This is a genomic window from Halochromatium salexigens, assembly GCF_016653295.1.
In the GTDB taxonomy this organism is placed as follows: Bacteria; Pseudomonadota; Gammaproteobacteria; order Chromatiales; family Chromatiaceae; genus Lamprobacter; species Lamprobacter salexigens.
Genome location: NZ_NHSF01000041.1, coordinates 1 through 43923 on the forward strand (window position 1 = coordinate 1; position 43923 = coordinate 43923).

The following is a 43923-nucleotide window of genomic DNA, read 5'->3' on the forward strand; positions in this document are numbered from 1 at the left end:
AGCGTCTAAAATAACGAATCTATTTAAAGCAACTGATCGTGTTGAGGGTGGACCCTTGCCAGTCACAATGGCGTACTGAGAGTATGACATTAAAGCCTGCCGAATAGACTTTCACCGGGAATTGCTGGTTGGTTGCACCCGTGCGGCACAATGGAGCAAGTTCCAATGCCATACCCGGGGCGCTCGGGCCCCGTCTACAGTCGACTCCAAGAGAGGCAAGATGCGGTGCGCCCGCGGACGTTCGTTCGGGCGCCTGAGACATTGCGGTTTCGCATAGCGCAAGCCGCCGTGCCTTGATAAGCCCAACTGCTATCCCGACCTTGATCGGACACATCACCTAGTCTTCCACGAGGTATTGCGATGGATGCTGTCATCGAGCGTATCGACCAACAAGTCAACGGTCACCCAGTGGTCATCTATATGAAGGGGACCCCACAGATGCCACAGTGCGGTTTTTCGATGCGTGCCGCGCAGGCGCTTGGCGATACTGGAGTTGCGTTTGCCTATGTGAACGTGCTCCAAGACCCGGAGATCTTCGAGAACCTGCCACGTTACGCAGATTGGCCGACCTTCCCGCAGATCTACATCGACGGCGAGCTGGTCGGCGGCTGCGATATTACTCTGGAACTGGCCGCGAGCGGCGAGCTGAAACCCATGATGGAGTCGGCTGCGGCGAAGCAAGAGTCGGCGAGTAGCCAGGGCGCGGCCTGAAGTTGGCCTGATCTAGGAGGCCCTAGCAGCATGTGCCTGGAGCGATGAAAATCAGTCGCTTGTGACGGCTTCTCGGTCATTCTGATAGGGCCTCTAGGGCGCCGGCGGCATTAGGCCTCGGCGCGATGCTCTGGACGCTCACCGACACCGATGGTCGGTTCAAAAGGTTGCCGAGCGCCAACGGTTGACGACGGCGCAAAACAGCCGCGCCGTCTGCTCGGCGTCGTAAATCGCCGAATGGGCGGCGGCATTGTCCCAACTAAGTCCCGCAAGTTGCGCCGCTTTCGCCAGTACCGTCTGTCCATACGCGAGCCCGGCGAGCGAGACGGTATCGAAGACGCTAAAGGCATGGAAGGGGTTGTGCTTGTAGTCGTTGCGCTCCACTGCGGCTTTCACAAATCCGAGATCGAAGTGCGCGTTGTGACCGACCAGGATGGCCCGATTGCAGCCCTGCGAGGCGACCGCTTTGCGGATCGGGTTGAGGATCTTCGGCAGCGCTTGATGTTCGGCGATCGCATCCCGAAACGGATGGTCTGGGTCGATCTTATTGAAGGCGAGGGCGCTCGGATCGAGTTCCGAGCCGAGAAACGGCAAGACGTGGCAGGCATGGGTTGCACCGGGCACCAGCCAGCCGTCGGCATCCATGCGGATGATGACGGCGGCGATCTCGAGCAGGGCATGGCGCTGCGGATCGAAGCCTGCGGTCTCGACATCAACGACCACCGGCAAGAAGCCGCGGAAGCGTGAGGCGATGCCTTGAGGTGCTGAGGTTGAATCTAGGCGTTCCATGCCGGCAGCATAAGAGTCTTACCTGTAAAAGCCAAACGCTAGCTCAGCCAAAGCACTGTGATACCATCGGGGCGGGACAACGGCGGCGTATGATGATGTGGGAGTCCAGTGTATGCACAAAGCGCAGTTGCGCACCCTTCCCCTGTTGCTTCTGACGGTCGCTTTGGCAGTTGGGTGCGGTACGATTCCCGTGGAGCAGCGTGATCCGCGTGACCCTTGGCAGGCCTATAACCGGGCGATGTTTAAGTTCAACACGGATTTCGATAACGCCTTCTTCAAGCCCGCGGCGCAAGGCTATCAGGCTATCACGCCCCAGCCAATCGATCAGGGTATTAGCAATTTCTTTAATAACCTTGCCGATATTACCTCGGCGGTGAACAACGCGCTGCAGTTTAAGCTCTCGCGTGCCGGGAGCGATGTCGGGCGGCTCGTGATCAACACCACCGTGGGGCTTGTGGGCTTCATCGACGTCGCCTCCAATATGGGCATTCCGAGCTACAAAGAAGATTTCGGCCAGACGCTCGGTTATTGGGGCATCGGGGATGGCCCGTACTTCGTGATGCCGATCTTGGGACCAAGCTCTGTTCGCGATACCGTTGGTTTTGCCGGCGATATCATCGTTGACCCGCTCTTTAATCTGAACGAGGATGAAATCTACTGGGGGCTTGCGGTGCTGCGTGCGATCGACGCCCGTGCGGAATTTCTCGAGAGTGGCGATCTGATGGATGAAGCGGCTCTCGACCGTTATGTCTTCGTGCGCGATGCCTATCTGCAGCGTCGTCGTAACCTAGTGCACGACGGCAATCCGCCCGCCGATGAAGACTACGATCTGTTCTGGGATGAAGACGCCATCGAGCAGTAGGCGAGCGGGGTAGGTTGCAGGTTGCGGACTATATGGCAGGCAAAGGCCGGTTGCGCCAGCCCCCGATGTTCTCTGAAGATGATTGAACAGTCGCTGGCCGAGATTCAACGGCCTGACTCGCCCGGTCGCATTCGCCGTCGTAAAAGCGCCAGGCCTGATGCACTCAGTCAGCGACTGTGCGACTCAGTTCGAGCTGTTGGTCGTTGAGCTGGAAGTGCTTGAAGAACTGGAAGAGCTAGAAGATTTCTTACCGCCTTTGCTTCGGCAGTAACCACTGACCTGGACGCCGTCTTTACGCTTATAGCTGTTGACCCAGGTGCAAGCATCCTGGCGTTCGCAGGCAAGTTTTTCCATGCCCTTGCATTCCACCGCGAAAAGCGACTGTGAAAACAGAGCCAGCGTTAAACTCATCGTGAAGGTTAAAAAATAAGCAGCTGATCGAGAAGAGATTTTTATCACGTTGCAATCCTCCATATTCAATGACTCCACCGCGTTGGTGGGCGTGAATCAAGCACAAAGCGTGACCACCAAAGGCCACGTTGCGAGCTTACCGAGCAATTGATGCGACGCGCAAGCCGTGCGTTACGAAAAAGTCGGCGAGTCGGCTACGGTTCCCGAGAACGGCGGATGGTTGTGGCGCGTACTTGGAGATCGGTCAGTACATCGAAGATGGATTTCTGACCACGCAGTAAACGGGTGACTAATTCAGCACTGGCGACCGCCAGCATCCCAGGCAGAATGATGTTGGGATTGGCGGTGAGTTCCAGCAACGCGGTGAGGGCGGCGAGCGGCGCTCGCAGGGTTGCGCCCATCATCGCGACCATGCCGATAGTGGCGTAAAAGCCCGGAGAGGCCACTTCCAGCGGCGAGAACAGAAAGAGTCCGAGGCCGAGCGCCGATCCAGCAGCCCCGCCAATGAAGAGCGTCGGGCCAATGAGTCCGCCTGGGATGCGCAGGCCGACGGCAAAGGCGGAGGACAGCAACTTGGCCGCGATCAGCGCGAGGGCCAGGCTCAGGTCTCCCTCACCTTGGAGCAGACCCTCAAGGGTGCCATAGCTGGTGCCCATGATCTGCGGCAGCCAGAGCGCGAGGATGCCGGTGACCAGGCCTGCAAGCGGAAAGGCGATGGTGCAAGGCCAAGCCAAGGCGCGCCGCGCGATCTGCTCACTGAGGTTGATGAACACGACGGCGATCAGCCCAACCCCGATGCCGAGCAACAGCAGGCTCGAGAGTTCCCAGGTCGAACCCAAATACTCCGGCGCGACGGAGAAGCCAGGCTCGGAGAGCGCCAGCGAGCGGCTGACGACGGTGGCCACCACGGCGGCGACGATAACCGGCAGGAAGCGGCTGACTTGATAGCGGATGCGCAGCACCTCCATGACGAAGACCACGGCCGCGAGTGGCGTATCGAAGGCAGCCGCGATAGCGGCGGCGGCGCCCGAGGCGATCAGCGTGATCTGATCCTCTGTGGGTGCATCCAGCCGACGGCCGATAAGGCTGGCACTGGCCGCGCCGATGTGAACGGTCGGTCCCTCGCGGTCGACCGAATGACCGCCAACAATGGCGATGACCGCGCCACCAAACTGGACCAACATGTTGCTCACGGGCAGTCGTTGGGGATTGAGTGATTGCAGCCGTTTGAGTACATGAACGATGCCGATCTCACGAGAGGTACGCGGTAACCGGTCGAAGAGCAGTCCAAGCAGCAGGCCAGCGGCAACGGGCAGGGTCAGACGTAACCAAGGCGGCAGCGCCTCATGATTGGCTACGGGTCCCTGCGGTAACAGCCAATGCTGACCGAAGGCGATGCTGTAACGAAACGCGAGCACGACGGCACCAGCGAGCACACCGCTAAGCGCGCCGAGCAGGATCAGCCGCAGCCAGGTGCGTTTATCATCGTCCATGCCTTGAATTCTCCCGATGTCGACGCTCGGCTTTAGCCCCTCTGCTGATGGGCGTGCTCGAGATACATCTGGTGGAGTTGTACGATGCGGGACTCGAGCCTGCTCGCATCCCCGCGGTTGTCAATCACATTATCGGCCGCAGCCAAGCGCTCGGCGCGGCTGATCTGGCTGGCGATGATGCGCTTGATCTCGGCGGGATCGAGGCCACTGCGGTTTTGAACACGCGCAATCTGTACAGTTTCGGGTACATCAACCACCAGTACTCGATCGACCAGCGCCTGTTGGCCGGTCTCAAGCAGCAGCGGGATCACCAGCAGGGCGTAAGGCGCGGAAACCGCCTCGGTCTCTTCGAGCATCCGGTTGCGGATCAGGGGATGGAGGATGCCTTCTAGCTGGCGACGTGCGCTGGGGTCCGCGAAGACCCGGTTGCGCAGCCGCGCGCGATCTAATGCGCCGTTGGTATCGATCATCTCTGCGCCGAAGGCCGCCGCGATCGCCGATAATGCCTCGCCGTCCGCTGTGGTTAATTGATGCGCGATGGCATCGGCATCGCTGACCATCACGCCGAGGGCGGCAAATTGCTCGGCAACGGTGCTCTTGCCGCTGCCAATCCCGCCAGTGAGTGCGACACGATAAGTCATGGATGCGATGCGAGCCGCGGCTGGCTCAGGCGAGGCCCGCCCAACGCAGGTAAGCGCCCGTGATGGCCTCGCCCCAGAGCAGGCTGATCCAACCGGCAATAGCCAGGAAAGGGCCATAGGGGATGGCTTGTCCAGCCTGCTTGCGGCCGCTGGCGATGAGCGCGATACCGACGAGGGCGCCAGGCAGCGAGGAAAGTAAAATCACCTGCGGCACGGCTTGCCAACCGAGCCAGGCACCAAAGAGCGCGAGCAGCTTGAAATCGCCTTGCCCCATGCCGTCCTTACCGGTGGCGAGGCGGAAAGCGTGGTACACCAGCCAGAGCAGCATGTAACCGCTGGCGGCGCCAAGGATAGCCGAGGCGGGGTCGGTGAAGGTCCCCGTAAGGCTGAGTAAAAGGCCCAGCCAGAGCAGTGGTAGCGTCAGGCTGTCGGGTAACAACTGGGTATCCAGGTCGATCAGCGCCAGCGCGATCAACCCCCAAGTCAGGATAACCGCCGCCAGGGCGGCGCTGGTGGGGCCGAGCTGCCAGACCACCACTACCGACAAGATTGCGGTGAGCGCCTCGATCAGCGGATAGCGCAGTGGGATACTGACCTTGCAGGCGCGGCAACGGCCGCGCAACAGCAGCCAGCTCAGGATCGGGACGTTGTCCCAGGGCTTGATCGGCGCGCCACAGGACGGGCAGTGCGAGCCCGGTCGGGCCAAGCCCAGAGGCGCCTCCTGGGGTGACGCCTGATGCGGCTCGGTCGCCTTGGCCTCGGGGGGCGGAGCCGCAGTTGACGTCTCGGCGGCGAAAAACTCCACGCACTCTTGGTGCCACTCCTGCTCCATCATGCGAGGCAGGCGCAGGCTCAGCACATTGAGAAAACTGCCCACGAGCAGTCCGACGAGCGCGGTGCTCAGGTAGAGCAGAATCGGCGCCTGCACGAAGAGATGGATGAGGTCGCTCGACATCCTCGTGTCCCGGGCCTAGATCACGGTCGCAAGCTTGAAGATGGGCAGGTACATGGCGACCACCAGACTGCCGACCAGGGCGCCGATGACGATCATGATCAGCGGCTCGAGAAGACTGCTCAAGGCGTCGACGGCATTGTCGACCTGCTCCTCGTAGAAATCCGCGACCTTGGCGAGCATGGCATCGAGGGCGCCGGATTCTTCGCCGATCGCGGTCATCTGGACCACCATGTGCGGGAACAGACCGCGCTGCTGCATGGCGAGCTGAAGGCTCTGGCCGGTGGCAATATCATCGCGCATCACCTTGACCGCGTTGGCATAGACGACGCTGCCCGTCGCGCCCGAGACCGACTCCAGCGCGTCTACCAGCGGGACTCCAGCAGCAAAGAGGGTCGACAGGGTGCGTGCGAAGCGGGCAACAGCCGCCTTACGCAGGATTGTGCCGATCACCGGCATGTGGAGGGCGGTGCGGTCGAGCGTATCGCGAAAGGCCCGTGAGCGTTTGAAAGTGGAGATGATGGCAAAGACCAGCGCCGCAACCCCAACAGCCATGAGCAACCAGTAGTTGCGCATGACGTCGGAGATCGCAATCACCAACAGCGTGAAGGCGGGCAGGTCGGCGCCGAAGCTCGAGAACAGCGCTTTGAACTGCGGGATTACGAAGAGCATGATCACCACGGTGACGATGATTGCGACGATGATTACCGCCGCTGGATAGAACATCGCCTTCTTGAGTTTGCCCTTGATCGACTCGGTCTTCTCCTTGTAAGTCGCGATCTTGTCCAACAGGATATCGAGGACACCAGCCTGCTCGCCGGCCGCGACCAGATTGCAGACCAATTCGTCGAAACAGGCCGGGTGTTTGCGCAGCGCCGCCGCCATGCTGGTCCCGCTCTCGATGTCGCCCTTGATATGCAGCAGTAGCGCCTGCATCGAGGGGTTGTTATGGCCACGGCCAACGATCTCGAAGGACTGCACCAATGGCACACCAGCGGCCATCATGGTCGCGAGCTGGCGACTGAAGACGCTGATATCGGCCGCGGTAATCTTCTTTTTGCCGCTGCCGAACAGCGGTTGCGGTTTCTTGCGCACCTTGAGCGGTTTGATGCCCTGCCGACGAAGCTCGGCGCGGGCTAGCATAGGGCTCAAGGCGCTTAGGTCCCCTTTCACGCGCGTGCCGTGCCGGTCGACCCCTTGCCAGAGGAACGTCGATGTTTTTTCCGACTGTTGCTTCATTGCGGCGGTTGCGACCATCGGAGTCAATCTCGGGTCACGCGGTTGAGTTCGAGCAGGCTGGTCAGGCCCTCCTTGACCTTCTGCAAGCCGGACTGCCGCAGGTCAAGAAACCCCTCCTGCGCCGCCTGACGCGCGAGGTCGAGAGAATGGCCGCCTTCCATAATGGTTCGCCCCATCGCCTCCGAGACCTCAACCACTTGGAAAAGGCCGATGCGGCCCTTGTAGCCCTCGGTGCAGCGCTCGCAGCCGACGGCCTTGTAGAGGGTCAGTCCCTCATCGATCTCTTGGGCGCTGAAACCCTCTTCAAACAGGGCCTCGCGCGGCAGCGTTTCCACGGCGCGGCAATGCAGGCAGAGTCGACGCGCAAGGCGTTGCGCCATGATCAATAACACCGATGACGCGATATTGAATGGCGCCACGCCCATGTTCACGAGTCGCGTCAGTGATTGCGGCGCATCGTTGGTGTGCAATGTCGAGAGCACGAGATGACCCGTTTGCGCCGCCTTGACCGCGATCTCGGCGGTTTCCTGATCGCGGATCTCGCCGACCATGATGATGTCCGGATCTTGGCGCAGGAATGCCCGCAGCGCGGCGGCGAAGGTCAAGCCGGTCTTGGCATTCATGCTGACCTGGTTGATGCCTGGCACCTGGATCTCGACCGGGTCTTCGACAGTGGAAATATTCACAGCGGTCCGGTTCAAGAGGTTCAGCGCCGAATAGAGGGTGACCGTCTTGCCGGAGCCAGTGGGCCCGGTGACCAGAATCATGCCATAGGGGCGGGTAATCGCCCGCTGAAAGCGTGCCTGCTGCTCGGGGTCCATCCCGAGCTTGTTGATGCCAACGTTGCCGCCCGCGGAGTCGAGGATACGCAGCACGACCTTTTCGCCATAGAGCGTCGGCAGGGTGTTGACGCGAAAATCGACATCGTGTGCATAGCCGAGCTTGAGCTTCAACCTGCCATCTTGAGGGACGCGGCGCTCGGCAATATTCATGCGCGACATGACCTTGAGCCGCGCGATCAAGCGCGAGGCGATGCTCAGTGGGGGATGAGCGATCTCGTGCAGCACCCCGTCTTGGCGAAAACGGATGCGAAAGGAGCGTTCGTAGGGCTCGAAGTGCACATCGGAGGCCTCAGCATTGATCGCATCGTGCAGGATTTTGTTGACATAGCGCACGACCGGTGCGTCGTCGACGTTTGAGTCCGTGTCAATCGTCTCGCCGCCATCGTCCTGGACCCCCTCGGCCTTGCCTAAATCGGCATCGATGAGATCGGAGAGGGTCGTATCTTGCGCTTGCAGGACTTGGTGGATGGCGGTAGCGAGTTTATCGTCCTCGACAAGGATGACGCTGGCGCTCAGGCCGGTATTGAAACGGATATCATCCAGGGCCTGGTCATGGGTCGGGTCCGATACCGCGACGAACAGACGATTACCACGGCGTAATAACGGTAACGCGCGATGTTTTTGCACCAGGCGCGTATCGACCAGGTCCATGGGCACATTCAGCAGATCGACGGCAGCCAAATCCAGCAGCGGCACCCCGAACTCTTCCGAGGCCGCGACCGCGATACTGTGGCTATCGAGCAGTTTCTGCTCGACGAGATACTGCACGAAGGCCTGATGCCGGTCAGCGGCTTCACGCTGCGCTGTCCGCGCCCGTTGCTCCGAGAGCAACCCATCCTGAACTAGGCGTCGCGCCAAGCCAGCGGGGTTGATCGGAGACGCGTCGGTAGCCATTGGCGATCGGCTCTATTGCTCGAGGCCTTGCGATCAACGGCTGATATTGAACGCAAGCCTGACGTTATTGGCGACCAAGCCATTGTCCTTTTGATCGCTCTCGTTGAGATAGAACTCAAGGATCGTTTCGCGATTCATCAGCATGTCCTCGGTGACATCCTCGGCGACCTCGTTGGCATGGCAAAAGACGCTGACATAGGGCGAGGCTGGCTCGCGCGGATCGGTGATCCAAAGGTCGGGCGAGATGTCCTGAATGAACCTTAGGAAGCCGTAGCCCTTGTCCGGGAACCACTTGGTGCAGACCCCGCGCACGCAGGAGCCGGACTTGCCCCATTCATTACGTGGTTCGTAGGAAACCGGCAACAGGTCGGGGATCAAAAAGCCGGGCCAGAACGCATCGACCTCTTGCTGCAGCGCGCGCGAGACGTTCTTGAAACCGATCAGCTCGACCCGGCAGCCGCGATTCTGCAGGGCCTCGACGACTTGCAGGAAATCGCCATCGCCGGTGACCAGGATCACCTGATCGAGCTTCTCGGCCTGTAGCATGGCATCGACCGCCATATCCAGGTCGGCATTGGCCTTCATCGAGATATTGCCGGCCTCATCTGTGTACCGGCGCACATATTTCACCGTGATCTTCCAACCGAAGTCGCGCACCATCTGCTGATAGCCGCGGCTCTTCTTCGCGTATTCAGGATCTTCGCGGGCGCGTTCCGAATCGTAGGAAATATAAGTATTGAGTCGTTGCAGGATGCCATTTTCACGCGCGGCGAACCGTCGCAGCACGTCGTAACGCATCTGATAACCACCGTTGTAACGGACATTCTCGGCGTCGACATAGACGCCTACTCGCTGACATAAAGGCAAGGAGGTGGACCTCGTGGGGGCTGAGCGCTTACCAGGATTCCGTTCGTGATGGGGCGTAACTTGGGGATGGCGGGGTCACCGCCGGATAGCATGAGCGGTTGCGGCCAATGGCACCGCAACCGGGGCTGGATGGATTATTGATTGGCGCGATTGTCGATGAGTTCCTCGACCACGCCGGGATCGGCCAGGGTCGAGGTATCGCCCAGGGTGCTGATCTCGTTGGCGGCGATCTTGCGCAGGATGCGGCGCATGATCTTGCCCGAGCGGGTCTTCGGCAGGCCCGGTGACCACTGAATGACATCGATGGTGGCGATCGGACCGATCTCGGTGCGCACCAGCTTGATCAGCTCCTTCTTCAGCTCATCGCTGGGTTCGACGCCGGTCATGGTGGTCACATAGGCATAGATGCCCTGGCCCTTGAGGTCGTGCGGATAGCCGACCACGGCCGCCTCGGCGACACCATCGTGCAGCACCAGCGCGGACTCGATCTCGGCGGTGCCGAGGCGGTGACCGGAGACGTTGAGCACATCATCGATGCGCCCGGTGATCCAGTAATAGCCATCGGCATCGCGCTTGGCGCCGTCGCCGGAAAAGTAATAGCCCGGATACTGCTTGAAGTAGGTGTCGATGAAGCGCTGATGATCACCGTAGACGGTGCGCATCTGACCCGGCCAGGGCCGGGTGATGACCAGCGCGCCCTCGGCCTCGCCTTCGAGCAGGGTGCCGGTGGTGGCATCGACCAGCGCCGGCACCACGCCAAAGAACGGCTTGGTCGCTGAGCCCGGCTTGGTCGGTGTGGCGCCGGGCAGCGGTGTGATCAGGTGGCCGCCGGTCTCGGTCTGCCACCAGGTATCGACGATCGGGCAGCGCTCATCGCCGACCACACGGTGGTACCACTCCCAGGCCTCGGGGTTGATCGGCTCGCCGACGGTGCCGAGGATGCGCAGGCTCTTGCGCGAGGTCTGCTTGACCGGCTCCTCGCCGGCGCGCATCAGCGCGCGGATCGCGGTCGGCGCGGTGTAGAAGGTGGCGACATTGTGCTTGTCGATCACCTGCCAGAAGCGCGACATGTCCGGATAGTTCGGGATGCCCTCGAACATCAGCGAGATGGCGCCGTTGGCGAGCGGACCATAGACGATGTAGGTGTGACCGGTGACCCAGCCGACATCGGCGGTGCACCAGTAGACCTCGCCCTCGCGGTAGTCGAAGGTGTATTTGTGCGTCATCGCCGCATACACCAGATAGCCGCCGGTGGTGTGCAGCACGCCCTTGGGCTTGCCGGTCGAGCCCGAGGTGTAGAGGATGAACAACGGATCCTCGGCCTCCATCGGCACCGCCTCGCACTCGGCGGAGGCATCGGCAAGCGCCTCGTGGTACCAGAGGTCACGGCCTTCGCTCCAGGCCACCTCGCCGCCGGTGCGGCGCACGACGATGCAGCTATCCACACTCGGGCATTCCTCGAGCGCTTTGTCGGCGTTCTTCTTCAGCGCCACGTTGCGTCCGCCGCGCACGCTCTCGTCGGAGGTGATCAACAGGCGGCACTCGGAATCCTGGATGCGGTCGCGCAGCGAATCCGGGGAGAAGCCGCCAAAGACGATCGAGTGCACGGCGCCGATGCGGGTGCAGGCGAGCATGGCGACGGCCGCCTCGGGGATCATCGGCAGGTAGATACAGACCCGGTCGCCCTTGCGCACGCCGCGTGCTTTCATCACGTTCGCCAGCTTGCAGACCTCGGCATGCAGCTCGCGATAGGTGAGCTTGCGATCTTCCTCGGGGTTGTCGCCTTCCCAGATGATCGCGACCTGATCGCCCCGCGTGGCCAGATGTCGGTCCAGGCAGTTGTGCGACACATTCAGCTTACCGCCCTCGAACCAGCGGATGTAGACCTCCTCCGGGCCGTAGCTGTAATCCATCACCGTGTTCCACTTCTCGAACCAGGAGATGTGCTGTTCGGCCTGCTCGGCCCAGAAGCCCTCGGGATCATCGACCGAGCGCTGATACAGGCTGCGGTAGGTTTCTTCGTCGATCAACGCCTCGGCGGCGATGTCGGCGGGTACGGGATAGATTTTCGAATCCGACATGAGACTGAGTCCTCCTCGGAGCAGCTCTGATGGTGATGACAAGCGCGGCGCCCCTTTTGCTTGCTGCGCTTTGGAATGCGAAGCCCGCGAAGTCTAAACCCTCGCTCGCGGGGCTGCCAGATCAGCGCTCAATGCGTTGCGCCAATGCGACCGTGTAATGGGCACCCTGCTTGAGCTTGTCGTAGTTGCCGAAGACCTCTTGCAGGTTGCGCTTGAAGAAGGCGCGCAGACCGCTGATGGTCACCAGATAGAGCTGGCCGCCCGGGCGCAGGCGGGCATGGGCATCGTGCAGCAGGAGCGCGAGCAGCTCCTTGCCGACCTTGGCCGGGACATTGCTGGCGATCAGGTCGAAGCGCGCCTCGGGCGGTATCTGCTCGAAGCCATTGCTCAACAGACCGCGGGCGTTGTTCAGACCGTTCAGCGCGGCGTTGTGCTGGGCGAAGTCGACGGCGACGAAATCCTTGTCGACCATCAGCGTCTGGCCCTGTGGCGCCAGAGCCGCCAGGGTCAGCCCGATCGGGCCGTAGCCGCAGCCGAGGTCGAGACAGTCGGCCTGCGGCGCGACTTGCACATGCTGCAGCAGCAGGCGAGTGCCTTCGTCGATCTCGCGCGGGGAGAACAGTCCCCAGGTCGATTCGAACCGCAGCCGTTGCCCGCGCAGGTCGGTCTCGAACTGGATCGGCGCGCGCAGGGCCGCGAGTTGGTCGGGGTCAAGCATCCGGGAGGCTGTCCATCGAGCAAAAACCCGTAGTCTACAGGGCTATGCCGCTTGTGCGTTCGCTAAACTAACGCCTGGCTTGCGTCATCGCGTACGCCTTTGCTCGTTTGCTCGTTTCTGACCCAGGAGGGTTGATGTCCGATCTCGCCGGCCAGCTCAAGATTCGCCTGGATACGGTCAGCAGCGCGGTGACCATTCACTCAAGCCGCCCGGTGACCGCCGCGCGCGTCTTCGCCGGTAAGTCGCCCGCCGAGGTCGTGCGTCAGTTGCCGACGCTCTTCAGCCTCTGTGGAACCGCGCAGGCGGCGGCCTGTGTCGCGGCCTGCGAGCAGGCACTCGGTCGCCAGCCGAGCGCGGCCGTCTTGGCGCGCCGCCAGGCATTGGTGCATGCCGAGACGATCAAGGAACATCTGTGGCGGTTGTTGCTCGACTGGCCACGGATCTTGGCGGCGACTCAGGCCAGGTCGCCTGCAGCGTCGGCGATGCCGCAGGTCATGCGTGCCTTCATGGCGCTGCGTCAAGCTCAGCAAGCGGTCGCTGACCCTTTCACAGTGCATGCGCAACAGGCCGAGCAGAGCACCGCCGCCGTTCTCGATCCGAGCGCGCTGCTGGACCTGGTCACCGAGCAGGCCTTGGGCACCGTGCCAGATGCCTGGCTGCAAACGCTGGATCGCCCGGCGGCGGTGCGGCGCTGGGCTGAGCAGACCCAAACCCCAGCGGCTGGCTTGGTGCGCGCGGTGTTCGCGCAGGGGCTTTTTGCGTGTGGTGCAAACGCGGTCGCGAGGCTGCCGGAAGCGCCTTGGCGGTGGCTCGCGGAGTCGTTAGCGAATGCCAACGCCGATGCGTTCATCGCCGCGCCCCACTGGCAGCAGGAATGCGCCGAAACCGGCCCCTTGGCGCGGGTGGCTGCGCAACCGCTCATTGCGGCCCTGCTCGCCGAATACGGCAATGGCTTACTCACGCGGCTGATGGCGCTCCTCGTCGATCTGGCACAGAGCGCGCGCGGACTTGAGGCCACCCTGGACGCCGGAATGGACAATCCGGGCAGCGCGGTTCAGTTGCCGATAAAAGAAGCTGGCGTTGATGCCGAGGTCGATGCAGGCGTTGGCATCGGCGTGGCCGAAGCCGCCCGCGGGCTGCTCGTGCATCGCGTCCGCATCGCGGCTGGCCGGGTCGAGCAGTATCAGATCCTGGCCCCAACCGAGTGGAATTTTCACCCCAAGGGCGTGGTCGCTCAGGGACTTGCCGCCATCGCGCGCGGCGGTGCCGAGGGACCGGAGCTGGAACGCTTGGCCCGGCTCTACATCACTGCGGTCGATCCCTGTGTCGACTACCGACTTTCTGTATCCTGACCGTCACCGTCGTCGGCCATTGTCTGGATGCCGACGGCGTCACTCAGCCTCCTTCGGAGCACCGCCTATGTGTCTCGCCATACCCGCCCAGATTCTCGAGATCGATCAGGCGGCCGATGCCGCCACCGTGTCCCTCGGGGGCGTGCGCCGGCCCGTCTCCCTGGCCTTGATCGAGGATGCCGAGGTCGGCGATTTCGTCCTCGTCCATGTCGGCTATGCGCTGAACAAGATCAGCGCCGAGGAAGCCGAGCGCACGCTGGCCATGATGCGCGAGATCGGCGAGCTGGCCGATCAGGAAGCCGAATCGATTGATCAGGCCCATCAGGCTGATCAGGCCACCGAGCTGGATGCCACCCACTCAGAGCATGCCACCCCATCGGAGTCGGGCCGATGAAATACATCGATGAATTCCGCGATGGCACGCTGGCCCGGGGGCTGGCCCGGAGCATCAGCGCCGAGGCCGATCCCGCTCGGACCTATCGGCTGATGGAGTTCTGCGGCGGGCATACCCATGCGATCTTCCGCTATGGGGTCCAGGACCTGATGCCGGCCAATGTCCGCTTCGTGCACGGCCCCGGCTGTCCGGTCTGCGTGCTGCCGATGGCGCGCATCGATCAGGCCATCGCCATGGCCGTCGAACACGGAGTCACGCTCTGCACCTACGGCGACCTGATGCGCGTGCCGGCGAGTGAGCGCAAGAGCCTGCTCAAGGCCAAGGCCGAGGGCGCCGACATCCGCATGATCTACTCGACCCAGGACGCGCTGGCCATCGCGCGCAAGGCGCCGGAGCGACAGGTCGTGCTGTTCGCGATCGGCTTCGAGACCACCACGCCGCCGACGGCGGTCGCGCTCAAGACCGCGCGCGCCGAGGGGCTCGAGAACTTCTCGGTCTACTGCAATCATGTGCTCACGCCGGCCGCGCTCGGCACCATTCTGAACGCCGCCAATGAGACCTCTGGCGACAAGGCGGGCGTGCAGCTCGATGGCATCCTCGGCCCCTCGCATGTCAGCACGGTGATCGGCAGCCGGTCCTATGAATGCGTGCCGGCCGAGTTCGGCAAGCCGGTGGTGATCGCCGGTTTCGAACCGCTGGATGTGATGCAGAGCGTGCTGATGCTGATTCGCCAGATCAACAACGGCCAGGCACAGGTCGAAAATCAATACACCCGCGCGGTGACTCGCGACGGGAATCGTAAAGCCCAGGCGTTGATGGCGGAGGTCTTCCGCCCGCATGAGACCTTCGAATGGCGCGGGCTCGGTTTCTTGCCGGGGAGTGCGCTGCGCATCGCCGAGGCCTATGCCGAGTTCGATGCCGAGCAACGCTTCCCGGTCGCGCCTGGCAGCAGCCGGGAGATCAAGGGCTGCGAATGCCCGAGCGTGCTGCGCGGTGTGATGGAGCCGACCGACTGCAAGCTCTTCGGCACCGTCTGCACGCCGGAGAATCCGATGGGCGCCTGCATGGTTTCCTCGGAAGGGGCCTGTGCCGCCTATTGGAGCTACGGGCGGTTTCGGCAACCGGCGGCACCGCAGCCGGCGACCGCGAGCGTGGACGCCGCCTGATGGCCCGCCATGACACCAAACAGTCGCCGGTGCCACGCCGTTTCGCCGGCCGACTCGATCTCGAGCACGGCGCCGTGGATATGAGCCACGGCAGTGGGGGGCGCGCGATGGCGCAGCTCATCGACGAGCTGTTTCGCGTGCATCTGGAGAACGCTCTGCTGGCGCAAGGCAATGATCAGGCGCTGTTCGAGCCGCCGCCCGGCCGTCTGGTCACCAGCACCGATGGCCATGTGATCTCGCCGCTGTTCTTTCCGGGCGGCGATATCGGCGCGCTGGCGGTGCATGGCACCGTCAACGATGTCGCCATGGCCGGCGCCCGTCCGCTCTATCTGACCGCCAGCTTCATCCTCGAAGAGGGGCTGCCGCTGGCCGATCTCGAGCGCATCGTGGCCAGCATGGGGGCCGCTGCCCGTGCGGCCGGCGTGCAGGTGATCGCGGGCGACACCAAGGTCGTCGAGCGCGGCAAGGGCGATGGCTGCTTCATCTCGACGACCGGGATCGGCGTGGTGCCGGACGGTATCCAGATCTCCGGCGATCGGGCCCAACCCGGCGATGCAATCCTGGTCAGCGGCAGCCTCGGTGACCACGGTGTCGCCATCCTCTCAAAACGCGAGAACCTCGGTTTCGAGACCGAGATCGCCTCCGACAGCCAATCCCTGCATGATCTCGTTGCTGCGATGATCGAGGCCGTGCCGGACATCCACTGCCTGCGCGACCCGACCCGCGGTGGCTTGGCGACCACCCTCAACGAGCTGGCGTTGCAATCGCGGGTCGGCATGCAGATCCGCGAACCGGCGATCCCGATTCGCGCCGAGGTCAGCGCTGCCTGCGAGCTGCTTGGGCTCGATCCCCTCTATGTCGCCAATGAAGGCAAGCTGATCGCGATCTGCGCCGGCGATCGGGCCGAGACGCTACTCGCGGCGATGCGCACCCATCCCAAGGGCCGGGAGGCGGCGATCATCGGCCAGGTGGTCACCGACCCGCATCAGTTCGTGCAGATGGAGACCGCGTTCGGCGGCAGCCGCATCGTCGATTGGCTGGCCGGCGAGCAACTGCCGCGCATCTGCTGAGACGCTGTCTCAGCGCAATGAAACGTCGAGCTGGTAACATCTGTCACTTTGCGCCCGCGCGCCACGGGTCTTTGCGAGGTCTGGTCTGCCGATGCGTGTCTTGATGATTTCGGACGTCTACTTTCCCCGCGTCAACGGGGTATCGACGTCTATTCAGACCTTTGGTCGCGAACTCGTCGCCAAGGGCCATCAGGTGACGCTGATCACGCCCAGCTATGGCGTGGAGATCCCGGACCCGTTGGACCCGTTCGAGATCATTCGCATCCCGTCGCGTTACCTCCCGTTCGACCCCGAGGATCGCATCATGCGCTGGGGATTGTTGCGCGGCTATCGCAAGCGCTTGCGCGCGCAACGCTTCGACCTGGTTCACATCCACACCCCCTTCGTTGCCCACTACGCCGGGTTGGCGCTGGCGCGTTGGCTCTCGATACCGGTGGTGGAAAGCTATCACACCTTCTTCGAGCAATACCTGGATAAGTACATCCCGCTGATACCAGAGGCCTGGCTGCGGTTTGCCGCGCGGCGTTTTTCCGCCGAACAGTGCAATGATGTCGATGCCCTCGCGGTGCCCTCACAGGTGATGCTCGATGTGCTTACCCGCTATGGCATCCAAAGTCCAGCCGATGTGGTCCCGACCGGGATCGATCTGCAACAGTTCAGCCAGGGCGATGGCGGGCGTTTTCGCCAGCGCTGGGGAATCGACGCCGAGCGCCCCCTCCTAGTGCATGTCGGGCGTCTGGCGTTCGAGAAGAACTGTGACTTTCTTCTGCGCATGTTGGTGCATATCAAGGCCAAGGTGCCAGAGGTTCTGCTGGTCATTGCTGGCGATGGCCCCGCCCTTAAACGCTTGCAACGCCTCAGCCGTCGGCTTGGGCTGAAGGAGCACGTGCTGTTCACCGGCTACTTGGCGCGCGATGGCTCGCTCGAGGACTGTTACAGCGCTGGCAAGGCCTTTGTCTTCTCCTCGCTGACCGAGACCCAGGGCTTGGTGCTGCTAGAGTCCATGGCGCTGGGGACGCCGGTGGTCGCGATCGCCGAGATGGGCACCCGCGAGGTGCTGCGCGATAGCGAGGGCTGCTTGATCGCCCGGAATGACGAGGTCCATTTCGCCCAACAGTGTGTGCGGTTGCTGCATGAGCCCGAACTGCGCGCCCAGCTCGCCGCCCGTGCCCGCACCTATGCACGCAGCTGGTCCGCCCCAGTACTTGCCGAGCGCATGCTCGATTTCTATGCTGGCACCCTGCTGCGTGCCGAGGCCGCGAAGGAACGCTCGGCGCAGGACGTGGCCGACGTTGTTGATGCCGCTGCGGGGCTGCCGTCCAGCATCGATGCATTAGATCCAGAGCATGAACCTAAGCGCAGCCCATCCTGAATACCCAAGACTGGATGATCTACTCCGCCCCGCCTTTAGGTTAACTACTTGATCGCTTTCATCACGCGATCAAGGCGCTCACGGACCTTCGCGGCGAGTTCGGGAACCTGGGGGTTGTCGACCAGCTCGAGCACGGTCAATGGGTTCATGAAGAGCACGCGGACGTCACCCTCATCGTCGACGCGCACGACCACATTGCAGGGCAGCAGCGCGCCGATATCCGGCTCGGCGGTGATCGCTTGGTGCGCGAACTCGGGGTTGCAGGCGCCGAGGATGCGATAGGGGGGTTGATCCACCCCCAGCTTGCTGTTCAGGGTCTTGGCCACATCGATGTCGCTGAGTACACCGAAGCCTTCCTCTTTTAGTGCCTGGGTGACGCGCTCGATCGTCTCGTCGAAGCCGGTGCTGACCTTGGTTGATACGCCGTACATGATGTCGGGTTCTCCTATTGGCTGGAGGGTGGCGCTGTCTGTCGACAACACCACCCCTTGGACTACCCGGGAGATGGGGCTGATCGGTTCGATTGTCGAGCGGCTTAGCGGTTTATGCCCACTGCGGTTTCAGTGAGGACCCGCTCCAGTTTGAGCGGGTCTTGGGTTCCGGTAGCTCGCAGCGTGGGGCATGCTCAAACAGCTCGACCCAGCTTTCCTCGGCTTGTCCGACCGCGTCAAGTATGCAGAGCGGGCCGGCACTGTTGATGGCGGCCTGGCGCCAGCGGTCGGCGTCCAACTTGCGTTTTGCGGCTCGATGCTGCTCGGCTAAGTGATCTTGGCGACTCAGCTCGTCCTGGTGCTTCTGCTGCGAGATGAAGTGTCGCGCGTGGAGTTCGGCGAGGCGTGCAAGTGATGTCATGACGGTTCTCCTTTGGCTTGGCTGACGGCCGGGGCACGGACGCTGTTGTTGTGTGATCGTGGTGTCAGTCCGTGCTGAGTCCGGCCGGCGTGTGATGGAACGCGCGTCGGCGTCCTATTGCACCTGAACGTTGAGCACCTCCTCCCCGTCGGGGTCTGAAATATGCACCGCGCAGGCGATGCAGGGATCGAAGCTGTGGACCGTGCGCAGGATCTCGATCGGCTGTTGCGGATCGTGCAGGGCGTGGCCGGCGAGGGCCGCCTCGTAGGGGCCTTCCTGCTCCTGCGCATCACGCGGGCCGGCGTTCCAGGTGCTCGGCACCACGGCCTGATAATTGGCGACCTTGCCGTCCTCGATCACGATCCAATGTCCGAGCGCCCCGCGCGGGGCCTCCATGCGGCCGACGCCCTGCGCCTTCTTCGGCCAGGTTTCGGGGTCCCAGAGGGTCTCGTTGAAGGTCTTGACGTCGCCGGACTTGATGTTGGCGACCAGGTTGTCGTACCAGCCTTGCAGCTCGTCGACGATCAAGGCTGTCTCGAGCGTGCGCGCGGCGGTGCGGCCCATCGTTGAATAGAGCGCCTCGATGGGCAGATCGAGCTGCTGCAGGGTGCTGTCTACCAGGGTCTTGGCCTGCTCATTGCCGTTGGCGTAGAGCATCAGCATCCGCGCCAGTGGCCCGACCTCCATCGGCTTGCCCTTCCAGCGCGGGGTCTTAAGCCAGGAGTACTGATTCTCGACATCGAGCTGCTGATAGGGCGGCTCCGGGCCGGTATAGGCGAAGGTCGTCTCGCCCTGGTAGGGATGCAGTCCGGCATCCTTGCCGGCTTTGTAGTCGTACCAGGCATGGGCGACGAACTCTTGGATCTCGGCCTCGGCGTCGAGATCGACCGGCTCGATGTGGCTCAGATCGCGGTTCAGGATCACGCCGGTGGGGATCAGATAGGACTCCGGGTCGCCATAGCCCTTGGCCGGGAAGTCGCCATAGGTCATGAAGTTGCCGACACCTTCGCCTTTCTGGAACCAGTCCTTGTAGAAACTGGCGATGGCGATGGTGTCCGGCACATAGACCTGATGCACGAAGTCGTGCATCTGCTCGATGATGTTGCGCACCCGCTCCAGGCCCACGACGTCGAGCGCGGTGCCGGCCTGCTTGCCGGATTCCAGGCTGATCGCGCAGGGCATGCCGCCGACGCAGAGGTTGGGATGCGGGTTCTTACCGCCGAAGATGGCATGCAATTCGGCGACGTTGCGCTGCCAGGCAAGCGCATCGAGATAATGCGCGACCGCCATCAGATTGGCCTCGGGCGGCAGCTTGTAGGCCGGGTGGCCCCAGTAGCCATTGGCGAAGATGCCGAGCTGGCCGGCCTCGACGAAGCCCTTGAGGCGCTTCTGGACGTCGGCGAAGTAGCCCGGCGAGGTCTTGGCGTAAGTGCCGATCGATTGCGCCAGCTCCGAGGTCTTCTTCGGGTCGGCCTGCAGTGAGCCGAGCAGATCGACCCAGTCCAACGCGTGCAGGTGATAGAAGTGCATCACGTGGTCATGCACATACTGGCTGCCGATCATCAGATTGCGGATCAGCTCGGCATTGGGCGGGATCTTGTAGTCGAGCGCATCCTCGACCGCGCGCACCCCGGCGATGCCATGCACCAGAGTGCAGACGCCGCAGATGCGTTGCACGAAGGCCCAGACCTCGCGCGGGTCGCGGCCCTGGACGATGGTCTCGAGCCCGCGCACGCTAGTGCCACTGGAGTAGGCCTGCTCGATGATGCCACCGTTCATCTGCGCCTCGATGCGCAGATGACCTTCGATACGGGTGATCGGATCAACAACAACGCGGGCACTCATGCAACGGCTCCTCGGGCTTGGGCGTTAGCGGTGGACTCGTCCTCGATCAGATGGTCGGCAACCAGCTCGACCAGGCTATGGACCTGCTTGTCCCAATGGTTCTTCTGCCGGCCGGACTCGAAGTTGAGCCGGCAGCTGGCGCAGCTGACCACGACCGACTCGGCGCCGGACTCGTTGACCTCGCGGATCTTGATCTTGAACGACTCATCCCGCAGCCGGGTGGCGTCTTCGAGCAGGAAGATGCCGGCGCCGCCGCCGCAGCACCAGTTGTATTCCTTGTTCGCGGGCATCTCGACTAGGTCGGCGTCCATCGCCGCCAGTACCGCGCGCGGCTCATCGAAGGCACCGCCCCGGCGTCCGGTCTTGCAGGGGTCGTGGAAGGTGACCTTACCGTCGAACGGGGTCAGATGCAGATTGCCGGCCTTGGCCTGTTTGCCGAGGAACTCGGACATGTACATCATCTCGAACGGCAGTCCGCCACTGCTGAGCATCGGGTTCCAGCGCAGCGCCGGGTAGGCATGGCCGCATTCGGCGATGACCAGGATCTTGGCCTGAACGCGTTGGGCGGCGGCGATGATTGGATCGACCTGTTTCTTCCACAGCGACATATCGCCTGAGAGCAGACCAAAGTTGGCGCTCTCGAAGCCGTCGGAGCAGATGGTCCAGTCGACGCCGAGATGGTTCATGATCTTGGCCGTGGCCAGCAGGCCATTGCCGTTGGCGACCAGATCGACCGCCGAGCTCAGCACCATGACCTCGGCCTGCTCCTTGTCGAGCGGCACCTCGATGCCAGCCTTTTCGCGGATGGTCTCGACCATCTTGCGGAGGGAATCGGGCGAGGAGCCAAACACCGTACCCATCTGTTTCTGCTCCATGCGCAGCGCGGCCAGCTCCGGTGGCACCAGCTCGGCGGCGACCATGGCGCTGCGCATGTGATGCACCAGCGAGGCGGTGTCGATGCCCATCGGGCAGACCATGGTGCAGCGGCCGCACTCCGAGCAGGAATCGTAGATCAGCTCCTTGGCCTGCTCGAAGTCGGAGAGCTTGACCGGCTGAGTGATCAACCGGTGCCACCAGCGCATCGGGCTGATCTCGCGCTGATAGACGCGGCGATAGAGATCCATCTTGCGCATCGGCGCGTATTTGGCCTCACCGGTGGCCTGAAAATAATGGCAGGCATTGGTGCATTGGCCGCAGTGGATGCAGCTCTCGAGCCAGACCGCCTCGTCGGCGTTGGTCTCCTCGATCAGGGTTTCGACGGCGCCCTGGAGGCGTTTCTCGTCGGACTTGGTCGGCTGTGGCGCCATCTCGCGCAGCATGCCGATCTGGCCGGCGAGACCTTGGTAGACTTGCTCGAAGCTGGGAAAGATGGGAGTGGCCGTGGCGGCCGTTGTATTCGCAGTGCTCATATCCGAACCCCCTTGTGGGCGTAGGCCAGCCCGCTCTGGGCGCGGGAGAAGATGAACCAGAACGCATGCATCAGCTTGCTGAACGGCATATAGGCGAACAGCAGCGCCGAACTCAGGATGTGCAGCGCGAGCATGGTCTCGTAGCGCAGGCCGACATGGGCAAAGGCCATGAGGCCGGTCAGCAGCGGCAGGGCGACGATGATCCAGGTGACGTAATCGCCGACGGTGGAGTTGTAGACGGCCGGTTTCGCCAGGCGGCGGGTGATCAATGCGATCAGCGAGGCGAGGGCGACGGTGCCGAGCGCGACGCCGACGAAGTTCGGCAGTGCCGGCCAGGCGAGGCCGGTCAGGCTGGTGATGAACTCGATGTGCGGGACGATGCCGACCACCACCAGCAGGGTGGCGATGTGGAAGATGTAGGCCACAACGGTCTGATAGCGCGTGGTGGTGGTGAACTCACCACTCGGCCAGGCGCGACTGAAGACGGTGCGATAGCCCTTGAAGTTGCCAAAGGCATCGCGGGGTCGGGAGAGGTCGGCGCCGCGCGTGAGGGCAAGCACGCCGATGATCCGCAGGGCGATGCCGGCGGCCATGATGATGAGTGCGGCATGGATCGCAGGGCCGCGGGCGAATTCAAGCAGTGACATGGGGTTCCAGTCTCCTGATGAGGTTTGGTGGTTCGATCGTTGGTCGCCGGCTAGTCGCTGCTGTGCTCGTGCGCGGCCAGCTCAGTCTTCTTGCGCCGAGCAAGCACGGCAGCTCCAACGCCAGCCGCGGCGCCAGCGACGGCAGCGGCACCCAGCTTGGCGCTGTCCCCAAAGTTGCCGGTGGCGACTGACTCATAGACCCCGCCGATGTCCCAGAAGCGAGGTTCGGAGCAACCGAGGCAGCCGTGCCCGGACTGGATCGGGAAGCTGACGCCGTTATTCCATTTGATATGCGCACAGGCGTTGTAGGCGATCGGCGCCTTGCAGCCGAGCTTGTACAGACACCAGCCCTTGCGTGCGCCTTCGTCGTCGAAGGTCTCAGCGAACTCGCCGCGGTCGTAGAAGGGACGGCGATAGCAACGGTCGTGGATATTCTCGCCAAAGAAGGCGACCGGGCGCCCGAGATGGTCGAGCTCAGGCAGGCGCCCAAGGGTCAGGTACTGGGCGATGACGCCGGTGATCGCGAGCGGCATTGGCGGGCAACCGGGCACATTGACGATCGGCTTGTCCTTGATAATGTCGCCCACTGCGACGGCGCGGGTCGGATTAGGCTTGGCCATCGGGATGCCGCCGTAGGCCGAGCAGGTGCCGATGTTGATCACCGCGGCGGCATTGGCGCAGGCCTCTTTCAACATCGCGAGGTTACTGATGCCGGCGACCGTCGAGCAGTGCTCATCGAGCGGGACCGAGCCGTCGACCAGCACCAGGTATTTGCCAGCATTCTCGTGCTGGGCCTGCTCGCGGGCGTGCTCGGCGGCGTCGCCGGAGGCCGCTTGCAGGGTATGGTGATAGTCGAGCGAGATGAAGTTGAACATTAGCGCTTCGATGGATGGTGCGCTGGAGCGGGTCAGCGCCTCGGTACAGCCGGTGCATTCCTGAAAGGACAGCCAAATGACCGATGGACGACGGGCGCTGGCAAGGGCTTCGGCCATCGCCGGTGCAATGCCGGCTGGCAACGCCATCAAGGAAGCGGTGGTCGAGCAGAATTTGAGGAAAGCGCGACGGCTGATTCCTTGGCTTTGCAGCAGTCCTCCGAAGGTGGGCTCGTGGGGCATTGCGGGCATCTCCTTGTTTGGTGGTTGTGTCTCGCGTTGGTGTCGATGATTAATTGGTCTATTGCTTATGGGCCGCGAATCGTCAATGAAATGGCCTTGGTTTCGTTATGGAAATGGCTGAATTTCATAGCGTTTTGCTTGGTTTGCGGCAGTTTCTATGCGGTCATCATTACTGTAGATGCTAGAAGCGAAAAGTGAGGCATGCGTCATATTTTATAATTGACGTGTGTCAGGACTTGTTGAAAGTTATGGATGATCTCTCACTGCGCGTGATCGAATCAATGATTACTCAACCAATTAACTTTTAATTGGGTAAAGTAATTAATTGGTAATCACAGGGAATAATAAAATACTGATGTGCTTTGCCTGGCTGCGTTATGATGGCGCGCTTGAACGCTGGCCAAAGCGCCTTGCTTGTCCGATAGCGGGAGACGGATCAGGTAGAGCGGGACGAATCGGGAACGCAGTGGAGCGAGACGGCGCAGGTCGAGACAGCGCTGGGCTGAGCCGAGAAGGCTAGGAAGCGACGGAGGTGAGGCGGGGATGCGTCAGGCTGGATGTCAGTCTGGAACGTGCCTTGGAGAAGGAATGGGGGAAGGAATGGCGCCGACGCGCGCAGAGCCGTCGGCGCCTTCGGGCCGCTTGTCGCGGCTGATGACGGCGCTTAACCGATGAAGCCGTAGCCGACGGCGATGAGCATGAGGAGGACGGCGGCGATGGAGAGTAACTCTCCGGCGTGGAGTTCCTTGAGTGCGACGAGGTATTTCATGGCAGCAGGTCTCTGTCTCTTGAGGTTGGGTTTGCGATTCCGAGAACGTCGCGATCGGTACATCAGGCTCACGGCGTTCCACCGAACGGCGGCATGGAGTGCCGCCTCGAGTCGAGGCTCTAACAGAGTATTAGCATATAGTGTAATAATTGCCATTGCGGAATCGCAATGCGTGATCTCTGGTGTTGCACGCCGAGAACCGCTTCACAATTAAGGTCTGAGCCTCAAAACCGGCTGAATTGAGAACAACCATGTCGACTAAAAGGACACACTCGGCCTCTTCGGAGGCTGACCCTGGAGCCGAGTCCGGACTCCTGTGGGGGCTGTTGCGTCCACTCTTGTTTCGGCTCGATGCGGAGCGGGTGCATGGCCTTGCCCTCGCGTTGGCCGCGCGTTGGTCACAGCATTTCAGCGGGCGGCTTGGCGCCTCGGATGTGGCGCGGAGCCCGGCACTGGCGGTGGATGCGATGGGCTTGCGCTTCCCGAATCCGATCGGGCTGGCGGCCGGGCTCGATAAGGATGCCGAAGCGGTGCCGCTATGGCAGCGCCTGGGGTTCGGCTTTGTCGAGGCCGGCACGGTCACGGCGCTGGACCAGCCGGGCAATCCGCGCCCGCGTCTGTTTCGACTGCCGGGCGATGCGGCGTTGGTCAACCGCATGGGCTTCAATAACGCTGGTGCCGAGGCGATGGCGGCGCGCTTGACGCGGCTGCGTGAGCGAGCACTCCTGCAGGTGCCGCTCGGGGTCAACCTGGGCAAATCCAAGGTGACGCCTGCAGCGCTGGCGGCGAGCGATTATCAGCGCAGTTGCGCCTTGCTCGCCGAGCTGGCCGATTATCTCGTGGTCAACATCTCGAGCCCGAACACGCCCGGGCTGCGGGATCTGCAAACCACCGAGCAGGTCCGCGAGCTGGTGGAGGCGGTGCAGGGACCGAACCAACGCCTGCGCCATCCGCGGCCGGTGTTGTTGAAGCTGGCCCCGGATCTGGCCGATGAGGACGCCATCGCCTGTGCCGAGACGGCGATCGATGCCGGTTGCGCCGGCCTGATCCTCACCAATACGACGATCCGCTTCGAGGGGCTCAACACCGCGACCGAGGGCCTGAGCGGCGGCCTGTCGGGCCGGCCCTTGTTCGCGCGCAGTACCGAACTGCTCGGGCACGTGCGCCGGGCCTTGGGAACGGACCCGGTGCTGATCGGCACCGGAGGCATCTTCGCGCCCGAGGACGCGGCCGCGAAACTTGCGGCGGGCGCCGATCTGGTCCAGCTCTATACCGGCCTCATCTATCGCGGCCCGGGGCTCGTGCGCCGGTTGTTGGCCGAGCTGCGAGTCCGGGAGCCATGAGCCCTGGAGGCGGTCGCCCTTGGTCCCCACACTGTCACCTCCAATGATCAACGGAGCAAGACCATGCAGGATCGACCCCAAATCAAGACCGCCCTGCCGAAACAGCGCTATCAGATCGGCGACCATACCGCGACACTCCTGGGTGAGATCGAGACCGATGACGAGCGCCGCTATCATTTCATCCTGGCGCTGGTGCCCATGGGAGAGCAGGAGCCCGTGCTCTACGTGACCAGCGAGCAGGCGCCGGCGGAGCGGCGCTCCGAAGGCGCCTATGATCTGCGGGTGATCAGCGCCAGCCTGACCGATGTGCTCGACACCGCCGACCGTTGGCAGCGCCTGGATCAGTTCGCCGAACAGGCGCTCGATCTCGCGCAACAGGTGCTGGGGCTGCGCAACCAGCAGGTGGTCAAGCTGATGTAATTGTGCTCGCCGGCGGGCTCGGATCGCGCTGCGACGCCGGCATGAGCAAGAGGGCGTCGAGCGCGGCGCGCTCATCATCGCAGCGGCGGCGCAGCTCCAGCACAGTGGCGCGGCTGTCCTCGATCGCCTGTTGCAGTTGTTCGGCCTCGGCCTCGAGCACGATGAGGCGGCCATGCTGCTCGTCGAGCGCCTTCTGATCCGGCCCCAAGGCACGCTCAAGGCGCTTGATGGTGCGCCGCAGGGCCCGCGCACGGGCCGCCAAGGGACCGAAGTGGCCCTGTGAGCCGCCGCCCTGTGAGCCCTGCGCCGCACGCTGTTGTGCGACAGCGGCGAGTTCAACGCGCGCGGCCTCCAGTGTGGGCTGCTTGGCCGTGACCTTGGCCTTGATGGAGGCCGCCGCCTCGCGCGCGGTGCCGATGGCCTGCTGATTGTCGGCGAGGGTTCGTGCAAGGCGCAGTTGCTGCTCGCGCGCTTGGGCGAGCTGGGCGCGATGGTGCTCGAGGCGCTGGCGCAGGTCATCTCGCTGCTGATCGCGCTGTTTGCGCTCGGTCTCGGCCTGAGCCAGGCTCTGATCCTGGCGTTCGCGCTCCAACTGCAAACGATCGCGCTCGCGCTGCAAGTCGGTTTCGTCGCCGAGACGGGCTTCCATCTGCTGGAGCCGCAGCGCCAGTTCGTGCTCGCGGGCCTTGAGTTCGGCCTCGCGCTGGCGATGTTCGAGCGCGAGCTGATGATCGATGCCCTCGCGGCGGCGGCTGAGTAACTCGCGCTCGTGGGTGTGGTCGGCGTTGAGCCGCGCAAGATCGGCTTGTGCCTCGAGTTCGTCGCGGTGGTTGGCAACGAAAGCGGCGGGGTCGCGCTCCCACTGCTCCCAGCGGCGCGCGAATTCGGCCGGCGAGAGCCGACGCTTGGCGTCTTGAGGATGCCCGAAGCCCGGGATATCGGCCAAGTCGCCGTTGAGATAGTTGCGGTATTGGACTTGCGCGGTCTCGCTGTAGTAGGTCTGCACGGCCGCTGGCTCGAACAGCTTGAGCGCGATCAACGCGAAGAACAGGATGCCAAGCGCGGCCTGAGCGAAGCCTTCGACGGTCTCGAAATGGGGTACACCTTGCTCGGCTGGGCTTTCGCGCAGCGCATTCAGGGCTTTGGATTGTGCGGCAAAGGTGAGTTTGGGCGGCGAAGCTGGGGGTTGCTCAGCCTCGACCTCGTCGGCAATGCGCTCAAGCAGGGCGCGTTCTTGCTCGCGCACCTCGACGATGGAGGCATTGAGGGCCTCGAGGCGCTGGCGCAGCTCGCCGATGCGCGCCTCGATCGGTGCCAGGCGCTCGGCGTGTTCGCGGCGTTTAGCGGTCAAGGTGTCTTCCAGCGCCTGTGCCTGTGCCTCCCACCGGCGCGCCTCGGGACCATAGCCTTGGGGCCGGCCTTCGCGTCCGAGCAGCTCATCGCCGACCCGCTTTCTGGCCTCGGCAAGGTCCTGAGCGAGCACCTCGATCTCGGGACGCTCATCGGCGCTGAGTTGATCGCGACGCTTGCGTTCCGCGGCCAGCTCTTTCTTGACGTCGCGAACCTGCTGCTCGATGCCCTGAATGCGGGCGCGATAACCTGCATCATGTTGTGCGGCGCGCTCCTCAATCTGCGCGTTTAGCACGCGCTCTCGCTCGTCGAAGTAGCGCTCCACCTGGGTCTGGTGCCCAGCGGCGATGTCATCGGCACGAATCAGTTTCTCGATGAACGGTGCGGTCACATAGAGTGAGACGGCAACGATCGCGATTCGTACCAGCAGCCCGAAGAGCCAGCGCAGCCATGGGCCCGCGTTGCGCGGCTTAGTGCCTCCTTGCTCCGCGCCTTGTCGCCCTTGGCGGCGCAAGCGGGGTTTCTCGGACATGATCAGCGAGGCGTCGAGTATCCAGATGACCGAGAACATCAACGCGAACAGGAACAGCCCGATCGCCGGCGCGAGCCAGGCCGTGGCCTCGGGCACCAAGGAGAAGCCAACGGCACCCCAGACAAAGCCTTCGAGACTGGCCATGAGCAGGATCACCATCCGCGCGGAGCCGATCCAAGCCGCCGCAGCCGGTGTCAGTAGAGCCCGCCCATAGGGTTGCAGTCGCAGATAGTCGCTCAGGCGCAGGGCTGGGCCGGCCGTGCCGGCGTGGCCGCTTGGCCCGTCGTACGCCCCCTGTCGCTGTTGCAGTGCATTGCGCGGCCGAGCGAATCGGCGCGATGGCGGTGATTGGCCTGAAGCGTGCATCTTGGCGGACGGCTCGGTATGCCGCACTTGGTTGCTGGGGCGGCCTTTGCAGCTGAGTGGTTTATCATAAAGGATCTGCTGCTCTAGGTTGGCAGGTCTCTTTCCTGAAGCCGATGCTCGGGCTTGTTGGTTCAACAGAATCCGGTGTTCTCCGTATGATCGTCACGCCTTCCGAGGAATCCATCGCGTCTAATCACGACTGTCGCGCGGCGCTCGCCCGCTCATTTCAAGGCGTGCGCTGGTCGATGACGCGCTGCTCCCAAGGGTTGCGCGTGCTCTGTGGGGCGCTGTTCCTCGCAGGATTACTCGCTGGCTGCGAGCAGGCCGAGGACCCGCGCGTTCTGGTGCTGCGCGGCTCGACCATGGGCACGAACTACAGCGTGCAGATCGTCGAGCCGTCCGCCGCATTAGACCGCGATGCGCTGGCCGAGCAGATCAACGCGCGGTTGGCGGACATCACCACGCTGATGTCAACCTACCAGCCCGGCTCGGAACTTTCGCGCTTCAATAACGCCGACGTCACCGAATGGTTCTTGGTCTCGCCGGAGCTGGAGGCGGTAGTCGAGGCGGCGCAGGCGGTGAGCGAGGCGAGCGCCGGGGCCTTCGACGTCACCGTCGGGCCGTTGGTGAACCTCTGGGGGTTCGGGCCATCGCCGCGCATCGAGGATCTCCCGAGCGCGGGCGATATCCAGGCCGCACGCGCCCGGGTCGGCTGGCGTCAGCTCGAGGTGCAGGCGCAGCCGCCGGCGTTGCGCAAGTCCCGACCCGATCTCTATGTCGACCTCTCCGCCATCGCCAAGGGCTACGCGGTTGATCAACTTGCGGGGTTGGTTGAGTCGCACGGTATCGTCGATTATCTCGTCGAGATTGGCGGCGAGCTGCGCGGGCGGGGGGTCAACGGCCACGGCGAGCCCTGGCGGATCGCAATCGAACGCCCCGATGCGGGCCAGCGCGCGGTGTTCCAGGTCGTCGCCTTACGCGATCTCGGCATGGCGACCTCGGGCGATTACCGGAATTTCGTCGAGATTGATGGCCAGCGCTATTCGCATACCATCGATCCCGCCACCGGCCGGCCGGTGGGTCATCGGCTGGCTTCGGTGACGGTCCTGGCGGATGATTGCATGCAGGCCGACGCCTGGGCGACTGCGTTGTTGGTGCTCGGACCCGAGCGCGGCCTAGCGTTGGCCGAGCAGCGAGGGCTGGCGGCGTTATTCATCGAGCATGCGCGGGAAGCGGCCGATGGGGATGCATTCGTCACCCAGGCCACCGCTGCCTTTGGTGCCCTGAGCGTCTCGCACTGATGGCGCGCAACGCAGGCTGGACAGCGATTGTCGTCCCCCGATGGTGGCAACCCGTGGAGCGAGGAGTTCACACCAAGGGCTTACGGTGCTAGGCGTCGCCGACCGGTATCTGTTCGCCGAGATGACCAAGGTCTTCTCGGCCATCATCCTGACCTTGCTCATGATTATGGTCAGCATGCTCCTGCTGCGCACCCTCGAGGACGTCAACCTGGGGGCTCTCGGCAGTGACGCCGTGCTACGCTTCCTCGGCCTGCAAGTGCTTCGCGACACCGCGCGCTTGCTACCGCCGGCATTCTTCATCGCCGCCCTCGTCACCCTCGGCCGCCTCGCCCGCGATAGCGAGCTGATTGCCTTTCGTGCCTGCGGCTTCGGACCGGCGCGGCTCTACCGCGCCTTTCTCCTGTTCGCGGTGCCACTGTCCCTGGTCACGGGCTGGTTTGCCTTGGTCGGCCAACCCTACGCCTCGCTGCACATCCAGATGATCGAAGACACCAAGGGTGAGCGATCCACACAGGTCGCCGGCCTGCGCGCTGGACGCTTTTACCAGCAGGATGATGGCAACATCACCTTCTATGCCGCCAGCATCGACGACAGCAATCGCTTCGAGGGGATCTTTATCCAGGATCGCCGCGCCGATCCACCGCGCCTCATCATCAGCAGCCGAGGCGTCTATCAGCGTGACCGCAACACCGGCGAACAGCGCGTCATCCTTGAAGAAGGGCGCCGCTATGACGGCAACCCTGGGAGCGCCGACTATAGCCTAGCCGAATTCGATCGCTACACTTACTTTCTCGCGCCCGAGAGCGAGACCGAGGTCGAGCGCCGACGCCGGGCCGCGCTGCCGACGCGTGAACTCATTGGCTCGGATTCACTGCTCGACCGCGCCGAGCTTGGACATCGCCTCGCGGCTCCAGTCGCGATCTACACCCTCGCGCTACTCGCAATTCCGCTCACCACGCTTTCACCACGACAACGCGGTACTGGGCGACTGATGCTCGCGTTCTTAACCTATTTCGCGTTCTTCAATCTGCAACATCTCGCCGAGAACTGGCTCGAGACGGGGGTAACCCCAACCTGGATGGGTGTGCTTTGGTATCAGCTCGCGATTTTGCTATTGGTCTATCTCAGTCTAGCGTCCAGCTCCTTCCAGGTTCGCCAGTTACTCGGCCGCTTACGGCGATAAGGCCTATTGTCGGGAGCCGCCTGAACAAAACTTGGTCGAGTAGACCTTCGTCACCACCTTTCGCATAGACGTCCAACAGGTTTGTATGTCCGTTGGCGATGATCGCCGTTTTAAGATGCGACATGAACAGACATGGTTAATGTTAGGGTCGTTGCCGGGTCGCCGCGTGAGATTACTCCCCCGCGGCTCCCACAGATCCGGACATGCCCAATTCGGGCATCCGGCTCCTCGATCTAGACATTCGCTACGTGGCATAGATGCTATGAACCACACGCGCGGGCGGGAGTGGGTAGCGCTTGGCGAGGCGTGCAAAGGCCGCCCAATTCAGGCGGGTCGCCCGAGAGCGACGGTTGAGCCACTTGCGCCAGAGACGTCGCACCTCGTGCCGGAATCGGGACAGCGCACGCGCATTGCCCGTGATCCCATAGTAGGCATCGTGACCCCTGAGCTTGCGACTCAGCACCTGCTGTTGCTCCGCCACCGGTCGGTGACGGTTGCGTCGGCACCACTGCCCGATCTGCCGCAGAGCGCGGCTGAAGCGGGTCTTGGCCGTCTTGCGTTGCACGACCCAGCGCCCCTTCCGGGAGCGCCCCCAATAGTGGGTAAAGCCGAGTAGGTCGAAGCTGCGCTCACGTTGTGCACGCGGCTCCTGTCCTGCCCTCGGCGGACTGCGAAAGTCCACCAGTCGGGTCTTCTCGGGGTGCAGGGTCAACCCAAAGCGCGCTAGGCGCTTGGGCAGCACCTCCAACACCCGTTGAGCGTCGTCTTCTCGCTCAAAGGCCAAGGTCGCATCATCGGCAAACCGGATCAAAAAGGCCCGGCCACGCAGACGCGGTTTGACCTCGCGCTCGAACCAGGAATCGAGCACCTCGTGCAGGTAGAGATTGGACGCCAGTGGGCTGATCACAGCCCCCTGCGGGCTGCCCCGCTCGGGATAGCTGATCACCCCTTCGTCCATGACCCCGGCATGCATCCACTTGCCCAGTACGCGGCGGATCACGCCGTCACGCACCCGTTGGTCGAGAAAGGCGTTGAGATGGGTCCTTTCCAAGCTGCCAAAGAAGTCCTGGATGTCGAGATCGATCACCCAACCGCCGCCGATGTCCATGAGCCCCTGCCAGAGCGCTTGCAGCGCTTGGTGGGCACTGCGACCGGGCCGAAAGCCGTAGGAGCAGTCGAGAAAGTCCTGCTCGTAGATCGGCTCCAGCACCATCAGCACCGCGCGCTGGAGCACTTTGTCTTCCAGGGTGGTGATGCCAATGGGGCGGGTCTTCTTGGTGCCGTCCTTGGGGATGTGGACACGTCTGACCGGTGGCGCCCGGTAGCGTCCGCTCTTGAACCGTTCGAGCAGGTCGCTCAGGTTCGCCTGCAGATCGGCTTCGTACGCTTCGGCGGTGACGCCATCCACCCCAACCGCGCCGTCTTTGCGCGTACGCCGGTAAGCCTCTTCCAGCCACATCAGGTCGATGTGGTGCGCCAGCGTGGTGAGCACCATCTCGGGTGCCTCGCTCGCCAAGTTCGCGAGCTTCTGTTGTTTCGTGGAGATGATCTCGCGCTCCGATGTTCGCGTCATCTTGCCCTCCAGAAGGTGTGTAGACCGACCGGCCGCTTCCCTCAGACGGGTCCGCTGGGGTGCGTTCCCCGCCGTCATCAGTACTATCAGCCGGCTCCGATTGCTCAGCCGTCATCGCGCCGCACTTCGTTGCCTTCGCTTGGCGCTACCTCGTCGTCGGTCCTGTTCGCGACCGTCGGCCGGACCGGCTCCGACGGTGATCTGGGCGTCTTATTCCGCGGTGCCCGCACCGCGTCTCTCAACGAGGAACGGCTGAGCCCTCCCAGGTTCCTGGGTGACCCTTGCGACCATGCCCTGCTCTCAGACCCCGGTGGAGTGATCGCGCCAGGCCACGTTCGGCGCCATCACTGCTGCCTTCCGCCTTTTGAACAACGTCGGCTCCACTTTCGCTTCTTTCGAGGCTCCATCACACGGCCTAGCCGCCCCCTGTGTACGCTTCGCAGGCGGGGTCGCCCCCGCACCACGCAACACTCGGTTCCGGTGGATGGCCAGTCCTTGCCGGTTCGGGACTCTCACCCGACGGGTCACTACAAAAGGTTTCCGATCGCTCAAGTCATTTGGCGTTCTTCCCCCTCTTCCAGGCTTTGCCTGGCGCAATCAAATGACAGCATGAAGCAATGAAGCTATTATCACATGAGCATCCCCTGGAGACGGCTCATGGCAAACGTTATCTCAGTGCTGAACCCCAAAGGAGGGGCTGGCAAAACCACTCTGGCGATTCATCTCGCCCGCGCGTTGCATCTCGACAACAACAAGGTGCTGCTGGTGGATTCTGACCGTCAGGGCAGTGCAAGGGACTGGAACGAAGCCGGTGATGGTCGCAGCGGTTTTCCCGTGGTCGGCCTTGATCGTCCGACAATCGAGAAAGAACTGGTGTCACTCGCTGAAGGCTACGACTGGGTTGTCATCGATGGTGCCGCTAAGCTTGAGAAGATGATCGCCAGTGCTGTTAAGGCGTCTGATCTTGTACTGATCCCCGTCCAGCCTTCTCCGCTCGATATCTGGGCTTGCGACAGTCTCGTAGAGATGATCCAGGCGCGGCAACAGGTCACAGATGGTATTCCCTCCGCCGCGTTTGTCGTCTCGCGTGCAAAGAAGGGAACCGTTCTTGCGCGAGAAGTCGCCGATGCCGTCCGCGACTATGAATTTCCGATTCTGCACGGATCGATTCACGACCGGACGATTTTCGCCAAGTCGATGATCGATGGTGCAACCGTGCTCGATGATGAGCCCGAGGGGGCGGCAGCCTTCGAGATTCGTCATTTGCTCAAACAAATCATGGAGGCGTTTGCATGACTGCGAAGCGTTTGTCCGTTAAGAAGCGTGAAGTCGGACACCGTGCCCCGGATACACAAAAACTGACAAACCTCGTCACTGAGGATGACAAGGTTCGGCTCAATGTCGAAATGGCAAAGGCTAAACGCCAAGCACTGAAGGCGCGGGCTGTGATGGAGGGAACGACTATCCACCAACTTGTGAACCGACTGATCGACGAGTATCTGTCCGAAAAGCAGGACGAGTAGACCTACAGCGAGCGCCTAGCCAGTCCTTCAAATGATCTTTATTTCAAAGATTCAGATTGTCATTTTCTCATTTGATACTTTGAGTAAGCAACATAGAAGGCTGTTCAGGTTAGTTGCGCGACAGATGAATATCTTCGTTAGCTGATCGTCGTTTCTCGCTTCGACGCATTTCTGCAATCTTCATTTTATCATTACTTCAAATTATCATTGCTTCATCTTCGCGCTTGCGGCTCGCGGATATTCGGGGTTTTACACACCCTCGAAGCCGAATCCGTAGGTTCTGTGTTCCCGTGAGACAGGCTCCTGACCGCATTGCTAACGAGCGGGTCCGCGCCTCTCGTACCAGCTCTGGCAAAACTTGACGAAGTGGCGAGCCGGGTATTTTGGCTCGATCTCGTTCTCAGTAAGCCACTCCCGCCACTGCGCTTCAAGAAAGTAGACATCCCAGCCAGGAGCGACTTTTTTGGCATCCTCGTAGACTTGCGTATGCAGACGACCGGACCACGGTTCCGAAGGAGACAAAGAAGACTGATTCCGGTTGTGGAAGGTCACAACATCGGCGTCCGCCTCCAGAGCGAGTGTGTAGTCGGGCAGAGGATTTTCCTCGACCATTTCACGAATCGCACGGCGAAACTCCCTGGATGAAGACCTTGAACCGCTTTTATGGTGCAACACCGCAATTGAAACACTCCAGGTACCCTGGTGGCCACAATGCTTACGAGCTAGCTCATAGACGCGCCGTTGGATTGGTTTACGCAGACGAAAGTAGTTCTTGTGCAGGGTCAGAACCTTGGATCGCTCCCGGAGCGCATCGATGATCATGTCTGAGAGCGTGATGCGCAGCTTGCGTGGCTTGTTCGTTTTCTCGTCCGTCTCCAGTTCAGCTCCATCGATGATCCCCATCCACACGTCTTTTTTGGTGCCATTGGCGATGACGTTCGTCCGGTATCGCGTGCCGTCGATACGATCGAGACTGTCGCACAGCGCCTGATAATCCCGCCCCCCTGTACCACGACCGGTGAACAGGAAGAACGCGTAGGGATCGATTTCGACCTGCTTGGGGATCTCCTCGTCCTCTTTGATACTCGAGATCAAGTGGCTGATGGCGTAGATGATCAGATCTTTGTCGTAGATCGTCGGCAGCCCCTTAAGGCTTGGCCGGAACTCAATCCATTTGTCGTTGTGCTCGTAGCGCCTGGGTTTCAGGTCAGGCTTCTTGGAGAGGGAGTAGAACGGGTGTTCCATGGAAGCCATGTCGTCCTTGAGGATGACATCCGTGACATCGCAGACGAACAACGGTCCTTGCGGATACTTCTGCGGCTTGAGCTGTGCAGCCATCTTGCTTCTCCCTGACGTGTGTCTAACTGTTCGGGAAACACCCACACTCCTGCCTATCCTGTCAGGAGATAGCTGAACAGGCAAACACTTTCTCGGGAAACACCCACACTCGTGCTTTGAACAGGCGTTCGTACCCTCCAGCTCCTTTGTGTGTGCCAAGCCTGTGGAAAGATTCGGGAAACACCCACGCTTTCTCGGGAAACACCCACGCTTTCTCGGGAAACACCCACACCCACTTTTTTTTTCTTTTTATTTTCAGTAAGTTAAAGCTGATTTTCAGCCCTTAACACTATCTCTTAACCATATATAACTCAGGGGGGTGTGGATAACTTTGTGGATAAATCTGTGGATAACTCGAGAAACTTATTGAAAAACAGACGCATAAACAAAGAAAGTGAAATCTTCAGTCCTAGTAGCCACAGAACACTCTCCCTGGAAGACACAAGGAGGGTCTATCAGCTTAGGAAGGGGGAGGTTCATCAAGGATTTATGCCATCCTTCACCCCCATCTGTCCCTCGATGGTCCCCAAGACGAAGAGAAGAGCTTTTGAAGGGGGGAGTGTGGGTCAAGTGTCGGGAAACACCCACAACCGCTTGCGTAGACGCACGATCGTCGAGGAGCTTGTGCGAGCGAACGTCGCTCACCAGCGAGCAGGACAGGCCATCACCACTATCACCATCGCCAGCACCAGTCCGGTACAACGCGGCGTCCACGAACGCTCTGACCTCACCTTGACGGAACAGAACCCTGTAGCAACCAGGAGCCACACCATGGAGCCTGGTTTGGTCATCCTCTGACCCTTGAGCAGGGTTGATCGAGTACAGGGATGGTGAGGAACTTGAGCGAGCCGGCTGCCATGGACCCCTAGCCGTGGCCCGATCAGACTCCGGTCAAGGTCAGATCAGGGCCTCTCCCAGGGCGTGGGTGTTCCTCACCATCCCATCACCCATCAACGTCGGCGCTGGCCTGCAGGCAACCGTCTCATCCCCCTGATCATCGCCGCCGATGCTTGTTTTCGACGCTCAACGGTTCACTGCGCTTGAAATCAGAGGCGATCTCAGAAAGGATACCGGGTCAATCAACGGGCCATTAAACACACTCATGGCTGTCAACCCCTAAACACCTCATTGAGGATGCCTTGTGAACGACGAGTACCGTAGCGCCGAAGAGATCCAAACCCACCTTGAGCAGCTCAGGCAAGACCAGGCGGTCTTGGAGCAAGCACTCAAGGATCGGCGCAAAGAGGAAAAAAAGGCCCTGGCCGCTGAGATCAAGGCCCTGATCGAGGAGCGCGGCCATGATGTGCTTGAGATCGCAGACCACATCCGGGGCGGTCAGAAAAAACGCCGTGGTCAGGGTGCTCCCAAACGTACCAGCAACTATCCCGCCTATGCCAACCCGGACAACCCCGAGCAGGTCTATACCCGTGGGCGCAGGCCACAGTGGTTCACCGAGAAGATGCTCGCGCATGGCTTCGACCCGGAAAAGGCTGAAGACCGCCAGACCTTCAAGGAGCAGCACTTGATCAAGACCAGTGCGTGAGGATGCGTTCGTCTACCGGGACTGGCTGGAGGCGTCGTCAGGCCATCGTGGACAGCCTGTTGCGATGCTCGATGACATAACGGCGTGAAGCAGGCGATCCTGCACTGATTGCCTGCTGCAGGATCGCTCTGCGGTGGGATACTGAGGACATTCTGGATGAACGCCGTTGAAATCGAAGAGGCCGTTTCTGCACTGGCCCAGCAACCTTTTGATGCGGATGCATTTCCGTTTGCCTTCCTGGAAGCCTTTGGCAACAAAGAGACCACGATCAAACGTCTGCGCACCGGGGCGACGAACAAATCTGACCTGAGCGGCGTTCTTCAAAGCAGCAACATCCACATCAAGACCTGCCCGTGCGGTGAAGTCACACAAACCCTGATCGCACTCAAGGACAGCCCAACCACTGCGAGGGCCAAAGCCAAGTTCGTCCTGGCGACCGACGGCATCGAGCTACAGGCGGAAGACCTGAACTCTGGCGACACCATCGCCTGTGACTACCCGGACTTTCCCGATCACTTCGGCTTCTTCTTGCCGTTAGCAGGCATCAACACCGTTCGCCAGATTCGCGAGAGTGCCTTCGACATCAAGGCCACCGGACGGCTGAACCGGCTCTACGTCGAGCTGCTCAAGGACAATCCCGACTGGAGCACCGCGAGGCTGACCAGGGCAAGAAGACAGGCGAGTAACAGCGGGAGGAGGGTTTTTGCTTCCATAGCGTGTAAAAATTCAATAAATTGTTTGAATTAAGGATTTATAGGAGTGCACATGGAACGGCAACAAGAAAAAATGATGGAGGCGCAGGCATTGCCGGACGCTTTCGAGAACACTTCGGATCACAAGGAGCCGTTCATGGCCGATGGTCAGACCAAGCCTCAACACATCCAAACCAAAAGTAGCTTCATCTGGTCGATCGCCGAGATCCTGCGCGGAGATTTCAAGCAATCTGAATACGGCAAGGTCATTTTGCCCTTCGTCGTGCTGCGCCGCTTAGACTGCATCCTCGAGCCGACCAAGGAGGGCGTGGTCAATCTGGCCGAGACCCTGACGAGTGATCTCGACGAGGCCACCCGCGACATGATCCTGTTCAGCGAGGTCGGTAACAACGTCAAGGTCTATAACTGCTCGCGCTTCACCTTTGCCAGCCTCAAGGGGCAGGACCCGAGCCAGCTACACGCCAACCTGATCGACTACATCTCCCAGTTCTCGGGTAATGTGCGCGACATCTTCCTCGACAAGTTCCTGTTCACCGACCAGCTCAAGCGCCTGAACGACAGTGGCAGCTTGTGGCCGGTGTTCGAGCGCTTCACCGAGATCGACCTGCATCCAGACAGTGTCTCCAACCTGGAGATGGGTTATCTGTTCGAGGAGCTGATTCGTCGCTTCTCGGAGATCTCCAACGAGACCGCCGGGGAGCACTTCACCCCGCGCGAGGTGATTCGCCTGATCGTTGATCTGCTTACCGCCAACGACGACACCAAGCTCGCCGGGCGCGGCATCATCCGTCAGGTCTATGACCCCGCCTGCGGCACCGGCGGCATGCTTGCCCTCACTGAAGAGGCGCTGAAGGAGTTCAACCCGAACATCCGTGTCGAGCTGTTCGGCCAGGAGCTGAACCCCGAATCCTTCGCCATCTGCAAGTCCGACATGCTGGTGACCGGGCACGACCCGGAGCAAATCGCCTTCGGCAACACCCTCACCCAGGACGCCCACAAGGGCAAACGCTTCCACTACATGCTCTCCAATCCACCCTATGGCGTGGACTGGAAGAAGTATCAGGAGCCGATCAAGGACGAGGCCTCCGATCTCGGCTTCTACGGCCGCTTCGGGGCCGGGACGCCACGGGTTTCGGACGGACAGTTGCTGTTCTTGCAGCACATGATCTCGAAAATGCGCGACGACGAGACCGGCTCGCGCATCGGCATCGTTATGAACGGCTCGCCGCTCTTTACCGGCGGGGCCGGCTCTGGTGAGAGCGAGATCCGTCGCTGGATGCTCGAGAAAGACCTGGTCGAGGCCATCGTCGCGATGCCGACCGATCTGTTCTACAACACCGGCATCCAGACCTATGTCTGGCTGCTCAACAACCGCAAGCCTGAGACCCGCGCCGGCAAGGTTCAGCTGATCGACGCTTCGGGAGAGCGTTTCTGGCAGTCGATGCGCAAATCCCTCGGCTCCAAGCGCCGGGAGATCCCCGATGCCGCCCGCGCCGAGATCGTGCGTCTCTATGCCGACTTCGTGAACGGTGAGAGCGACGAATCCGATGTCTCGAAGATCTTCCAGACCACGGATTTCGGCTACCGCGAGATCCGGGTCGAGCGCCCACTCAAGCTCAACTTCCAGGTCAGTGACGAGCGTCTCGTCCGGCTCGAAGACGAGAAAGCGTTCAAGAAGCTTGATGCGAGCGAGCGTGAAGCGATCATCGCTGCGCTGAGGACGATCGGCGAGGAGCTGTATTGCAACCGTGATGCTTTCGAGAAGGTGCTCGCGAAGGCTCTCCGATCGCTGAAGGACATCAAGCTCGGTGCGCCGGTCAAGAAAGCGATCCTCTCGGCCTTGTCCGAACGCGACGAGGAGGCCGATACCTGCACCGATAAGCAGGGCAACCCCGAGCCTGATCCGGAGCTACGCGACCAGGAGCTAGTCCCGCTCGGTGAGGATTGGCGGGAGTATCTGGCCCGCGAGGTTACCCCCTTCGTGCCTGATGCCTGGGTCGATGAGAGTGTGCGCGATGCTCGTGACGGCAAGGTCGGCCGTGTGGGTTACGAGATCAACTTTAACCGCTATTTCTACCAATACGTCCCGCCGCGCCCGCTCGAAGAGATCGATGAGGAGATGAAAGAGCTGGAGGCGGAGATTGCGCGGTTGTTGAAGGAGGTGGCGGTGTGAAGAGAAGACGCCTTAAGCATGTTGCTCAAATTGTCGCTGGTCAAGCTCCAGTTGGAGACGCGGTTTCGGATAATGGAGTGATTCCGTTTCTTCAAGGTTGCGCAGAGTTTGGCATCAAAAATCCGAAGGCAAAGCATTACTGTGACAAAGCAACAAAGTGGGCGCCAACTGGATCATGGCTTATATCTGTTCGCGCTCCTGTGGGTGAAATAAACAAAGCAAATCGGAAGTATGCTATTGGTCGAGGTTTAGCTGCAATAGTTCCAAGAAAAATTGATGAGAATTATCTAGGTTTCGCGCTTTTACATTCCCGTACTGCTCTGGATCGCGTGACCACTGGCAGTACATATGATGCGGTATCTGGAGCAGATATCGGTAATTTAGAAATACCTGTTCCTAGTGAAGCAACCCAAAAAACCATCGCCGATTTTCTCGACCGCGAGACCGCGCGCATCGATCATTTGATCGAGAAGAAGGAGAGACTTTCTAAACTTCTAGGAGAAAAACGTAAAGTAGAAATAATTCGCGCTGTTTTGAGAGGAAACGATTGTGATGTAAAGCTTAAGGATTCAAGAGTTGGCTGGCTGGGTTTGTTGCCTAAGCATTGGGAGATAAATAAAGTAAAGCATATCTTTAGGTTATCATGCAAGCCTGCCCCAGCCAATAATGATTTAGAGCTTTTGTCGGTCTATACTGATATTGGGGTTCGGCCTAGGCGAGAGCTTGAGCAAAAAGGAAACAAAGCTTCAACTACAGACGGGTACTGGATTGTTAGAAAAGGCGATCTTGTTGTTAATAAACTTCTTGCTTGGATGGGGGCGGTAGGCCATTCAGAATATGATGGTGTTACTAGTCCTGCCTATGATATTTTGCGACCAATAAATAACGGTAATTCAAAATACTACCATTATCTCTTTAGGTCAGAGACTGCCCAGCAAGAATTGAAGCGTTTTTCAAAAGGGATCATGGAAATGAGGCTACGTCTCTATTTTGATCAATTAGGAAATATTTTTGTTCCAGAGCCACCAAGAGAAGAGCAGGATCGCATTGTTAGTTATATTGAGACAGAAATTGATATGCGCTTGTCTTCTTTGCAAGATTCGATAGATCAGTCTGTGTCTAAACTGCACGAATTCCGCTCCGCCCTTATCACCGCCGCTGTCACCGGCCAGATCGACGTGACCACCTGGAGCCGACGCGACAGCACCGACCGCCGTCTAGATCAGATCGAAGAGGAGATGAGCGTATGACAGGGACGCCAGCCACAGCTATTCACAAAGAACAGGTTGTTCAAGATCACCTAATTACTCAGCTCGTCACCGGCGAGGGCTACCGCCAACGCGACCCCGCGACCGACTACGACCGCCCGCTGGCTCTCGACAAGGCTCTGGTCATCGAATTCATCCAGCAGACCCAGCCCGATGCTTGGGCCAAGCTTGAATCCCACTACACCGCCTCCGCCGAAGACACCTTCTTCACCCAGCTTGCCAAGGCGCTCAAGGACCGTGGTCTGCTCGACGTGCTACGCCAGGGCATCAAGATCGTCCCCGGCATCCACTTCGTGTTGTGCTACTTCCAGCCGGCCAGTGCCCTCGAGCCCAAGCGTGTCGCCGAGTACGAGGCCAACATCCTCTCGGTGATGAAGGAGGTCACCTACAGCACCAAGAACGACAACCGCCTTGACATCGTTCTGTTCGTTAACGGTCTGCCGATCGCGACCCTGGAGGCCAAGAACCGGCTCACCGGCACGACCTTCAAGCATGCCGAGAAGCAATATCGTACTGACCGCTCACCGGCCGGCGAGCCGTTGCTCACCTTCAAGCGCGGTGCCCTGGTGCACTTCGCCTTCGACGAAGACAACTGCTCGATGACCACTCGGCTCGCCAACGGCAAGACCCGCTTCCTGCCGTTCAATCGGGGGCGAGAGGGCGGAGCCGGCAACCCAGACATCGACGGCGAGTTTCGCGTTGCCTACCTCTATCGTTCTGGGACATGGGGTAAGGCGATCTTCTCGCGCGAGGTCCTGCTCGATGTGATCGGCCGTTTCATGCTACTGGAGGTCAGCGGCAAGAAGGAGACGCTGATCTTTCCTCGCTTCCAGCAGCTTGACGCGGTACGCAAGCTCAATGCCCATGCCCAATCCTTTGGCCCTGGTCACAACTACCTGATCCAGCACTCGGCCGGCTCCGGCAAATCCAACACCATTGGCTGGCTCGCCCATCACGCGATCAACCTGCACAACGACGCCGACCAGCCCATCTTCAACACTGTCGTTATCGTTACCGACCGCGTGATCCTCGATCGCCAGCTGCAAGACACCGTCGCCCAATTCGAGCAGACCCAAGGCGTGGTCAAGAAGATCGATGGCACATCCAAGCAACTCAAGGAGGCGATCGCCAAAGGTGCTCGGATCATCATCACGACGATTCAGAAGTTCTCGACCGACCACCTCAAGGCCCTGTCCGGGCAGGGCGGACGCACCTTTGCGGTGATCGTCGATGAGGCCCACAGCAGCCAGTCCGGCAAGTCAGCACAGGCGATGACCGATGCCCTGACCCGCGAGGCCGGCTCCAGTGACGAGATCGAGGACATGATCGCCGCCTACCAGAAGAGTCGCGGACCACAGCCGAACATCAGTTTCTTTGCTTTCACTGCCACCCCGCGCAACGTCACTCTCGAGCGTTTCGGCACCAAGGGCGAGGACGGTCTGCCGCATCCGTTCCACCTCTACTCGATGCGCCAGGCGATCGAAGAGGCGTTCATCCTCGATGTGTTACAGCACTACACCACCTACAGCGCCTACTACCAGCTCGAGAAGGCGATCGAGGACGACCCCCGGCTCAATTCGCGCAAGGGCCAGCAGCGTGTCGCCCGTTACGCCAACCTGCACGAGACCGCCATCAGCCAGAAGGCCGAGATCATCGTCGAGCACTTCCGTCGCCATGTGCAGCCGATGTTGAACGGTCAGGCCAAGGCGATGATCGTCACCAGCAGTCGCGAGCATGCGCTGCGCTACTACTTCGGTATCCGCGACTACCTCAAACAGCAGGACTACAGCGACCTGAAGGCCCTGATCGCCTTCTCCGGTGAGCTCAAGCACGACGACCAGACCTATACCGAGCCGGTGCTGAACGGTTTCTCAGAGACCGAGCTTCGCGGCCGTTTCGATGGCTTTAAGAAGGACGGCACCCCGTACCCGGAGACCTATCAGCTACTGATCGTCGCCGAGAAGTACCAGACCGGCTTCGACCAGCCCAAGCTCTGCGCCATGTATGTGGACCGCAAGCTTGCCGGTCTGCAAGCGGTGCAAACCCTCTCACGTCTTAACCGCACCATGCCCGGCAAGGAGGCGACCACTGTGCTCGACTTCCGCAACAGCGTTGAGGACATCCAGGACGCCTTCCGACCTTACTACGAGGTGACGGCTCTTGAGGCCAACTCCGACCCGAACCTGGTCTATGACCTTGAGGGGAGGCTGTTCAAGTTCGGCTATCTGGATCGCACCGAGATTGATCGTTTCGCGGAAACCTTCTACCAAGGCAAGCTCAGCGGAGGCGACCGCGCCAAGCTCGAGGGTCTGGTCCGCGAGGCGGTGCAACGCTTTGAGGCCGATGACGACGAGGGCCGGCAGGAGGAGTTCCGACAGTTGCTGAAGAGCTACATGCGCTTCTACAGCTTCATCGCCCAGGTGATGGCCTTGGAGGACACCAGTCTCGAGAAGCTCTATAGCTATGGTTCCTGGCTTGCCCGCTTGCTGCCGAACCGCGAGGTGCCGCCGGACATCGAGATCACTGACGACATGCTCAAGCTGCAAGCCTTCAAGACCGAGAAGCGCGAGGAAGGCAGCGCCTCACTGGGCGTCGGCGACACCGCCGCCTTATACGCCATCACCGAGTTCGGGGCCAAACCCTACACCGAAGACGAACAGAAGGAGCTGTCCGAGATCGGGTAGTGCCCCGATCGATAGGATGCCTTGGTTTTGTTACAATCACGTCAACTTGAGATAGAAAATCAGTTTGCCCCATGCACTGTCCCGATTGTCATTCCAAAAAACTTGTCAAAAACGGTTTCAAT

37 protein-coding genes are annotated in these 43923 nt (G+C 61.3%); 18 read left to right on the plus strand and 19 right to left on the minus strand.

Features of this window, described 5'->3' with window-relative positions; all coding sequences use genetic code 11:
- Nucleotides 1–360 precede the first annotated feature (360 nt).
- On the plus strand, nt 361–711 hold the full coding sequence (gene grxD, locus CCR82_RS06065; protein WP_201244507.1) for a Grx4 family monothiol glutaredoxin: 351 nt from the start codon (nt 361–363) through the stop codon (nt 709–711).
- Nucleotides 712–870: 159 nt separating this feature from the next.
- On the opposite strand, the gene rnt is transcribed toward grxD, so the two are convergent.
- Complete coding sequence (rnt, locus tag CCR82_RS06070; RefSeq protein ID WP_201244508.1) at nt 871–1500, minus strand: ribonuclease T; 630 nt, start codon at nt 1498–1500, stop codon at nt 871–873.
- Between the two features lie 112 nt (nt 1501–1612).
- Here rnt and CCR82_RS06075 point away from each other — a divergent pair, with 112 nt between their 5' ends.
- A complete protein-coding gene (locus tag CCR82_RS06075; RefSeq protein WP_201244509.1) occupies nt 1613–2362 on the plus strand; it encodes an MlaA family lipoprotein in 750 nt (249 codons plus the stop codon).
- Between the two features lie 183 nt (nt 2363–2545).
- Here the strand turns inward: CCR82_RS06075 and CCR82_RS06080 are convergent, their stop codons facing one another.
- The 9 genes from CCR82_RS06080 to CCR82_RS06120 all read right to left on the minus strand — a co-directional run bounded on the left by CCR82_RS06080 (nt 2546) and on the right by CCR82_RS06120 (nt 12500).
- The gene (locus tag CCR82_RS06080; RefSeq protein ID WP_201244510.1) at nt 2546–2836 is read right to left on the minus strand and encodes a hypothetical protein; all 291 of its coding nucleotides are present in this window, start codon (nt 2834–2836) and stop codon (nt 2546–2548) included.
- A gap of 131 nt (nt 2837–2967) precedes the next feature.
- Complete coding sequence (locus CCR82_RS06085) at nt 2968–4266, minus strand: chloride channel protein (RefSeq protein ID WP_201244511.1); 1299 nt, start codon at nt 4264–4266, stop codon at nt 2968–2970.
- A 32-nt stretch (nt 4267–4298) separates the two neighbouring features.
- Entirely contained in the window at nt 4299–4907 is a 609-nt protein-coding gene (coaE, locus tag CCR82_RS06090; RefSeq protein ID WP_201244512.1) for a dephospho-CoA kinase, read from the minus strand.
- A 25-nt stretch (nt 4908–4932) separates the two neighbouring features.
- Entirely contained in the window at nt 4933–5862 is a 930-nt protein-coding gene (locus CCR82_RS06095) for a prepilin peptidase (protein ID WP_201244513.1), read from the minus strand.
- A gap of 15 nt (nt 5863–5877) precedes the next feature.
- On the minus strand, nt 5878–7116 hold the full coding sequence (locus tag CCR82_RS06100; protein WP_338073111.1) for a type II secretion system F family protein: 1239 nt from the start codon (nt 7114–7116) through the stop codon (nt 5878–5880).
- 5 nt (nt 7117–7121) lie between these two features.
- Nucleotides 7122–8834 carry a type IV-A pilus assembly ATPase PilB gene (gene pilB, locus CCR82_RS06105; protein WP_201244514.1) on the minus strand — a complete coding sequence of 571 codons (1713 nt, stop codon included), beginning with the start codon at nt 8832–8834 and terminating at the stop codon, nt 7122–7124.
- A 33-nt stretch (nt 8835–8867) separates the two neighbouring features.
- Nucleotides 8868–9701 (minus strand): LabA-like NYN domain-containing protein, encoded by an 834-nt coding sequence (locus CCR82_RS06110; RefSeq protein ID WP_201244515.1) that lies wholly within the window; start codon nt 9699–9701, stop codon nt 8868–8870.
- Between the two features lie 134 nt (nt 9702–9835).
- Nucleotides 9836–11782, minus strand: a complete 1947-nt coding sequence (gene acs, locus CCR82_RS06115) for an acetate--CoA ligase (RefSeq protein ID WP_201244516.1) — start codon at nt 11780–11782, stop codon at nt 9836–9838.
- Between the two features lie 121 nt (nt 11783–11903).
- Nucleotides 11904–12500 (minus strand): class I SAM-dependent methyltransferase, encoded by a 597-nt coding sequence (locus CCR82_RS06120; protein WP_201244517.1) that lies wholly within the window; start codon nt 12498–12500, stop codon nt 11904–11906.
- A 134-nt stretch (nt 12501–12634) separates the two neighbouring features.
- Between CCR82_RS06120 and CCR82_RS06125 the strand changes: the two genes are divergently transcribed.
- The 5 genes from CCR82_RS06125 to CCR82_RS06145 all read left to right on the plus strand — a co-directional run bounded on the left by CCR82_RS06125 (nt 12635) and on the right by CCR82_RS06145 (nt 17854).
- Nucleotides 12635–13852 (plus strand): nickel-dependent hydrogenase large subunit, encoded by a 1218-nt coding sequence (locus CCR82_RS06125; protein WP_201244518.1) that lies wholly within the window; start codon nt 12635–12637, stop codon nt 13850–13852.
- A 67-nt stretch (nt 13853–13919) separates the two neighbouring features.
- Nucleotides 13920–14246, plus strand: a complete 327-nt coding sequence (locus CCR82_RS06130) for a HypC/HybG/HupF family hydrogenase formation chaperone (protein WP_201244519.1) — start codon at nt 13920–13922, stop codon at nt 14244–14246.
- Nucleotides 14243–15412: a hydrogenase formation protein HypD gene (gene hypD, locus CCR82_RS06135; protein ID WP_201244520.1), complete on the plus strand. Its 1170-nt coding sequence runs from the start codon at nt 14243–14245 to the stop codon at nt 15410–15412. Before CCR82_RS06130 ends, hypD begins: the two co-directional genes overlap by 4 nt.
- Entirely contained in the window at nt 15412–16482 is a 1071-nt protein-coding gene (gene hypE / locus CCR82_RS06140; protein WP_201244521.1) for a hydrogenase expression/formation protein HypE, read from the plus strand. Before hypD ends, hypE begins: the two co-directional genes overlap by 1 nt.
- A gap of 91 nt (nt 16483–16573) precedes the next feature.
- Nucleotides 16574–17854 carry a glycosyltransferase gene (locus tag CCR82_RS06145; RefSeq protein ID WP_201244522.1) on the plus strand — a complete coding sequence of 427 codons (1281 nt, stop codon included), beginning with the start codon at nt 16574–16576 and terminating at the stop codon, nt 17852–17854.
- Between the two features lie 44 nt (nt 17855–17898).
- Here CCR82_RS06145 and CCR82_RS06150 read toward each other — a convergent pair whose 3' ends face one another.
- The 6 genes from CCR82_RS06150 to CCR82_RS06175 all read right to left on the minus strand — a co-directional run bounded on the left by CCR82_RS06150 (nt 17899) and on the right by CCR82_RS06175 (nt 23722).
- Nucleotides 17899–18285, minus strand: a complete 387-nt coding sequence (locus CCR82_RS06150; protein WP_201244523.1) for a DUF302 domain-containing protein — start codon at nt 18283–18285, stop codon at nt 17899–17901.
- A gap of 112 nt (nt 18286–18397) precedes the next feature.
- The gene (locus tag CCR82_RS06155) at nt 18398–18706 is read right to left on the minus strand and encodes a hypothetical protein (protein WP_201244524.1); all 309 of its coding nucleotides are present in this window, start codon (nt 18704–18706) and stop codon (nt 18398–18400) included.
- A 114-nt stretch (nt 18707–18820) separates the two neighbouring features.
- A complete protein-coding gene (locus CCR82_RS06160) occupies nt 18821–20551 on the minus strand; it encodes a nickel-dependent hydrogenase large subunit (RefSeq protein WP_201244525.1) in 1731 nt (576 codons plus the stop codon).
- Nucleotides 20548–21960, minus strand: coding sequence for a (Fe-S)-binding protein (locus CCR82_RS06165; RefSeq protein WP_201244526.1), 1413 nt, complete (start codon nt 21958–21960; stop codon nt 20548–20550). The genes CCR82_RS06160 and CCR82_RS06165 overlap by 4 nt, the downstream gene beginning before the upstream one ends.
- A complete protein-coding gene (locus CCR82_RS06170; protein ID WP_201244527.1) occupies nt 21957–22607 on the minus strand; it encodes a nitrate reductase in 651 nt (216 codons plus the stop codon). Before CCR82_RS06170 ends, CCR82_RS06165 begins: the two co-directional genes overlap by 4 nt.
- 50 nt (nt 22608–22657) lie before the next feature.
- A complete protein-coding gene (locus CCR82_RS06175; RefSeq protein ID WP_201244528.1) occupies nt 22658–23722 on the minus strand; it encodes a hydrogenase small subunit in 1065 nt (354 codons plus the stop codon).
- A 1020-nt stretch (nt 23723–24742) separates the two neighbouring features.
- Between CCR82_RS06175 and CCR82_RS06180 the strand changes: the two genes are divergently transcribed.
- Both CCR82_RS06180 and CCR82_RS06185 read left to right on the plus strand, forming a co-directional pair.
- Nucleotides 24743–25834, plus strand: coding sequence for a quinone-dependent dihydroorotate dehydrogenase (locus tag CCR82_RS06180; protein ID WP_201244529.1), 1092 nt, complete (start codon nt 24743–24745; stop codon nt 25832–25834).
- 63 nt (nt 25835–25897) lie between these two features.
- Nucleotides 25898–26254 carry a hypothetical protein gene (locus tag CCR82_RS06185; protein ID WP_201244530.1) on the plus strand — a complete coding sequence of 119 codons (357 nt, stop codon included), beginning with the start codon at nt 25898–25900 and terminating at the stop codon, nt 26252–26254.
- Here CCR82_RS06185 and CCR82_RS06190 read toward each other — a convergent pair.
- A complete protein-coding gene (locus CCR82_RS06190; RefSeq protein WP_201244531.1) occupies nt 26241–28502 on the minus strand; it encodes a hypothetical protein in 2262 nt (753 codons plus the stop codon). The genes CCR82_RS06185 and CCR82_RS06190 overlap by 14 nt on opposite strands.
- 155 nt (nt 28503–28657) lie before the next feature.
- On the opposite strand from CCR82_RS06190, the gene CCR82_RS06195 reads away from it, so the two are divergent.
- Both CCR82_RS06195 and lptF read left to right on the plus strand, forming a co-directional pair.
- Nucleotides 28658–29803: an FAD:protein FMN transferase gene (locus CCR82_RS06195; protein WP_201244532.1), complete on the plus strand. Its 1146-nt coding sequence runs from the start codon at nt 28658–28660 to the stop codon at nt 29801–29803.
- An 85-nt stretch (nt 29804–29888) separates the two neighbouring features.
- On the plus strand, nt 29889–30986 hold the full coding sequence (gene lptF / locus CCR82_RS06200) for an LPS export ABC transporter permease LptF (protein WP_201244533.1): 1098 nt from the start codon (nt 29889–29891) through the stop codon (nt 30984–30986).
- Nucleotides 30987–31230: 244 nt separating this feature from the next.
- Here lptF and ltrA read toward each other — a convergent pair whose 3' ends face one another.
- Nucleotides 31231–32559 (minus strand): group II intron reverse transcriptase/maturase, encoded by a 1329-nt coding sequence (gene ltrA / locus CCR82_RS06205; protein WP_201244534.1) that lies wholly within the window; start codon nt 32557–32559, stop codon nt 31231–31233.
- Between the two features lie 657 nt (nt 32560–33216).
- Between ltrA and parA the strand changes: the two genes are divergently transcribed.
- Complete coding sequence (gene parA / locus CCR82_RS06210) at nt 33217–33855, plus strand: ParA family partition ATPase (protein ID WP_201244535.1); 639 nt, start codon at nt 33217–33219, stop codon at nt 33853–33855.
- On the plus strand, nt 33852–34082 hold the full coding sequence (locus tag CCR82_RS06215; RefSeq protein ID WP_201244536.1) for a plasmid partition protein ParG: 231 nt from the start codon (nt 33852–33854) through the stop codon (nt 34080–34082). Before parA ends, CCR82_RS06215 begins: the two co-directional genes overlap by 4 nt.
- 315 nt (nt 34083–34397) lie before the next feature.
- On the opposite strand, the gene CCR82_RS06220 is transcribed toward CCR82_RS06215, so the two are convergent.
- Nucleotides 34398–35420 (minus strand): replication initiator protein A, encoded by a 1023-nt coding sequence (locus CCR82_RS06220; protein ID WP_201244537.1) that lies wholly within the window; start codon nt 35418–35420, stop codon nt 34398–34400.
- Between the two features lie 1141 nt (nt 35421–36561).
- Between CCR82_RS06220 and CCR82_RS06225 the strand changes: the two genes are divergently transcribed.
- The 5 genes from CCR82_RS06225 (at nt 36562) to CCR82_RS06245 (ending at nt 43801) form a co-directional block, all read left to right on the plus strand.
- On the plus strand, nt 36562–36963 hold the full coding sequence (locus CCR82_RS06225; RefSeq protein ID WP_201244538.1) for an H-NS family nucleoid-associated regulatory protein: 402 nt from the start codon (nt 36562–36564) through the stop codon (nt 36961–36963).
- A 156-nt stretch (nt 36964–37119) separates the two neighbouring features.
- Nucleotides 37120–37710, plus strand: a complete 591-nt coding sequence (locus CCR82_RS06230; RefSeq protein WP_242513295.1) for a type IIL restriction-modification enzyme MmeI — start codon at nt 37120–37122, stop codon at nt 37708–37710.
- 102 nt (nt 37711–37812) lie between these two features.
- Nucleotides 37813–39849, plus strand: coding sequence for a type I restriction-modification system subunit M (locus tag CCR82_RS06235; protein ID WP_201244542.1), 2037 nt, complete (start codon nt 37813–37815; stop codon nt 39847–39849).
- Nucleotides 39846–41099 (plus strand): restriction endonuclease subunit S, encoded by a 1254-nt coding sequence (locus CCR82_RS19090; RefSeq protein WP_201244539.1) that lies wholly within the window; start codon nt 39846–39848, stop codon nt 41097–41099. Before CCR82_RS06235 ends, CCR82_RS19090 begins: the two co-directional genes overlap by 4 nt.
- On the plus strand, nt 41096–43801 hold the full coding sequence (locus CCR82_RS06245) for a type I restriction endonuclease subunit R (protein WP_201244540.1): 2706 nt from the start codon (nt 41096–41098) through the stop codon (nt 43799–43801). The genes CCR82_RS19090 and CCR82_RS06245 overlap by 4 nt, the downstream gene beginning before the upstream one ends.
- The last annotated feature ends 122 nt before the right edge of the window (nt 43802–43923 follow it).

Coding starts and splice junctions, on each gene's coding strand:
- grxD (WP_201244507.1), top strand. CDS start 361: ATGGATGCTGTCATCGAGCGTATCGACCAACAAGTCAACGGTCACCCA.
- rnt (WP_201244508.1), bottom strand. CDS start 1,500: ATGGAACGCCTAGATTCAACCTCAGCACCTCAAGGCATCGCCTCACGC.
- CCR82_RS06075 (WP_201244509.1), top strand. CDS start 1,613: ATGCACAAAGCGCAGTTGCGCACCCTTCCCCTGTTGCTTCTGACGGTC.
- CCR82_RS06080 (WP_201244510.1), bottom strand. CDS start 2,836: ATGGAGGATTGCAACGTGATAAAAATCTCTTCTCGATCAGCTGCTTAT.
- CCR82_RS06085 (WP_201244511.1), bottom strand. CDS start 4,266: ATGGACGATGATAAACGCACCTGGCTGCGGCTGATCCTGCTCGGCGCG.
- coaE (WP_201244512.1), bottom strand. CDS start 4,907: ATGACTTATCGTGTCGCACTCACTGGCGGGATTGGCAGCGGCAAGAGC.
- CCR82_RS06095 (WP_201244513.1), bottom strand. CDS start 5,862: ATGTCGAGCGACCTCATCCATCTCTTCGTGCAGGCGCCGATTCTGCTC.
- CCR82_RS06100 (WP_338073111.1), bottom strand. CDS start 7,116: ATGGTCGCAACCGCCGCAATGAAGCAACAGTCGGAAAAAACATCGACG.
- pilB (WP_201244514.1), bottom strand. CDS start 8,834: ATGGCTACCGACGCGTCTCCGATCAACCCCGCTGGCTTGGCGCGACGC.
- acs (WP_201244516.1), bottom strand. CDS start 11,782: ATGTCGGATTCGAAAATCTATCCCGTACCCGCCGACATCGCCGCCGAG.
- CCR82_RS06120 (WP_201244517.1), bottom strand. CDS start 12,500: ATGCTTGACCCCGACCAACTCGCGGCCCTGCGCGCGCCGATCCAGTTC.
- CCR82_RS06125 (WP_201244518.1), top strand. CDS start 12,635: ATGTCCGATCTCGCCGGCCAGCTCAAGATTCGCCTGGATACGGTCAGC.
- CCR82_RS06130 (WP_201244519.1), top strand. CDS start 13,920: ATGTGTCTCGCCATACCCGCCCAGATTCTCGAGATCGATCAGGCGGCC.
- hypD (WP_201244520.1), top strand. CDS start 14,243: ATGAAATACATCGATGAATTCCGCGATGGCACGCTGGCCCGGGGGCTG.
- hypE (WP_201244521.1), top strand. CDS start 15,412: ATGGCCCGCCATGACACCAAACAGTCGCCGGTGCCACGCCGTTTCGCC.
- CCR82_RS06145 (WP_201244522.1), top strand. CDS start 16,574: ATGCGTGTCTTGATGATTTCGGACGTCTACTTTCCCCGCGTCAACGGG.
- CCR82_RS06150 (WP_201244523.1), bottom strand. CDS start 18,285: ATGTACGGCGTATCAACCAAGGTCAGCACCGGCTTCGACGAGACGATC.
- CCR82_RS06155 (WP_201244524.1), bottom strand. CDS start 18,706: ATGACATCACTTGCACGCCTCGCCGAACTCCACGCGCGACACTTCATC.
- CCR82_RS06160 (WP_201244525.1), bottom strand. CDS start 20,551: ATGAGTGCCCGCGTTGTTGTTGATCCGATCACCCGTATCGAAGGTCAT.
- CCR82_RS06165 (WP_201244526.1), bottom strand. CDS start 21,960: ATGAGCACTGCGAATACAACGGCCGCCACGGCCACTCCCATCTTTCCC.
- CCR82_RS06170 (WP_201244527.1), bottom strand. CDS start 22,607: ATGTCACTGCTTGAATTCGCCCGCGGCCCTGCGATCCATGCCGCACTC.
- CCR82_RS06175 (WP_201244528.1), bottom strand. CDS start 23,722: ATGCCCCACGAGCCCACCTTCGGAGGACTGCTGCAAAGCCAAGGAATC.
- CCR82_RS06180 (WP_201244529.1), top strand. CDS start 24,743: ATGTCGACTAAAAGGACACACTCGGCCTCTTCGGAGGCTGACCCTGGA.
- CCR82_RS06185 (WP_201244530.1), top strand. CDS start 25,898: ATGCAGGATCGACCCCAAATCAAGACCGCCCTGCCGAAACAGCGCTAT.
- CCR82_RS06190 (WP_201244531.1), bottom strand. CDS start 28,502: ATGCACGCTTCAGGCCAATCACCGCCATCGCGCCGATTCGCTCGGCCG.
- CCR82_RS06195 (WP_201244532.1), top strand. CDS start 28,658: ATGATCGTCACGCCTTCCGAGGAATCCATCGCGTCTAATCACGACTGT.
- ltrA (WP_201244534.1), bottom strand. CDS start 32,559: ATGACGCGAACATCGGAGCGCGAGATCATCTCCACGAAACAACAGAAG.
- parA (WP_201244535.1), top strand. CDS start 33,217: ATGGCAAACGTTATCTCAGTGCTGAACCCCAAAGGAGGGGCTGGCAAA.
- CCR82_RS06215 (WP_201244536.1), top strand. CDS start 33,852: ATGACTGCGAAGCGTTTGTCCGTTAAGAAGCGTGAAGTCGGACACCGT.
- CCR82_RS06220 (WP_201244537.1), bottom strand. CDS start 35,420: ATGGCTGCACAGCTCAAGCCGCAGAAGTATCCGCAAGGACCGTTGTTC.
- CCR82_RS06230 (WP_242513295.1), top strand. CDS start 37,120: ATGAACGCCGTTGAAATCGAAGAGGCCGTTTCTGCACTGGCCCAGCAA.
- CCR82_RS06235 (WP_201244542.1), top strand. CDS start 37,813: ATGGCCGATGGTCAGACCAAGCCTCAACACATCCAAACCAAAAGTAGC.
- CCR82_RS06245 (WP_201244540.1), top strand. CDS start 41,096: ATGACAGGGACGCCAGCCACAGCTATTCACAAAGAACAGGTTGTTCAA.